This window comes from Mycobacterium sp. NPDC050041 (genome assembly GCF_049541695.1).
Taxonomy (GTDB): domain Bacteria; phylum Actinomycetota; class Actinomycetes; order Mycobacteriales; family Mycobacteriaceae; genus Mycobacterium.
The window spans coordinates 1-55,140 of sequence record NZ_JBMVDG010000008.1; the positions used below are offsets into that span (position 1 = coordinate 1).

A 55,140-nucleotide genomic window follows, 5' to 3' on the forward strand; every position below is an offset into this window, starting at 1 on the left:
CCCCCCCCCCCCCCCCCCCCCCCCCCCCCCCCCCCCCCCCCCCCCCCCCCCCCCCACCCCCCCCCCCCCCGCCCCCCCCCCCCCCCCCCCCCCCCCCCCCCGCCTCTGTCTCGGGGACGTTTTCGCCACCAGACTCTTCGCCGTTAGCACTCGTGTCGTCTTGCGTGCCAGACCGACGCTGGCGCATGCTGAACGGATCGACCCACAGGCGAGTCGGGGTAATGTCCGAACACCGATGTCCCGGAGGCGAGATGGAGACAGGGTCAGGTAGGGCGATCGAGATTGCGCCCTTTCACTCCTCAGGTGTGCTCAAGGGCTTCGTGGTGTCCGGCCGGTGGCCGGATTCGACGAAGGAGTGGGCGCAGCTGTTGATGGTCACCGTGCGCGTCGCATCACTGCCCGGATTGCTCTCCACGACAACAATATTCGGTGTCAGGGAGGAGCTCCCCGACGAGCCCGAACCAGGCACCGTGGGCCTGGTACTGGCCGAGGGCACCGTCGTCGGCGAATCAGCCGTTCCGCCAGGGTTTTTCGCGGACCGCCAGCCGCCGGCACTACTGATGCTGCATCCGCCGTCGGAGACCATGCCGTCGCTGCCGGAGTGCAGCGGCGCGGCGTCCGGATGCGTACTCCTGCCCGGCCTGCCGCATCTGGGTCTCGAGCACCGGGCCGCGTGGGTGGAGGCCGAGTCCGACGGCACCGTCACCTCGATGGTGAGCCGGGTCGGCGTCGACCCGATCAGCCACCCCGATACCGCGATCCTGGCGATGCTGCTTGCCGCATAAGGCTTTTCGAATAGTTCGATCAGTCGATCGAAACGGAAAGTACGGGTTCCCGAAATCGTCTACGGCGGTGGCGTACCCGCCGCGCGCCCGCTAGGGTTTACTCATCAGCGAAGGGGAGTAGCCCCGAATCGTCGTGTCGACATACTGGCGAGAGCCCGGCACGCGAACCGCACGACGCGGTGGGCGAGACCTTCGACCGGAAGCTCGGCGAGCCGTGAGCAAACGGCCCCGCCGGCTGCGTGTCGAAAGGTGCTCACAGTGCTCACCGCCGCCCTCCTCAGCCTCGCGGTCGTGTTCGTCGCAGAACTGGGCGACAAGTCGCAGCTGATCACCATGACCTACGCGCTGCGGCACCGGTGGTGGGTGGTGCTCACCGGCGTCGGCATCGCCGCCTGCCTCGTCCACGGTCTGTCGGTCACCATCGGCCATTTCCTGGGGATGACGCTGCCCGAACGCCCCATCGCCTTCGCCGCGGCGATCGCATTCCTGCTCTTCGCCGTGTGGACCTGGCGAGAAGGCCGCACCGACGACGCCGACGACGACGTGCGGGTGGCCGAGCCGCGGTTCGTGGTGTTCGCGATCGTCTCGTCGTTCCTGCTCGCCGAGCTCGGCGACAAGACGATGCTGGCGACGGTCGCCCTCGCCAGCGACAACGATGCGGTCGGGGTGTGGATCGGCGCGACCATCGGGATGGTGCTCGCCGACGGTGTCGCGATCCTGGTAGGCGCGCTGCTGCACAAGCGGCTGCCCGAGGGCTTCCTGCACGGCGTGGCCAGCCTGCTGTTCCTGCTCTTCGGCCTGTGGATGCTGTTCGACGCCGCGCTGGGCTGGCGGGCGGTGGCGTTCGCGGCCACCGGAGGCGCCGCCGTCACGATCGCGATCGTGGTCGGGATGCGCGCCCTTCGCCGGCGCCGCGGCGGTGCGGACGACGGCGCCGAGCCGTCGGTACCGCTGGAATCGTCGCCCGAATCGGCCTGAACCCGCCCGGCTACCGCGGGGTCGTTTCCACCCTCGTATCAACCCCGAAAAGCGCTCGTGCAGGTCACGGCGGAGGAATCCGGTGGCGCCGCAGCCGAGTGGGCCACGTCACAACAGACACAGCAAACGCCTGGATCCGCCGTCGGCGGCAGATCGCGGGTAGCTTGTCGGGTACCCGGCGTTTCCCGTCGGAGCTGCTGTTTCACGTTCGACTGACCCGAGCCTACGCACCCGTTATTATTTGCTTCCAGGCACCATCTGGACAGGGTGCGGACACAACACAAAGTCGCTGGTAGCTGTATCGGCGGCTCGAGTGGAACTGAAGCCAAGTTAACTTTCCGGCGGTTTGCACTTGGTTGACGGGACAACTGTCGCTACGATGGTCAGCAAATACCGCCGCCTAAACCGCCGCTCGTCACGCATGTGGAGGTCAATTCGATGAGCACGACGTTTGCCGCACGTCTGAACCGGCTGTTCGACACCGTCTATCCGCCGGGACGTGGCCCTCACACGTCGGCCGAAGTGATCGCTGCACTGAAGGCCGAGGGCATCACCATGTCAGCGCCCTACCTGTCCCAGCTCCGTTCGGGCAACCGTACGAACCCGTCGGTGGCCACCATGGCCGCCCTTGCCAACTTCTTCCGGATCAAGCCGGCGTACTTCACCGACGACGAGTACTACGAGAAGCTCGACAAGGAGCTGACGTGGCTCGCGAGCATGCGTGACGAGGGCATCCGCCGTATTGCGGCGCGGACGGTGGGGCTGTCTCCCGAGGCACAGCAGGACATCGCGCAGAAGGTCGACGAACTGCGCCGCCGGGAGAATCTCGACAGTTAGCCCGTCGCCGGGGCCGATCCGACCCGTGGCGAACTAAGCGACTGACCCGTCAGTCTTCGGTGTCTGAGGCGGCACTGTCGAGCGCGCGGTACTCCTGGGCGATGGCCAGGATCCACTCCCGGTCCGAGTAGGACTCGGGCTGCCGCAACCAGCCAAGACCCGGGAAGGACTTCCGGCCTTGGCGGGTGGCACCGGCACGACCCGCGTAGATCCATTCCGCGATGGCGCGGGCCTGCACCCGCGGCGGTACCTGCGGCGCATCCACCCCGGACAGATCCAATTCGTCGATCGTGCTGTCGTCGTCCCGGAGGCTCCCACCGCGGCCCTGTTCGGTGCCGACGGTGTGCCTGGTGTTGGCGGCGACGGTGGCCTCGAGGAACAGCGCATCGGAGATCAGCGACATCCGCTCGGCCACCCGGAAGACCAACGGGCCGCGCGGCCGGACACCGATCCCGACGTCGGGATGGCGACGGCCGAGTTCGGCCAGGATCGGTTGGATCGTCCGCAACTCGCGGCGGGCGCCGAACCAGTCCTCGATGCTCGGCAGCAGCGACCCGGCGGCCACCACCACCATCGCGCAACCCAGCAGCGTCGCGGCGGTGCCCACGCCGATGGACGACTGGCCCGCGGCGCGCACCACGAAGAACCCGCTCGCCAGCATGATCAGCACGATGCCGATGGTGAACACGAACAGCGCCCGGCCCCGTCGGCTGCGGCTGGAGTGCCGGATACCCGCCCAGGACACCAGTGACAGCGCCACCAGGACGTACAGCAGTGGCGGCAGCCACGACGAGCCGAGGTTGTTCTTGAGGTACTCCTCCGGGGCCATCTGGGGCTGCTTGCCCTCGGCGAAGAACATGCCGAGGCTGCCCAGGGCGATGACGGTCGCGATGCCGTACTGCGCCAGGGCGAGCCGCCGGGTGGTCGACGCCTTACGCCCGGACGCGACCGTGGTGATCATCACCGAACTGCCTGCGGCGCAGGCGATCAGCGCCACCTGACTGAATCCCATGGCGATGTTCGGCCAGTGCAGGACGTCGTCGATCAGCAGGGTGAGCGGCTGCCAGTTCAGCGCCGCCACCAGGCCCAGGCTGCCGAGCGCAAGGATCATCGCGGTGCTGACCAACGACTGCTTGTTGACCAGGGCCCATCCGATGCGAAGTCCGGTCGCCAGGCCGAGCAGCCCGGCGATCACCCAGATGATCAACCAAACGCCTCTCCGAGCCGCACCTGCACTATCGAGGAACGGTCCGAGGGCAGGCGTCCGAGCCGGTAGATGAGCAGTGCCGCGAAGTCCTCGGCCTCCTGTTCGGCGTCCTCGCCGCTGGGTCCCATGCACCCGGTGCGCTGATTGAGCATGTAGCCGATCAGTTCGGAGCTGGCGACCTCGGCGGTGGCGCGTGCCGCCTCGGCGACCGGCATCCCCTCGTGGCCCAGGACGAGATGGCCGAGCTCGTGAGCGAGGGTGCGATCCCACGCCGGCAGGCCGTTCTGCAACAGGAAGACGTCGCGGTCGGTGTATTGCCGCCACTGGCCGCACACACCGGGAGGCAGTTCGGCGGTCTTGAGTTCGATGGGACGCCCGCGATCCTCGCTGACCGCCTGGACCAGACGGGTCAACGACACCTCGCCCCGGCGAGGCGCAAGATCGAGCACAGCACTCACTGCACGCGTCACGCGACGGCTTGCAGGCATGGAACCCCCTCTCGACTCAATCCCTATGTGCCCGCCGCCTTGTCTTCGGCGGGCGTCCGTGACTATTCGACGAACCGCGCAGTACCGGCGCTGCGCACCGCCCGGCCGGCCTTCGCCTGCCGGTAACCGACGAGTCCCCCCGCGCCGGTGAGAACCAGGATCCCCGCGACACCAGGCACCGCCACCGCTGCGATCTGAGACATACCCGCAGTTCGCAGGTATTCCACGTATCCGACCCGGAACGTCGTCGCGGGCGGCACCCCGGGGTCACCACCGCGTACCGGCACCTCGGGCTGACGTCCGGTGCGCGGATCGCTGTTCACCTCGCGCGGACCGGAACCCGGGTTCGGACCACGAGGCCCTCCCGGGCCACCGGACCCGCCACCGAAACCCAGTCCCGGCGGTGCGACGAGGGGCGGCAGGGCGACCGGCGGCACCACGATCGGCGGAACGATGATCGGCATGGCGATCGGCGCCATGGGCGCCTGGGCGAGCGCGCCGATGCCGGGCGCCGCGTCGAGCACATGCGGTTCGGGCTCGGGCTCACCGACCGGCGGAGTCTCCTCGTCCGGCGGTTCGGGCTGTCCTGAGCCCTGCGATCCGTCGCCATCGCCACCGCCCGAGCCGTCAGACGTGGGCCGCACGGTGGTCGTCGGCGGGTCGGTGGTCTCGGACGGGTCGGTGGTCTCAGACGGATCCGTAGTTTCGGACGGGTCCGTGGTTTCGGACGGATCGGTGGTCTCAGACGGATCGGTGGTCTCAGACGGATCGGTGGTCTCCGACGGATCGGTCGTATCGGTCGGCTCTGTCGGCTCGGTCGAACCCGAGGGCTCTGTCGGCTCGGTCGAACCCGTCGGCTCGGTGGGCTTCGTCGGTTTGGTCGGCTTCGTCGGACCGTGGCCACCCGGCCAGCCAGGATGTCCCGGATGGCCGTGCCCCCAGTCGCCATCATGCTCCTCGCCGGAACCGGGCCTCGTCGGGCCCGGGTGACCGGGGCGTGGTCCGCCCGACCCGTGGCCGGGTCCGCCCGGGCCGTTCTCACCGCGGCCGGGGCCGCCTGGGCCGTCGTCGCCGCCGCCAGGACCCCCCGGTCCGTCGCCGCGGCCGGGACCCCTCGGTCCGTCGTCGCCGCGGTCGGGCCCTTCACGGCCGGGGCCGTCGCGACCGGGCCGATCGGGGTTGTCGCCGCGGTCATCGCCGCGGGCGTCCTGCGACGGCCGGCCGTCGCCGCCGGGGCCGTGGTCCGAGTCGGCAAACGCGAGTGCTCCGCCCAGACCAGTGAGGAACAGGCCGGAAGCGACCAGGCCGGCCGATGTGGCGACGCGAACGCGCGAGCCCACTGCGCCACCACCCCTCGTCGCCCCGTCCGCCGGCCTCTCTGGCGGTGCACCGATTGTCGCATAGTCCGAGGTGATGGTTTGCTACTGCAAGGAATAGCCCCGGCTCCTCGCAGGGGCGCGGCAGGGCGGCGCTGCGCCCGAACGATACTGTTGTTCCGCGGCGCTGTGGCCGCACGCGCATCAACTGACGAATCAACCGGGAGGCACGCCGGGATGGCCCTGTTCAAGCGACGCAAGAGCCGCGCTACCCGCCGGGCAGAGGCCCGGGCCATCAAGGTGAAGGCCAAGATGGAGGCCAAGCTCGCGGCCAAGAACGAGACCCGACGGATCAAGTCCGCCAACAAGGCCGAGACGCGGGCGCTCAAGGCGCAGCTGCGCGCCCAGCGCGACAGCGACCGGGCGGCCCTGCGCGTTGCTGAGACCCAGCTCAAGGCCGCCAGGGAGGGCAAGTTGTTCTCCGCCACCCGCATTCGCCGGGTGCTGACCGTGGCACGTTTGCTGGCGCCGATCGTCGTCCCGGTGGTGTACCGGGCCTCCATCTCCGCGCGCGGGCTCGTCGACGAGCGCCGCGCCGACCGCCTCGGCGTCCCGCTCAGCCAGCTCGGCCAATTCTCAGGACACGGCGCCGAACTGTCGGCGCGCATCACCGGGGCGGAGCAGTCCCTGCGGCTGGTCGCGCAGAAGAAGCCCAAGGACGCCGAGACCAAACAGTTCGTCGCCGCGATCACCGAGCGGCTCAGCGACCTGTCGGCCGCGGTCACGGCCGCGGAGAACATGCCGACGACGCGTCGGCGGGCCGCACACTCGGCCATCGCCACCCAGCTCGACGGGATCGACGCCGACCTGATGGCGCGCCTGGGCGTCGTCTGACGACGATGCCGCACCCGCCGATGCGCCTGTACGCGCTGACCGCCCTGGTGACCCTCGTGCTCGCGGCGCTGGCGTTCACGGGCGCAGGGCCGGCCGCCGCGCACGCGGCCCGCATCGCCGCCGACCCCACCGAGGACACCGTCCTCACCGCGTCGCCGCAGCGGGTCACCGCGACGTTCAACGAGCCGATGCAGAAGGCGTTCGCCGCGATGACCGTCGTCGGCCCCGACGGGAATCTCTGGTCGACGGGCGAACCCGAGGTCGCCGACGCCGAGGTGAGTGTGGGGGTGCGGCCGTTGGGTCCGGCCGGCACCTACACCGTCAACTACCGGCTGACCTCGGCCGACGGACACGTGGTGAACGGATCATGGTCGTTCGCGCTCGACGTGGCCGGCACCGGCACACCGGGCCCCTCGGCGACCGCCACTCCCGCCGCTCCGCCCGATCGCGGCGTTCCCGTCTGGCCGTTCGTGGTGGGCGGTGCCCTCGTCCTCGGCGCGGGCGTGTGGTGGGCGGTGCGGCGCCGGACGTGACCGCACCCGCGATCGTCGGCGGTCGCGTGGCGGTCACCGGTGCGCTCGTCGTGGTGGCGGCCTCGGTGCTCGCGTGGGCGCTGGGCCAGCCGTCGAACTCGCTGGCCGCGTCGACGGTGCGTGCCGTGGCCGACTCCGCGGCGGTGGTCACTCTCGGCTTGACGGTCGTGCCGATGCTCGACGACGGCAGACACCGCGACGAACTCGTCCGCTCGTCGGCGACCCCACTCGGGGTGACCGCGGCCGTCTGGCTGCTGGCGGAGGTGGTGCGTCTGATCGTGGTGACCGCGCAGGCGGCGGCGCTACCGCTGAACCGGGTCGGCGTGCGTGACTTCGTGCAGTTCTCGCTGCAGACGACCGTCGGGCGGGCAGGCCTGTTCAGCATCGCGGCGGCGCTGGCCGTCGGCCTGATCGCACTGGCCGCACCGCGGACGGCGGCGACCGCTGTCGCGGCGGGTGGGTTGGCGGCCGCCGGACTGACCGCCCGGACACTCGCGGGCCACCTCTCGGAGAGTCCGTGGGGCGGGGTGGCGGTGGCGGTCCACGCGCTGGCCGCCGCGGTGTGGTGCGGTGCCCTCGCCGCACTGGTCCTCACGGTCGGGCACCGCGGGCGGTGGGCCCGGGTGCTGCCGCGGTTCTCCGCGCTGTCGTTGATCTGTGTGGCGGTGCTGCTGGCAGCCGGGACCGCCGGTGCGGTGGCGGCCGTGGATTCGTGGGAGGCGTTCTATTCGACCGGATACGGTCGCGTGCTGTCGGCGAAGATCGTGGTCACCGCCGCGTTGATGGCGCTGGCGTGGCGGAACCGGGCCGGGTGGCTCCCGGCGGCACGAGCGCACCGCGCGACGGCCGGACTGTCCCGGACCCGTTCGCTCATCGAGTTGGCAATCATGGCCGTGGCGCTGGCCCTGGCCGCCGCGCTGGCAGTGACGGGTTGACCGCCGATCCGGCCTGGCATGATGGGCACCACTGCCGGCTTCGACACTCACGCGATCGCGCACGAGGCTAGAGACACCGCAAAGGAGCAGCCGAATGGCAGACCAGCAGGGTCGCCCCGATCAGACCCCGGATGCCGCCGTACCGGCCGCTCCCCCGCCGTTGTCGGGCGCAGCTGATCCCGCTCCGCCGCCGGTGCAGCCCGCCGGGAAGTCTCCGGCGAAGAAGGCCCCCGCCAAGAAGGCCGTGGCCAAGAAGACGCCCGCCAAGAAGGCGCCGGCGAAGAAGGCTCCCGCCAAGGCCGTGAAGAAGGCCCCCGCGAAGAAAGCGCCGCCGGCGAAGGCCGCTGCTCCTGAGGCCGCATCGGCTGCCGCGACCCCGGTGCAACCGGAGCCCGCCCTGCCGACGCCGTCCGCCTCCGACATCGCCGCCGCGGCCAAAGAGGCTGCGGCTCAAGCGAAGTCGACGGTTGCCACGGCCGCCAACCCGGTGTCGGGCGCGGTGCCGATGCCGTTGAGGTCGGCGGAGGTGTCTCGGATGCCGGTCGCCGCGGCCGTCGCCGCCGGCGTCCTGGCGATCCTGCTCGTGCTGATCGCACGCCGGTACGCCGACGACGACTGACGCGGCACGCGACCGGGCTGAGATAATCGGCGGGTGACCATCGCACCGCGCGCCACCGCTGACCTCGTCGACGACATCGGCCCCGACGTCCGCAGCTGCGATCTGCAGCTGCGGCAGTTCGGCGGCCGGGCAGAATTCGCAGGCCCGATCACCACAGTGCGTTGTTTCCAGGACAACGCCCTGCTCAAGTCGGTGCTGTCCGAACCGGGCGACGGCGGCGTCCTGGTGATCGACGGCGACGGGTCGGTGCACACCGCGCTGGTCGGCGACGTCATCGCCGCGCTGGGCCGGGACAACGGCTGGGCCGGGCTGATCATCAACGGCGCGGTGCGCGACGCCGCGGTGCTGCGCACCCTCGACATCGGGATCAAGGCGCTGGGCACCAACCCCCGCAAGAGTTCGAAGACCGGTGCCGGCGAGCGTGATGTGGCCGTGGAGTTCGGCGGTGTGACGTTCGTGCCCGGCGACATCGCCTACAGCGACGACGACGGCGTGGTGGTGGTCGGCCAGTAGCGCGGAAAAGCCCCCGACACAGGTCGGGGGCTTTCCGTGTGCGGGGGTCGTCAGGCCGAGACGGACGCCCGCAGCTTGCTGAATTCCAGTGTGCCGTCGTCGATCTTGCCGTTGCGGATGACCCGCAGGTCGACCAGGTAGTTCTGCTTGAGCCGCCACGGCGTCTCGGAACCCGACTTCGGCAACGTGTCGAGGGCCCGCTTGATGTAACCCGAGCTCAAGTCGACGAACGGCAACCGCTCGATATCGCTGCCGGGTTCGCGCGGTTCCACGGTGACGTAGTCCTTCTCGCCCATGAAGCTGAGCAGACGGCTGACGTACTCCGAGGTCAGGTCGGCCTTGAGCGTCCACGACGCGTTGGTGTAGCCGAAGGTGAACGCCATGTTCGGCACACCGGAGAGCATCATGCCCTTGTAGGCCACGGTGTCCGCGAGATCCAGCGGTGCGCCGTTGCGGGATACCTTCGCGCCGCCGAAGAACTGTACGTTCAATCCGGTTGCGGTGACGATGATGTCGGCCTCGATGCGCTCGCCGGACTTCAGCAGGATGCCGTCGGCGGTGAACGTCTCGATGGCATCGGTGACGACGTCGGCCTTGCCCTTGCGGATGGCCTTGAAGATGTCGCCGTTGGGGGCCAGGCACACGCGCTGATCCCACGGCTTGTAGTCCGGGCTGAAGTGCCTGTCGTAGTCGTAACCCTCCGGCAGGCGCCGTTCGGCCATGGTGCGCAACAACTTCCGGAAGACGTTCGGCAGCGCACGGGCGAGCTGGTACTGCGCCGTGGCCTGCAGGATCGCCTTCCAGCGCACCGCGGTGTAGGCCGGCTTCTCCGGAAGCAGCCGGTAGGCCCGCTTGGCGAACGGATCCTTGTCGGGCAGCGATCCGATGTAGGTGGGTGTGCGCTGCAGCATCGTGACGTGACCGGCGCCGTTGTCGATCAGCGCGGGGATCAGGGTGATGGCGGTGGCGCCGCTGCCGATCACGACGACCTTCTTGCCCTGGTAGTCCAGATCCTCCGGCCAGTGCTGGGGGTGCACGACCGTGCCGCCGAACTCGTCGGCGCCGGGGAACTCCGGGGAGAAGCCCTCGTCGTAGTTGTAGTAGCCGCTGCAGGCCCACAGGAAGCCGGCGTGGAGCTCGATCTGCTCGCCGCCGCGCTCGATGGTGAGCTCCCACCGGCTGTCGTCATCCGACCAGTTGGCGGCGACGACCTTGTGGCCGTACCGCATGTGCTTGTCGATGCCGTTCTCGGTGGCGGCCTCGTTCAGGTAGTTCCAGATCGAGGGGCCGTCGGCGATCATCTGGTCGGTCGCCCACGGCTTGAAGTGGAATCCGAGGGTGTACATGTCGGAGTCCGAACGGATGCCCGGGTACTTGAACAGATCCCAGGTCCCGCCGAGCCTTTCCCGACGCTCGAGGATCGCGTAGCTCTTACCGGGGTTCTGGTTCTGCAGATGCCAGGCCGCGCTGATGCCGGAGATGCCGGCTCCCACGATGACAACGTCGACAAATTCGGTCATGGTGTCAAGGTATCAACACAGTGTTGAGTTGGTCAACAGTGTGTCGAGAATTGTCGACACCGTGTAAAGTCACCGTCGTGACCACTGCCAGCCAGGCCCGCGCGTCGCGTGGCCGCCGCCCCGCTCGCCCCTCGGGTGACGACCGTGAGCAGGCCATCCTGGCGACCGCCGAGCGTCTGCTCGACGAGCGCGGGTTCGCCGGGATCTCGGTCGACGACCTGGCCAGGGGCGCAGGCATCTCCCGACCCACGTTCTACTTCTACTTCCCCTCGAAAGAGGCGGTGCTGCTCACGCTGTGGGAACGGGTGATCCGGGAGGCCGACACCGCACTGGAGGCGTCGGCGGCGCAGGCGCCCGACGGTCGCGACGTCTGGCGGCCCGGCATCAAGGTCTTCTTCGACACCTTCGGCGCGCACCGCGGGGTGACCATTGCGGCGTCCAGCTCTGACAACGCCGAGATCCGCGGCGTGTTCTCGACATTCATGCAGAAGTGGATCGACTTCACCGCGGCCACCATCGAGGCCGAGCGCAACCGCAACGCCGCGCCGAACACCATCCCGGCGCGCGACATCGCCACCGCGCTGAACCTGATGAACGAACGCACCCTGCTGGCGGCGTTCGCCCAGGAGACGCCGGCGATCCCGACCGAGCGGGTGCTCGATTCACTGGTGCACGTCTGGACCTGCGCCGTCTACGGGGAATGCGGCTGACGCGTCGGACCCTCATGCGAACATGTGTTCGTGTCCGGCGGGCAGGAGCGAAGCGGCGCGGCGCGTAGAAGCGGCGCGGCGACCATCATGCACGCCGATCTCGACTCGTTCTACGCATCGGTCGAGCAGCGTGACGACCCCGCGCTACGTGGTCGGCCCGTCCTCGTCGGCGGCGGGGTCGTGCTCGCGGCGAGCTATGAGGCCAAGGCTTACGGGGTGCGCACGGCGATGGGCGGCCACCAGGCCCGCCGACTGTGCCCCCACGCGGTGGTGGTGCCGCCCCGGATGTCGGCGTACTCGCAGGCCAGCGACGACGTGTTCGAGGTGTTCCGGGACACCACCCCGCTAGTCGAGCCGCTCTCGGTCGACGAGGCGTTCCTGGATGTAGGCGGGCTGGGCCGGGTGTCGGGCACGCCGGTGCAGATCGGCGCGCGGCTGCGGGACCGGGTGCGTGACGAGGTCGGGCTGCCGATCACCGTCGGCATCGCGCGCACCAAGTTCCTCGCCAAGGTGGCGAGCCAGGAGGCCAAGCCGGACGGCCTGCTGCTGGTGCCGCCCGACCGGGAGTTGGCGTTCCTGCATCCGCTGCCGGTGCGCCGGCTGTGGGGGGTCGGCGCGAAGACCGCCGAGAAGCTGCACGCGCACGGCATCCAGACGGTGGCCGACGTCGCCGAGCTGAACGAAGCCACCCTCGCGTCGATGGTCGGTGGGGCGATGGGCCGCCAGCTCTACGCGCTGTCGCGCAACATCGACCGGCGCCGGGTGGTGACGGGCGTGCGGCGCCGCTCGGTGGGCGCGCAGCGGGCGCTCGGTCGGGCGGGCAACACCATGTCGGCCGCCGAGGTCGACGCCGTCGTGGTCAATCTCGTCGATCGCATCACCCGCCGGATGCGCAAGGCGGGCCGCACCGGCCGCACGGTGGTGCTGCGGCTGCGGTTCGACGACTTCGGCCGCGCCACCCGCTCGCTGACGATGCCGCGGGCGACGGCGTCCACCGAGGCCGTCCTCGCAGCGGCACGGGAGCTCGTCGCCGCCGCGGCGCCGCTGACCGCCGAACGTGGGCTGACGCTGGTGGGGTTCGCGGTGACGAACATCGACTCCGCCGGTGCGCAGCAGCTGGAGCTGCCGTTCGGTGCGGTCGCCGACCCGATCGCGTTGGACAGTGCGATGGACCAGGTCCGCACCCGGTACGGCAACGCCGCGCTCACCAGGGGTGTGCTCGTCGGGCGCGATCCCGGGCTGGAGGTGCCGCACCTGCCGGACTGAATCAGGAGGTTGACCTCAAGGATCATTGAGGTCCTACCGTCGGCGACATGGATGCACTGGGACCGTACGGCTTCTCCGTCGACGTCGGCCGCGCGAGCGCGCCTGCCGAGATCGAACGGGCGGGGTACCGGACGCTGTGGGTCAACGGCGGTCAACTCGACCGGCTCGACCGCCTCACCGAGGTGATCGCGTCCACCGAGCATGCGGTCGTGGCGCCGACGATCATCCCGCCGGACGTATACGACCCCGACGCCGTGACCACTTTCTTCCGCCGCGCGGAACTCGCCGCGCCGGGGCGGCTGCTCGTCGGACTCGGCTCGCCGCAGCGCTCCCGACCGCTGGCGGCGGTCCATGGGTACGTCGACGCGCTCGACGCCGCCACCGCGCCGGTCCCGCAGCGGCGACGCCTGCTCGCCGCCTTCGGCCCCAAGGCGCTCGACATCGCGCGGGACCGCTTCGCCGGCGCGATCGGTGGCCTCTTCACTGCGGCGTACACCGCCGCGGCGCGGCAACGTCTCGGCGCGGACCGGACCCTCGTGGTGGGGCTCTACGCGGTGCTCGACGACGACCCCGTGGCGGCGCGGGCGGCCGCCCGGGAACCGCTGGGCTTCCTGGCCACGCTGGCGCCCTACATCAATTCGTTTCGGCGCCAGAGCTTCTCCGACGAGGACGTCGCCACGCTGAGCGATGCGCTGATCGACGAGCTCGTCGCATGGGGTGCACCGGAGCGCGTCGCCGCCCACGCCCGCACGCTCCTGGTCGCCGGTGCCGACCACGTCCAGCTGACGGTGCTCGGTGGACCCGGCCGGCCGGTCGGCTCAGAAGCGGCCCGACTCCTCGCGCCCGTACTCAGCTGGTAGTCCACTCCAGCAGGTCGTCGGCCGACCACGTGTTGACGATGCGTTCCGCCGGAACCCCGGCATCGAGCGCGCGCTGCGCGCCGTAGCCGAGGAAGTCGAGCTGGCCGGGAGCGTGGGAGTCGGTGTCGATGGAGAACAGGCAACCGATGTCGAAGGCGAGCTCGAGCAGCCGGGTGGGCGGGTCACGGCGTTCGGGGCGGGAGTTGATCTCGACGGCGGTGCCGTTCTCGAGGCATGCGGTGAACACCTTCTCGGCGTCGAACTTCGACTCGGGGCGCATGCCGCGACCCCCGGTGACCAGCCGGCCGGTGCAGTGCCCGAGGACGTCGGCGTGCGGGTTGGACACCGCCTTGATCATCCGGCGCGTCATCGACGGCGCGTCCATCGCGAGCTTCGAATGCACGCTGGCGACCACCACGTCGAGGCGCTCGAGCAGCTCCGGCTCCTGGTCGAGGGAACCGTCCTCGAGGATGTCGACCTCGATGCCGGTGAGGATCCGAAGCGGCGCAACACGTTCGCGGAGTTCGTCGATGACGTCGAGCTGTTTGCGCAGCCGGTCCGGCGACAGCCCGTTGGCGATGGTCAGCCTCGGCGAGTGATCGGTGAGCGCGCAATATTCGTGGCCGAGGTCGCGGGCGGCCAGCATCATCTCCTCGATCGGCGCTGAACCGTCCGACCAGTTGGAGTGCACGTGCAGGTCACCGCGCAGCGCGGCCCTGATCTCGCCACCCCCGAGATCGGCTGCGTTGTCCCGTAATTCGACCAGGGCGTCGGGTTCGCCGCCCGCCCAGGCCTGGGCGATCACCTTGGCGGTCTTAGGACCGACGCCGGGCAGCGACTGCCAGCTGTTGGCGGTGCCGTGCCGCTCGCGCTCCGCATCGGTCAGCCGCTCGACGATGTCGGCGGCGTTCCGGTAGGCCATCACCCGCCGGGAGTCCTCCCGGGCCCGGTCTTTGTAGTACGCAATCTGGCGCAGGGCGGTCACCGGATCCATGCCTCCAGTGTGCCCGCCGCGCCCGGCGCACGAAACTGCCGCGCAGGGGGCGGCCGGGGCTGCCATACGCTCGATCGGGAGACGAGGGGGTGATGTGGACGGCGAAACCGACGGCCGGCCGCTGCTGTTCACGGCGAGCAATCCGCACGACAGCGTGTCCGCCACCGTCACGTTCGGCGGCCACCTCGTCGGCGTCGCACTGGCGCCGCGCGTCGTCGAGATGACCGAAGCCGAACTGGCCGAGGAGATCGTGGTGATCGCGGCGCTGGCCCGGCAGCAGTCGATGGCCGCGCAGCACGTCGTGATCGCGGGTTACATGGCCGAGCTCGGCCACGACGTCGTCGCCACCCGCAACCTGCTCGAACGCCAGGTCGGCCTGCCGAGTCCGGAGTCGGTGCTGGCGGCGAGGGCCGCGCTGTTCGCCGATCGCTACGCCCTCGCCGACTGACCGGCGGCTCACAGCCGACGCGACTACGCTCGGACAACGTGCGATTCGCCTTCAAGACCTCACCGCAGAACACCACCTGGGCCGAGATGCTGCCGATCTGGCAGGTGGCCGACGGGATCGACGTCTACGAGTCCGGCTGGACGTTCGACCACTTCTATCCGATCTTCTCCGACTCCACCGGGCCGTGCCTCGAAGGCTGGGTCACGCTGACCGCGCTCGCGCAGGCCACCACCCGGCTTCGGGTCGGTGTGCTCGTCACCGGTATCCACTACCGGCATCCCGCCGTGCTCGCCAACATGGCCGCGGCCCTCGACGTCATCTCCAATGGCCGGCTCGAACTGGGCATCGGGGCAGGCTGGAACGAGGAGGAGTCGGGCGCCTACGGCATCGAACTGGGCAGCCTCAAGGAGCGGTTCGACCGCTTCGAGGAGGCCTGTGAGGTGTTGACCAGCCTGCTGTCCAAGGAGACGACGACGTTCGACGGCAAGTACTACCAGCTCAAGGACGCCCGTAACGAGCCGAAGGGCCCGCAGCAGCCCCATCCGCCGATCTGCATCGGTGGCAGCGGCGAGAAGCGCACGCTGCCGATCACCGCGAAGTACGCCGACCACTGGAATTTCGTCGGCGGTACGCCGGCGGAGTTCGCCCAGAAGCGGGACGTGCTGGCCGCCCGGTGCAACGACATCGGCCGCGACCCCAAGGAGATCACCCTCTCGGCGCACGTCCGGCTCGGCGAGGACCGGAACTACCGCGCGCTGATCGAGGACTGCATCGCACTCGGCGCGGAGGGTCTCGATCTCGCCATCATCTATCTACCGCCGCCGTACGACACCGCGGTGCTGGAACCGCTGGCCGAGGCGATCCGGGATTCCGGACTGCTCACCGGCTGACGCGCTCGGTCGGCTCAGCAATAGCGAGGGATCGGCGTCACCGCCGGTTTCTGGGGCCGCAGCAATGACGATCACGAAGCGATAACGATCAAGCAAAACCTGCGTTCGCCGCGCAGACGGCGGGCGTCAGGCTCGAAACAGCGGGTCAGACGCCGAAGCGAAGTAGCTCGTCGGGAGTGATCAGTCGCTCCTGTTTCTCCGGGAACTCACGGCTCTTGACCGGATGACGGAGCAGTGACCAGGCGATTCGACTCACCCGGGATCGCGAAATCGGGTTGATGTGCACGGTGATCACTCCTGCGATGTCGTGATTGCTGACCCGTGGTCGTACTTTACCTCATTACCCACAGACTTTTATTAGAAACACTTCGCCGGCAAATGGTGGGAGGCGCGCCGAATAATCATCTGCTGTTTCTGGTGGGGCTGGCGTGACGGCTGTGACCATTCACAGCCGCCGCGCTCATCCCCTACCGCTGGGGAGCGGCCGTCGGCTCGATCGGTACGGGCAGCGCCGTCTGACCCATCAGGTAACGGTCCACGCCCGCCGCGGCGGCGCGGCCCTCGGCGATCGCCCACACGATCAGCGACTGCCCGCGACCCATGTCACCGGCGACGAACACGCCCGGCACCGACGTCGCGAACTCCTTGTCGCGCGCGACATTGCCCCGGTCGGTGAGCTCCACCTTCAGCTCGGTGAGCAGGCCGTCCTTCTCCGGGCCCACGAAGCCCATCGCCAGCAGCACCAGGTCGGCCTCGAGCTCGAAGTCGGATCCCTCGACCCGCTCGAATTTGCCGTCCTTCATCTCGACCTCGTGCACCTTGAGCGACTTGACCTTGCCGTCCTCACCGCAGAACTCCTCGGTGTTGACGGAGAACACCCGCTCGCCGCCCTCCTCGTGCGCCGACGACACCCGGTACATCAGCGGGTAGGTCGGCCACGGGGTGGTGTCGGCCCTGGTCTCCGGCGGCCGGGGCATGATCTCGAACTGGTACACCGTCTCCGCGCCCTGCCGGTGCGACGTGCCGAGGCAGTCGGCACCGGTGTCGCCGCCGCCGATGATGACCACCTTCTTGCCCTTGGCGGTGATCGGCGGTTCGCCGTCGTCGCCGACCACCGGATCACCCAGTTGCACCCGGTTGGCCCAGGGCAGGAACTCCATGGCCTGGTAGATGCCCTCGAGGTCGCGACCGGGGATCGGCAGGTCGCGCCACGCCGTCGCGCCGCCCGCGAGCACCACCGCGTCGAAGTCCGCCCGCAACTGCTCGACGGTGATGTCGACGCCGACGTTGACACCGGTGCGGAACTGCGTGCCCTCGGCCCGCATCTGCTCCAGCCTGCGGTCGATGTGGCGCTTCTCCATCTTGAACTCGGGGATGCCGTACCGCAGCAGGCCGCCGATCCGGTCGGCGCGCTCCAGCACCGTCACCTCGTGCCCGGCACGGGTCAGCTGCTGCGCGGCGGCCAGGCCGGCCGGCCCGGATCCGACGACGGCCACTTTCTTGCCGGTCAGCCGGTCGGGCGGAAGCGGCACCACCCAGCCGTTCTCGAAGGCGTTGTCGATGATCTCGACCTCGACCTGCTTGATGGTCACCGGATCCTGGTTGATGCCGAGCACGCACGACGCCTCGCACGGCGCCGGGCACAGCCGCCCGGTGAACTCCGGGAAGTTGTTGGTGGCGTGCAGCCGCTCGATGGACTCCCGCCAGCGGTCGCGGAACACCAGGTCGTTCCACTCGGGGATCAGGTTCCCCAGCGGACAGCCGTTGTGACAGAACGGGATACCGCAGTCCATACAGCGCGCGGCCTGTGACTGCAGCGTCTCGTGGGAGAAGTCCTCGTAGACCTCTTTCCAGTCGCGCAGTCGCAAGTCGACGGGCCTGCGCTGCGGGGTCTCGCGATGGGTGTACTTGAGGAAGCCCTTCGGGTCAGCCACTTGCCGCCGCCATGATCGCCTCGTCCACGTCGACACCCTTGCGCTCGGCCTCGGCGATGGCCTCGAGGACCCGCTTGTAGTCCTTCGGCATCACCTTGACGAACTTCTCCAATTCCGTGTTCCAATCCGCCAGGACCCGCTGTCCCACCGCCGAATCGGTGGCGTCGACATGGGCCTGGACCGCACCATGCAGCCATTCGCGGTCCTCGTCGTCGAGGCCGTCGAGTTCCACCATCTCGGCGTTGAGGTTCTCCGGCAGTCTTCCGTGCGGGTCGTGCACGTAGGCGATGCCACCGGACATGCCTGCCGCGAAGTTGCGCCCGGTCGGGCCGAGGATCAGCACCTTGCCGCCCGTCATGTACTCGCAGCCGTGATCGCCGACGCCCTCCACCACGGCCTCCGCGCCGGAGTTGCGCACCGCGAACCGCTCCCCCACCTGACCGCGCAGGAACATCTTGCCGCTGGTGGCACCGAACAGGATCACGTTGCCCGCGATGATGTTGTCCTCGGCGACGTAGTCGGCAGGCGCGTCGTCGGGTGGACGCACCACCACCTGCCCGCCCGACAAACCCTTGCCGACGTAGTCGTTGGCGTCACCGTAGACGCGCAGCGTGATGCCGCGCGGCACGAACGCCCCGAAGCTGTTGCCCGCCGAGCCGTCGAAGGTGATGTCGATCGTGCCGTCGGGAAGCCCCTGCCCGCCATAAGCTTTGGTCAGCTCATGGCCGAGCATCGTGCCCACCGTGCGGTTCACGTTCGCGATGGTGGTGTTGAACCGCACCGGCTTGCCGGAATCGAGTGCCTCCCGGCTCATCACGATGAGCTGCTGGTCGAGCGCCTTGTCCAAGCCGTGGTCCTGACGCGAACTGCAGTACAGGTCCTGGTTCATGAACGCCGACTCGGGCTCGTGCAGCACCGGCGACAGGTCGAGCTTGTAGGCCTTCCAGTGCTCGGCGGCCTGCGTGGTGTCCAGCGCGCCGACCTGTCCGACCATCTCGTTGACGGTGCGGAAGCCCAACTCCGCCATCAGCTCGCGGACCTCTTCGGCGATGAACATGAAGAAGTTCTCCACGAACTCCGGCTTGGCGTTGAACCGCTTGCGCAGCACCGGGTTCTGAGTGGCCACGCCGACGGGGCAGGTGTCGAGGTGGCAGACCCGCATCATGATGCAGCCGGCCACCACCAGGGGTGCGGTCGCGAAGCCGAACTCCTCCGCGCCCAGCAGTGCGGCGACGACGACGTCGCGGCCGGTCTTGAGCTGGCCGTCGACCTGCACCACGATCCGGTCGCGAAGTCCGTTGAGCAGCAACGTCTGCTGCGTCTCGGCCAGTCCGAGCTCCCACGGGGCGCCCGCGTGCTTCTGCGACGTCAACGGGGTCGCACCGGTGCCGCCGTCATGACCCGAGATCAGCACCACGTCGGCGTGCGCCTTGGACACACCCGCCGCCACGGTGCCGACGCCGTTCTCCGAGACCAGCTTCACGTGCACGCGGGCCTGCGGGTTGGCGTTCTTCAGGTCGTGGATCAGCTGTGCCAGATCCTCGATCGAATAGATGTCGTGGTGCGGCGGCGGCGAGATCAGCCCGACGCCCGGCGTCGAATGCCGCACCTCGGCCACCCACGGGTACACCTTGTGGCCCGGAAGCTGTCCGCCCTCACCGGGTTTCGCGCCTTGGGCCATCTTGATCTGGATGTCGGTGCAGTTGGACAGGTAGTGGCTGGTGACGCCGAATCGGCCCGAGGCCACCTGCTTGATGGCGCTGCGCCGCCAGTCGCCGTTCGGGTCGCGGTCGAAACGGCTGACGGCTTCGCCGCCCTCGCCGGAGTTCGACCGGCCGCCGAGCCGGTTCATCGCGATCGCCAGCGTCTCGTGGGCCTCGGCCGAGATCGAGCCGTAGCTCATCGCGCCGGTGGAGAACCGCTTGACGATCTCCGTCGCCGGTTCCACCTCGTCGATCGGCACCGGGGGCCGCAGTCCGCTGCGGAACTTCAGCAGGCCGCGCAGCGACGCCATCCGCTTGCTCTGATCGTCGATCAGGCCGGTGTACTCCTTGAAGATGGAGAACTGGCCGGTGCGGGTGGAGTGCTGCAGCTTGAACACCGTGTCCGGGTTGAACAGGTGGTATTCGCCCTCGCGGCGCCACTGGTACTCGCCGCCCACCTCGAGTTCGCGGTGCGCGCGCTCGTCGGGGCGGTCCAGGTAGGCCAGCGCATGCCGGGCGGCGACGTCGGTGGCGATGTCCTCGAGGTCGATGCCGCCGGTCGGGCAGTTCAGCCCGGTGAAGTACTCGTCGAGCACCTGCTGGGAGATGCCGATGGCCTGGAACAGCTGGGCGCCGGTGTAGGACGCCAGCGTGGAGATGCCCATCTTCGACATCACCTTCAGCACGCCCTTGCCCGCGGCCTTGACGTAGTTGGCCTTGGCCTGGTCGCTGGTGATGCCGGCGATCACGCCGCGGTCGACCATGTCCTCGATCGACTCGAACGCCATGTACGGGTTGATGGCAGCGGCGCCGAACCCGCACAGGGCGGCCATGTGGTGCACCTCGCGGGCGTCGCCCGCCTCGACCACCAGACCGACCTTGGTCCGGGTGCGGTCGCGCACCAGGTGATGGTGCACCGCCGAGACGCTGAGCAGCGACGGGATCGGAGCCAGCTGTTCGTCGGATTCGCGGTCGGAGAGCACGATGATGCGGGCGCCGTCGCGAATCGCCGCGGACACCTTGGCCCGCACGTTGTCCAGCGCCTCCCTGAGCCCCTGGCCGCCGCGGTTCACCGGGTACAGGCAGCGGATCACCGCGGCGCGCATCCCGTGCTTGTTGCCGCGGATCTCGTGGTCGGGGTCGACGCACATCAGCTTGGACAGCTCGGCGTTGCGCAGGATCGGCTGGGGCAGCACGATCTGCCTGCACGACTCGCTGTCCGGGTTGAGCAGGTCACCTTCGGGGCCGACGGTGCCCTGGAGGCTGGTCACCACCTCTTCGCGGATGGCGTCCAGCGGTGGGTTCGTCACCTGGGCGAACAGCTGCTGGAAGTAGTCGTAGAGCATCCGCGACCGCTGCGAGAGCACCGCGATCGGGGTGTCGGTGCCCATCGAGCCGAGCGCCTCGGCGCCGTTGCGCGCCATCGGCGCCACCAGCAGGTTGAGCTCCTCGTAGGTGAAGCCGAAGATCTGCTGGCGCAGCACCACCCGGTGGTGGGGCATCCGGACGTAGTCGCCGGGCGGCAGTTCGTCGAGCCGGAACAGGCCGTTGTCCAGCCATTCCTGGTAGGGATGTTCGGCGGCGAGCTCCGCCTTGATCTCCTCGTCGTCGACGATGCGGCCCTGGGCGGTGTCGACCAGGAACATCCGGCCGGGCTGCAGGCGCATCTTCTTGACCACGGTGGCCGGGTCGAGGTTCAGCACGCCGGCCTCGGACGCCATCACGACCAGGCCGTCCTCGGTGACCCAGATACGCGACGGGCGCAGGCCGTTGCGGTCGAGCACCGCGCCGATCACGGTGCCGTCGGTGAAGCACACCGACGCCGGTCCGTCCCACGGCTCCATCAGCGACGAGTGGTACTCGTAGAACGCCCGCTGGGCGGGGTCCATCGACTCGTGGCGTTCCCACGCCTCGGGGATCATCATCAGCACGGCGTGCGGCAGGCTGCGGCCGCCGAGGTGCAGCAGTTCCAGCACCTCGTCGAAGCGCGCGGTGTCCGACGCGCCGGGCGTGCAGACCGGGGTGATCTTGTCGAGGTCCTGCTCGGATCCGAAGACGTCGGTCTTGATCAGCGCCTCGCGCGCCCGCATCCAGTTCTCGTTGCCGGTGACGGTGTTGATCTCGCCGTTGTGGGCGACCCGGCGGAACGGGTGTGCCAGCGGCCACGACGGGAACGTGTTGGTGGAGAACCGCGAGTGCACGATGCCCAGCGCACTGGTCAGCCGGTCGTCCTGCAGGTCGAGGTAGAACGCCTTGAGCTGCGGGGTGGTCAGCATCCCCTTGTAGACGAAGGTCTGCCCGGAAAGGCTTGGGAAGTAGACGGTTTCGCGTCCCGGGCCGTCCTGGCCGGGGCCCTTGGTGCCGAGTTCGTGCTCGGCGCGCTTGCGCACCACGTATGCGCGGCGCTCGAGGTCCATGCCCTCGGCGCCGGAGATGAACACCTGCCGGAAGGTCGGCATCGCGTCACGGGCCAGCGCGCCCAGCGAGCTGTCGTCGGTCGGCACGTCGCGCCAGCCGATCACCTGCAGGCCCTCGGCCTCGGCGATCTTCTCCACCGCCTCGCATGCCACGGCGGCGTCCTTGGACGACTGCGGCAGGAAGGCGATGCCGGTCGCGTAGCTGCCCGCGGGCGGCAGGTCGAATTCCACCACCGCGCGCAGGAAGTCGTCGGGCACCTGCAGCAGGATGCCCGCGCCGTCACCGGTGTTCGGTTCGGCGCCCTGGGCACCGCGGTGCTCCAGGTTCAGCAGCGCCGTGATGGCGTTGTCGACGATGTCGCGGCTGCGACGGCCGTGGATGTCGGCGACCATCGCCACGCCGCACGAATCGTGCTCGAACGCGGGGTTGTACAGCCCTTGTTTCCTGGGCGCCATTCCCACCTGACCCTTACTCTCACGCCTACACGAAGTGCACCGTTGACGGCCGTCGGAGACGGCCTGGCCGGTTGGCGGAGGAGGTCGTCCGTGCAGCACTGAACAGCGGCCTTTTTCCCCATCGCCTCAATGGGAGAAAACGATAGGACAAACACCGCCTGACATGCCAACTTAGTCTGACCTAACTATACTCGCCGGCCGGGTTGCCGGCCCGCGGAACGCCGCGCCGCCATGCTCACGAATGCCGTTGCCATAAGCCACCTTTGGCCGCACCGGCGCGCCCCACCCGACCGGGCGTCCGGGGCCACCCCGGTTGCTGTCCGGCCGATACAGTTTGCTAGAGGCGTTGACGATAGCCTCTTTGCTGCAGCTTCAGGCAATTCACTCTTTGCGCGAAAGCCTAGTCAGATTCTTAGAGTCGACTCCGTCACGCGGGCCCGGCGGTGACCCTGCACACTTGGTTGCGATGTCACACCCGCTCAACACCCCCATCGGCCGGTTCGGGATCGAGACCCACGAGGGCACCGGCACCCGCGTCGTCGCGACGATCCCGGTCGCGGGCCTGGTCAACCCCCTGACCGGCGCGCCCACCGTGGCGCCGCTGGCGATGCTGCTCGACCACGTCGGCGGACTGGCCAACCACATCCGCAAGGGCGACGACGAATGGACCCTGACCACCGAACTGTCGCTGGAACTCGTCCCCGAAGCGGTCGACATCATCGCCGGCCACGACGACCCGGTGGTGGCCCACGCCCGCCCGTTCGCCCACAAGACCCGCACGGCGCTGGCGCTGGCCGAGTTCACCCACCGCGGCACCGTCATCGGCACCGGCACGGTGCGGTCGTTCTACATCGTCGCGGCCGAGTTCACCGACTTCCCGTCCGACCCCGCCCACCACGAACCCAAGACCGGACTGGCCGACATGATGGCCGTGCGGCCCGGCCCCGGCCCGGCCGAACTGCGCCAGGCCGCCGACCCGGTGCTCAACAACAGCCTCGGCGTGGTGCACGGCGGCGTCGCGGCCACCGGGCTCGAACTCGTGGCCAACGCCGCGGTCAATGCCACGGCCGATTCGCCGCTACGCACCGGATCGCTGCGGGTCAACTATCTGCGGCGGCTGCTCGCCGGTGACCAATCCCGCTACGAGGCAACGGCATTGCGCGTGGGCCGGAGCACCGGCACCGCCTCGGCGCAGGCCGTCGGGGCGGACGGCCGCCAGGCGCTCACCGCCCACTACACCGCCTATCGCTGACGGTGCCGCTCGGCTAGCATCCGCACCATGTCCGATGCCCACGGCACCACCGGCGGGCTCGGCGGTTTCATCCGCAGCTCGGGATACCTGCGCAAGTGGCTGATCCTCGGGATCTCCATCGGCGTCATCGCCGGCCTCGGCGCGGTGGTGTTCTACCTCGCCCTGGACTACGCCGGCCGGTTCCTGCTCGGTGAACTCGGCGGCTACCACATCCCCAGACCCGACGGCGAAGACGGCGGGGACCCGGGATCGACGGGATTCGAGAGGCCCTGGGCGATCCCGCTGATCGTCTGCGGCGGCGCGCTCGTCTCGGCCTGGCTGGTCGCGAAGTTCGCGCCGGAGGCCGAAGGGCACGGCACCGACAGCGCGATCGAGGCGGTGCACACCGACCCGCGCAGCATCCGCACCCGCGCCATCGTGGTGAAGACCATCACCAGCGCACTCACCATCGGCTCGGGTGGCTCCGGTGGCCGCGAGGGCCCGGCCGCGCAGATCTCGGCGGGCTTCGGGTCCATCCTGGCGCGCCGGCTCGACCTGTCCTACGAGGACGGCCGCATCGCGGTGTCGCTGGGCATCGGCGCCGGGATCGGCGCCATCTTCGGCGCGCCGCTGGGCGGGGCGGTGCTCGCCGCGTCGATCGTCTACCGCGAGGACTTCGACTACAAAGCGCTGGTGCCCGGCTTCATCACCTCGGCCACCGCGTACGCCGTGCTGGGATCGATCCTCGGCTTCGAACCGCTGTTCGGTTCCCTGGCAGCCGATTTCCGGTTCGACCAGCCGCTGACCCTGCTGTGGTTCGTACTGCTCGGCCTGGTCGCCGCGGCGGTGGGCCTGCTGTACGCCCGCATCTTCTACGGCACCGTGGCACTGACGGCGAAACTGCCGGGCGGCAAGGTGATCAAGCCGGCGATCGGCGGACTCGCGGTCGGCCTGCTGGCCCTGCTGCTGCCGCAGGTGCTCGCCAGCGGCTACGGCTGGGCGCAGAAGGCCGCCGCCACCGACACGCTGATGGCGATCCCGCTGTGGGTGGTGCTGGTGCTGCCGTTCGCCAAGATCGTCGCCACCTCGCTGTCCATCGGAACGGGCGGCTCCGGCGGAATCTTCGGGCCCGGCATCGTGATCGGCGCGTTCGTGGGCGCGGCGATCTGGCGGCTCGGCGAACTCGCAGGCGCTCCCGGCCTGCCCGACAGCCCCGCGGTGTTCGTGGTGGTCGGCATGATGGCGTGCTTCGGCAGCGTGGCCCACGCGCCGCTGGCGGTGACGATCATGGTGGCCGAGATGACCGACTCGTTCTCGGTGATCCCGTGCGCGATGGTCGCCGTCGGCATCGCCTACCTCGTCGTCACCCGCACGAACGTCTCGATCTACCAGGCTCAGCGGCTGAACCGGGAGACCGCCGAAGCGCAGCGGGCGTCATCGCCGCCGCCGGACTGACGTCTCTATCGGGACACGATCGGGGAACGACGGTGCCGCCGCGGCGGCGCCGCGTGCCACCCTGTGACAGGGGTCACTCCGACGAGGGGGCAGGTCATGCGCGAGCCGACGATGTCGCACCGACTGGCGGCGGAATTCATCGGGACGTTCTGGTTGGTGCTCGGCGGCTGCGGCAGCGCCGTGTTCGCCGCCAAGTTCACCGCCGCCGACGGCTACGTCCTGGGCATCGGATTCCTCGGTGTCGCACTGGCGTTCGGCCTCACCGTGCTCACCGGCGTGTACGCCTTCGGAACGATATCGGGCGGCCACTTCAATCCCGCGGTCACCCTGGGCGCCGCACTGGCCCGGCGCGTGGAATGGCGTGTGCTGCCTGCCTATTGGATCACCCAGGTGGTCGGCGGACTGGTGGCCGGTCTGGTGATCTACGTCGTGGCGCAGGGTCGCGCAGACTGGACGGCGACCGGGAACATGGCGGCCAACGGATTCGGCGACCACTCGCCCGGCGGCTACTCGCTGTGGGCGGTGCTCGTGGCCGAGGTGGTGCTGACGGGCATCTTCCTGCTGGTGATCCTCGGCTCGACCGACGACCGGGCGCCGCACGGTTTCGCCGGGTTGTCGATCGGGCTCACCCTGACCCTGATCCACCTGATCTCGATCCCGATCTCCAACACCTCGGTGAACCCCGCCCGCAGCACCGGCGTCGCCTTCTTCAACGGCGACGGCGCACCGGCGCAGCTGTGGGCGTTCTGGCTGGCGCCGCTGGTGGGCGCGGCGATCGCCGGGCTGGCCTACCCGTACCTGTTCGGCCGCAACGAGGAACTCGCCGACCGGCCCGTCCGCGACGACACCCTCGACGCCGAGACCGACCTCGCCGACCTGGAAGCGGAAGCAGACGAATCAGGCCCGCGCCTGGAGCGCGGGCCCGACCCTCGGTAGCTGCTACTTGGTGCCGTTGGAGCGGGCGCTGCTCGCGGCGCCCTTCTCGGTGGACTCACCCTCGTGGGTCAGCTTGCCGCCCGCGTTCTCCAGGTGCGCCCGGACGAACCACTGGAACTTCTCCAACTCGGCGGAGTGGCCGATCAGCATGTCGTTGGTGATGGGATCGGGTTCCTCGGTCTCCTCGATGCCCTTGCGGGTGTCGGCGATGACGCCGTCGTACACCAGGTCGAGCGCGGCGAGGTGGGCGGCGACGGTGTCGCGCCCGAGGGAGTAGTCGTCCCACGACCGGTCGCTGATGATGGCGCCCGGGGTGCCCTTCGGGGCGGCGCCGAGCGTCGCGATGCGCTCGGCCACCTCGTCGGCATAGCCGCGCACCAGCTCGACCTGCGGGTCGATCATCTCGTGCACGCCGATGAAGTTCGGTCCGACCACGTTCCAGTGAACGTGCTTGAGCGTCAGGTGCAGATCGTTGTAGCGGCTGAGCTGCTTCTGCAGGATCTCGGCGACCTTGGCGCCCTCTTTGCCGGTCATGCCGGGAACAGTGAACTGAGTCATTGATAGCTCCTTTGCGCGTGATCAAGTCGTCGCGTGCTCGCATACCCGTGGGTCGCAGACCGTAATCAGTGCCGTGCCCACGTCACATTTCGGCCAGATTCGGCACCGCCATCCGCGCACCGAACCGCGGATTGCGGGCGAGTCCGCTGACCTCGAGCAGCCGGACGGCGCGGTGCCGGTGCGGCCGCAGCGGCTCGAGCAGCGCGACCATCTCCGGGTCGTCGATCGGATGCCCCAGCAGGCTCCAGCCGACCATCTTGGCCACGTGGTAGTCGCCCACCGAGAGGGCGTCGGCGTCGCCGAAGGCCCGCTGGGCGGTCTCGGCGGCCGTCCACTCACCGACGCCCGGCAACGACATCATCGCCGCCTTGGCCTGCTCGGCGGGCTTGGCCACCAACCGTTCCAGCGCGTCGGCCCGCTGCGCGCACAGCACCACCGTGCGGGCGCGGCGCGGGTCGACGTTGGCCCGGTGGAACACCCACGACGGGATCAGCCGCCACACCTCGGCAGGCGGCGGCACCCGCATCCGCTCGGGCGCGGGCCCCGGCGCGGCCGAGCCGTAGCGGGTCACCAACTGCCGCCAGGCGCGGAACGCGTCGATGCCCTGCACCCGCTGCTCGAGCACGGCGGGGATCAGCGCCTCGAGCACCCGCCCGGTGCGAGCCAGCCGCAGGTGCGGCACGCGGCGGTGCGCAGCGGCGATGGTCGGTTCCTCCGGTGCGAAGTCGGAGCAGTCGTCCTCGGCGCCCAGCAGCGCGGGCAGCCCCTCGAGGAACTCCGCCGCACCGGCGCCCCACGCCTCGCAGTCGACGGCGTCGGGCGCCGCGCGGGCGATGCGCGCCGTCACCGGTCCGGACGGCATCAGGCTGGTCCGCCAGATGGCGCCGTCGGCGGCGTTGAGGAAACACGGGTCGTACCGGCCGCGGCGCAGCGACGTCAGCGTCAGCGCGGGACTGGCGGGACCGTCGAAGGACACGCTGCGGCGCACCGATCGGTGTGTGTCCACGCGGCCGCTCCGTCCCGGTTTCCGCAGGGATTCCAGTGTGACGTGTTGATGACATCCGGCCCGGATTGGGCCGCTGGGGTGGGGGGTATGACCAGTCCACCCTAGTTTGAAGTGGGTATCGGTTCGCGTGTCGAAAGGGTCGGGGTGAGTGGTGTCGGCGATCGCACGTTGGCGTCCGCCGTGCAGACCATCGCGGTAGCGCCGCCCAACGGGAATTCCGGCGCATCGTTCGAGGTCTGGCGCAGCGACGTGCGCGCAGCGGTGCTCAGGGCGGTCACCGGGTTCGTCGCCGACCGGTGCACCGCCGACCTGCGGGCCACCGGAGTCGACATCGCTCCCGCCGTACTCGCCGACTTCGTCAGCGACGGCAAGTGCCTGCGCTCCACGTTCATGTACCTGGGCTGGCTGAGCGGCGCCGCGCCCGACGACGCCGCCCTGCGCGCGGCCGCCAGCTTCGAGCTGCTGCACACCTTCGCCCTGCTGCAGGACGATGTGATGGACGATTCGCCGATGCGGCGCGGGCTGCCGTCGGCACACGTGCGGTTCGCCGACTGGCACCGCGAGCGCGGCCTGGCCGGGTCGGCCGACCGGTTCGGCGCCTCGGCGGCGGTGCTGCTCGGCGACCTGTGCCTGGTGTGGGCGGCGCAGATGATGCGCGAGAGCGGGCTGAGCGCGACGGCCCTGGCCCGGGCCTGGCCGCGGTACGACGCGATGCGCACCGAACTCGCGGTCGGGCAGTTTGCGGATCTGGTCAACGACGCCGGTGGACGGCCGACACTGGAGGCCGTGTTGGATGTCGCGCGGCGCAAGTCCGGTAACTACACGGTGCGCCGCCCGCTCGAGATCGGCGGCGCACTCGCCGGCTGCCCGGAGGAGACGGTGTCACTGCTCGGCCGCTACGGCGCGGCCGTCGGCGAGGCGTTCCAGTTGCGCGACGATCTGCTGGGCATCTTCGGCGCACCCTCGGTGACCGGGAAACCGGCCGGCGGCGACCTGTCCGAGCACAAGGCCACCAGCGTGGTGATGGCCGCCCACCACCTGGCCGACGCGGGTGCGCGGCGCCAGCTCGACGAGCTGATGGCCGAGCGCGAGCTGAGCGACGCCGACATCATGCGGTGGCGGGCGCTCATCGCGGCCACCGGCGCCGTGCAGTGGATCGAGCAGCTGATCGACCGCAAACTCACCCACGCGCTCGAGCGCGTACACGCCAGCCGGCTCGACGCCACCGTGCGCGCCGCGCTGGTCGAGATGGCCGCGGTCTGCACGCGGCGGGCGGCATGACGGACACTCAGGCAGGAGCTGGTTGATGCGCACAGTCGAGGGCAACACCGACCGCGTTGTGGTGGTCGGCGCAGGCCTGTCGGGGCTGTCGGCCGCCCTGCAGCTCGCCGGCCGGGGCCGCTCGGTCACCGTGCTCGAACGCGAGACCTTCCCCGGCGGCCGGATGGGCCGCCTGGACATCGACGGCTACGCCATCGACACCGGCCCCACGGTGCTGACGATGCCCGACATCCTGGACGAGGCGTTCGCCGCGGTCGGCGAGTCGCTGGCCGACCGCGTCGAGCTGCTGCCGGTGGACCCGGCCTATCACGCCTCGTTCGCCGACGGCACCGGGCTGGACGTGCACACCGACCCGGCGGCGATGACCGCCGAGATCGAACGTTTCGCCGGCGGCGAGGCCGCCCGCGGCTACACCGAGCTCCGCGAGTGGCTGACGCGGCTGTACCGGGTGGAGTTCGACGGCTTCATCGGGTCGAACTTCGACTCGCCGCTGTCGCTGCTGACGCCGCAGCTGGCCCGGCTGGCGGCGATCGGCGGCTTCCGCCGGTGGGACAAGGTGATCCGCCGCTTCATCGCCGACGAGCGGCTGCGCCGGATCTTCACCTTCCAGGCGCTCTACGCCGGGGTGCCGCCGGACCGCGCGCTGGCGGCCTACGCCGTCATCGCCTACATGGACACCGTCGCCGGGGTCTACTTCCCGCGCGGCGGCATGCGGGCCGTGCCGTCGGCGATGGCAGCAGCGGCCGCCGACGCGGGTGTCGAATTCCACTACGGCGCAACGGTGTCGGAGCTGGAGCAGCGCGGCGGCCGGGTGATCGCGGTGCACACCGACAACGGACAGCGATTCGCGGCCGACGCGGTGGTGCTGACCACCGAGCTGCCCGCCACCTACCGAATGCTGGGCCGCACCCCGCGCCGCCTGCTGCCGATCCGGCCCGCCCCGTCTGCCGTGGTCGCGCACGTCGGCTGCAGCACCGTCGACGAGAGCGTAGGCCACCACAACATCCTGTTCGGCGGCGCCTGGGAGCAGACGTTCCGCGACATCATCGACGACGGCCGCGTGATGGGTGACCCGTCGCTGCTGGTCACCCGGCCCAGCGCAGGCGACGCCAGCCTCGCGCCCGCCGGGCGCGACCTGCTCTACGTGCTGGCCCCCGCGCCCAACACCGCTGTCGGCACGGTGGACTGGGCGCGCACCGGCGCCGCCTACACCGAGCAGATGCTGGCCACGGTGCAGGCGAGGCTGCCCGGCGTCGGCACCGACCTGCAACTGCTGCACGTGGTGAACCCCGACGACTGGGCGCGCGACGGCATGGTGGCGGGCACGCCGTTCTCGCTGGCGCACACCTTCGCCCAGACCGGCCCGTTCCGACCGGCCAACACCGTGCGCGGAATCGACAACGTGGTGCTCGCCGGGTCATCGACGGTGCCCGGCGTCGGCATCCCCACCGCTGTGCTGTCCGGCCGGCTGGCCGCCGACCGGGTCACCGGGGCCGTCACCCGTCCGGCGCCGACGAGAACGAGGAGCGGGCTGCCATGATCGGTTCGGAACTCGACGCCGCCGGCGTCCACGACCCTGCGCTGCGCGACGCCTACCGTCGCTGCCGGTTGATCAACGCCCGGCACGGTCGGACGTTCTTCCTGGCCACCCGGTTGCTGGCGCCCGAGCAGCGGCCTGCCGTGCACGCGCTGTACGGCTTCGCCCGTCAGGCCGACGACATCCTCGACGACTTCGACCCCGTGATCCCGATCAGCGAGCGTGCCGACAACCTGCAGCGGCTGGCCACCCGGCTGTTCAACCGGATGACCAAGGGCACCGCCGGATCCGCCGAATCGAACGGGCACGGGCCGGCCGATCCGGACGACAAGGCGCTCGACGCCGTGGTGCACACCGCCCGTCGCTACGGCATCGCGTGGGAGTTGTTCGACGACTTCCTGGCGTCGATGCGGATGGACCTGACCGTCACCGACTACCCGGACCGCGCGGCGCTGGACCGCTACATGTACGGCTCCGCGGAGGTGATCGGCCTGCAGATGGTGCCGATCCTCGGCACGGTCGGCCCCCGTGAGGACGCCGCGCCCTACGCCGCCGCGCTCGGCAAGGCCTTCCAGCTGACCAACTTCCTGCGCGACGTCAACGAGGACCTCGAACGCGGCAGGGTGTACCTGCCCGCCGACGAACTCGCCGCGCACGGGGTGGACCGCGACCTGCTGCAGTGGTGCCGGGCCAACGGGCGCACCGACGCCCGGGTGCGCAGCGCGCTGGCCGAACAGCACGCGGCGGCCCGCCGGATCTACGACTACGCCGAGGGCGGGATCGCTCTGCTGGCGCCGCGTTCGCGGTCCTGCGTCAGCGCCGCCCAGGTGCTGTACTCGGAGATCCTGGACCGCATCGAGGAGATCGACTTCGAGATCTTCGCCCAGCGCGCGACGGTCGGCACCGGCAGGCGGCTGCAGGTGGCCGGCGCCGGGTTGGTGCGGGCATGGCGCGCGCGGATGGCCAACCCTGTAAAGGTGTAGCCATGGATCACTGGCAATACCTGATGGTGCTGGGCGCCTGCCTGGCAATCACATTGCCGCTGGAGTTCTTCGGTTCCGGGGTGTACCGCCAGATCGGTCGCACCGCATCGGCGCTGCTGCCCGTCGCGGCGGTGTTCGTCACCTGGGACGTGCTGGCCATCAGCGGGCAGGTCTGGACCTACAACCCCGACTACGTCACCGGGATCCGCATCGGCAGCCTCCCGCTGGAGGAACTGCTGTTCTTCCTGGTGATCCCGCTGTGCGGACTGCTCACCTACAACGCCGTCACCTCCTGCCTCGGACTGTTTCGGCGGCTGCGCGACCGGTCCTCGGAGTCCGCGTGATCGGCATCGGCTACACCCTGCCCGCGGTCGTGTCGGTGCTCCTGGTGATCGCCTGGGAGCTGCTCTTCCTGCGCACCGGGCTGTTCCGGCGACCCGCCTATTGGATGTCGATGGCGATCGTGCTCGGCTTCCAGATCCCCGTCGACGGCTGGCTGACCAAGCTGTCGGCGCCGATCGTCGTCTACCACGACGACCACTTCAGCGGCATCCGGTTCCCGTGGGACATCCCGGTGGAGGACTTCCTCTTCGGGTTCTCGATGGTGACCGCGGTGCTGCTGCTGTGGGAACGTCAGCGTCTGCGCCGTGAGACGGCGGAAAGTGAGGCCATGTGACCGGACTGAGTCGCGACCACGTCCCCGATGCCTTCGACACCGGGGCTGCCGCATACGACCGCCTGGTCGGCGCGAACCCCGGCTACGAGGACCACCTGCGGATCTCCGCGCAGCGAATGCGGTTGCCCCGCAACGGTGCAGGGCTGCGCCTGCTCGATGCCGGCTGCGGCACCGGACTGTCGACGGCGGCGCTGCTGTCGGTGGCGCCGGAGGCGGAGATCGTCGCGGTGGACGGATCGGCGGGCATGCTCGCCGAGGCCACCGCCAAGACGTGGCCCGCATCGGTGCGCTTCGTGCACAGCCGCATCGAGGACCTCGCCGCGGCCGGGGTGGACGGCCCGTTCGACGGGATCTTCGCCGCGTACCTGATCCGTAACCTGCCCGACCCCGACGCGCAGCTGCAGACGTTCCGCACCCTGCTGCGTCCGGGCGCGCCGCTGGCGGTGCACGACTACTCGGTTCGTGACTCCCGGGTGGCCACCATCGTGTGGAACGCGGTGTGCTGGACGGTGATCATCCCCGCGGGCCGGCTGCGCACCGGCGACGCCTCGCTCTACCGCTACCTGCGGCGCAGCGTGATGGAGTTCGACGGCGCCGCGGCGTTCCGGGACAGGCTGCGCCGCAACGGCTTCGGTGCCGTCGACAGCGACACCATGCCCGGCTGGCAGCGCGACATCGTGCACACCTTCACCGCGGTGGCACCGTGACCGATCCCCGCCGCGTGCTGCACCCGGCCCCGCCGGGGGCCCGCAACGCCGACGGCCTGGCGCGGCGCCCGCGCGCCGTGGTGGTCGGCGCGGGCATCGCGGGCCTCGCCGCCGCCACCGGCCTGGCCGAACGCGGCATCGAGGTGGAGGTCGTCGAGCGCGAGTCCTACCTCGGCGGCCGGGTCGGCGGGTGGGAGGACGACCTGCCCGACGGCACCCCGGTGACGATGAACCGCGGCTTCCACGCCTTCTTCCGCCAGTACTACAACCTTCGACACCTGTTGAGCCGCATCGATCCCGGGCTGCGGATGCTGGTGCCGGTCGAGGACTATCCGCTGATCGACGCCAAGGGCCGGGTGGACACGTTCCGCGGGCTGCCGCAGAGTCCGCCGTGGAACGCACTGGTGTTCGCGCTGCGCAGCCCGACGTTCCGGCTGCGCGACCTGGTCCGCGTCGACGGCCGGGCGGCGGGCCCGCTGGCGACCGTGTCGGTACCCGACATCTACGACCGCCTGGACCACGTCGACGCCGACAAGTTCCTGCGCGACATCAACTTCCCGGAGGCCGCCCGGCATCTGGCGTTCGAGGTGTTCTCCCGCAGTTTCTTCGCGCTGCCCGAGGAGTTGTCGGCGGCCGAGCTGGCCACGATGTTCCACATCTACTTCCTGGGCTCCAGCGAGGGCCTGGTGTTCGACGTGGCGAACGCGAACTTCGACGAGGCGCTGTGGCAGCCGATGCGCGCGCGGCTCGAAGGGCTCGGCGTGCGTTTCCACACCGGCGTCGCGGTGACCGAGGTAGCGAAAACCACTGAGGCACAGGCGTTCCGGGTGCGCTGCGATTCGGGCACGACGCTGGACGCGGACGGCGTGGTGCTGGCCACCGACGTGACGGGGCTGCGCCGCATCGTGGAACGTTCTCCCGCGCTCGGCGACGCCGACTGGCGGGCCCGGGTGGACGCGCTGGGCACCGCACCGCCGTTCGTGGTGCAGCGGCTGTGGCTCGACCGGCCGGTGCATCCCGACCGGCCGGCTTTTCTCGGCACGGGCGGCCGCCCGCCGTTGGACAATGTCAGTGTGCTGGAACGCTATGAACGCCAGGCCGCCGAATGGGCGGGGCGCACCGGTGGTTCGGTGGTCGAACTGCACTCCTACGCCGCCGTCGGACCCGCTGGGGCGAGCGAAGCGACGGGGAGTGTCACCGACGAGCTGCCCGGCCGGTTGCTGGCCCGGCTGCACGAGCTGTATCCGGAGACCCGGGACGCCCGCATCGTCGGCGAACTGGTGCTGCGCAGGCAGGACTGCCCGCGGTTCGCGCCGGGCGACTTCGACCGCAGGCCCGGTGTGGCGACCCCGACCGACGGACTGGCGCTGGCCGGTGACGGCATCCGGATCGACCTGCCCGTCGCACTGATGGAGCGGGCAGCCACCACCGGCTGGGCCGCGGCCAATCAACTACTGCAGGGCTTCGGCATCGCCGGGCATGCCCTGGTGACGGTGCCGACCGAAGGCCGGTCCCCCACGTTGAGCCGGCTGGTGGCCCGGGCGGAGCAGGCCGCGTCATGAGCCGGCTCACCGACCTGAAAGCCAAGTGGGACAAGGTTGTTCCGTTCGAGGTGCTGCCGAAGATCCCGTGGGCCCGACAGGAGCCCACCTACCGTGACGCGCAGTCGGCCGTCATCGACCGCGCCCTGGTCCGGGCGCAGACCAGGCCCACCGGCAACTGGTTCGCGTTCGCCGCCAGTGACGACATCGGCGGCAGGCCGCTGGGCACCTCGGTCGGTGGCGTGGAGATCGTGGCGTGGCGCGGTGCCGCCGGCGAGCTGCGCGTGGGTCCGGGCAGCTGTCCGCACCTGGGTGCCGAGCTCGCCACCGGCACCGTGGACTGCGGTGCGCTGGTGTGCCCCTGGCACGGCCTGCGGCTGGGCGGTGACCGCCGCGAATTCGGTTGGAAGCCCTACCCCGCTCACGACGACGGGGTGCTGGCCTGGGTCCGGCTGGACGCCGTCGGCGGTGAACAGCCCACCGATGCGCCGTTGATCCCGGCGCGGCCACCCGCGCCCTACCTGCACGCTGTCACCCGGCTCGAGGGGGTGTGCGAGCCGGCCGACATCATCGCCAACCGGCTCGACCCCTGGCACGGCGCGTGGTTCCACCCGTACTCGTTCACCCGGCTCGACGTGCTCAGCGCGCCGCCCGCCGAGGGTGAGGTCACCGAGCAGGCAGACCGCTTCCTGGTGGCGGTCACGTTCCGGATCGGCCGCCTCGGCGTCCCGGTGATCGCCGAGTTCACCGCGCCGGGCCCGCGCACCATCGTGATGCGCATCGTCGACGGCGAGGGCGCAGGCAGCGTCGTCGAAACCCACGCCACGCCGGTGGGTCCAGGGCCCGACGGCAGGCCACGCACCGCGGTGATCGAGGCCGTGGTCGCCCACTCCGACCGGCCCAATTTCGGCTACGGCGTGTACGCGGCTCCCCTGATCGCGCCGGTGATGCGGTACGCCGCGACCCGGCTCTGGCGCGACGACCTGGCCTACGCCGAGCGGCGCTACCTGGTGCGCAGCCGCTAGCCGACGGTGATCTCGGCCTTGTCCGGGTAGAACGCCACCCGGCCTGCGATCGCGGCCACTGCGGGGTAGGGATTCGGGTAGGTCCAGATCGCGTCTTCGACCACATCGTCGCCCGCGGCCACGGAGTAGTAGGCGGCCTCACCCTTGTACGGGCAGTACGTGCCGGTGTTGCTGTGCTGCAGTCGCTCGGCGACCACGTCGGACAGCGGGATGTACTGCACCGCGGGATAGGTCGACTCCTGCAGGGTCACCGCGTCGGTGGTGTCTGCGACCAGTTCGCCGTTGACCCGCACGGTCACCCGCGCTCCGGTCGGCGTGACGGTGATCGGATGCTCTGCGGTGGGGTGCAGGACGGGACGTTCGGTCATCGGAGTTCTCCTCACGCGTACGTTGTCCACTCTTCTCCTGCCAACCGCGCACCGCCACCGATTCTTCCGCAGCGGTCCGCCGAGTTCGGTCCGGCGGTTACCATCGCCCGATGACCGACTTGGGAGCGGCCTCCGCCGAGGCAACCGTGGACATCGCCGCCGATCCCGCGACCGTGTACCGGCTGATCACCGACCTGCCGACGCTCGCGGACCTGGCCGAGGAGACCACGGCGATGCAGTGGCAGAAGGGCGACGGGGCCCAGCCCGGAGCGGTGTTCAAAGGGCGCAACGAGAACGGCTCGAAGCGGTGGAGCACCACGTGCACGGTGACCGATGCCGACGCCGGCCGGGTGTTCGCCTTCGACGTCCGCAGCGCGATCCTCCCGGTGGCGCACTGGCGCTACGACATCGAGGCCGCGGGCACCGGATGCCGGGTGACGGAGCGGACGTGGGACCGCCGCGCGGGCTGGTTCAAGAAGGTGGCGGTGCTCGCGACCGGCGTCAGTGATCGCGACACGGCGAACTCCGAGCACATCAAGGTCACCCTGCAGCGGCTCAAGGCCAAGGCCGAAGCGGGCGCCCAGTAGTCGCAGCCTTCTCGGGCACGGGGCTATGCCGGTTCGGCGTCGTCGTCTCGGTGGGTGAGGTGGCGGCGGGGGTGGTGGTAGTGGTTGGTGCGGTATTGGCCGGTGTCGAGTGGTGGTGGGGGGATCCATTCGGTGCGGCCGTTTCTGCGGCGGGTGCTCCATTGGGTTTGTTCGATGAGGTTGTTGTCGGGTTGGCAGGCCAGGGCGAGTTCGTCGATGTCGGTATGTCCGCCGTCGGCCCAGTCGCGTGCGGCGTGGTGGGCCTGCGTCTGGTAGGCGGGGGCGGTGCAGCCGGGGCGGGTGCAACCCCGGTCGCGGGCGAACAACGCCAACCGTTGGGCGGTGGTGGCGCAGCGCCGGGCGCGGCCGAGGTAGAGGATTTCTTCGGTGTGGTCGTCGAACACCGCCAGGTAGTGCCGGGATCGGCCGGCCAGCCGAATCAGATCGCGCACGGGCAGTTTGGTACCACCCGCGGTGTGGGCGTACCCGGCACCGGATTCGAGGTCGCCGACGGTGGTGGTGGCCACGATGGTCGCCGGGAGCCCGTTGATTTGACCCAGCGCCCCGGATCCGACGACATCGCGTAGCGCGGTCTTCACTGCATCGTGCTGGCGCTGGTCGCGGGTGCGGGGGTCGCCGCCGAATGCTTCGGCGCTGTTCGCCTCGCCGGCACCGGGATCGGCGGGCAGGTTGGTGCCGGGGGCCGCCAGCTTGGCGAATACGACCTCGAACAGGGCGCGGGCTTCCGGATCGAGGTGCCCACTGATGGGGGTCATCCCGTCACGGCGCTGGCGACCCATCTTCAGACTGCGATTAGCTTGCTGGGTGTCGTGATCGGGTTCGGCACCGTCGGGATCGATCACCTCGACTAGGTAGTCGGCGGCGGCGCGGAGGTCTTCGGGGCACATTCCCGTCGCGAGGGCAGCGAGGTCGCGCTCGACATGATCGCGGGTGGCGGTGTCGATCCAGCCGGGCAGCTTCTTCAGGCAGCGCTGCACTTCTCGCACATGCTCGGTCCCAATGCGGCTCTCGGCCAGTGCAGCGGCAGTGTGCGCCAACTCCGCACCGAGGCGTTCGCCGTGCAGCGACCAACGTGGCCCGAGCTGGTCGGCATCGCCCAGTCGGGTGGCGATGTCGGCGGTATCGAGGTGCAACCGCTGGGCCAACACATCTTTGAGGCCGGTGCCGCCGAAATCCGCGGCGGTGAAGCGTTCAGCGAGGGTGGCCAGCACGGTGTGATCGAGCGCGGCTTCCTGGCGCAGTCCGAGCTGGCGGCGCTCATAGACCGCCACCAGCTCCGCGCCGGTCAACGTGTCCAGAGGCAGGGCGGCCAACCCGGCGCGGGCGTCGTCCCACGCCTGCAGCGCCGCGACCACGTCCGCCCTGTCCATACCTCGAACACTAGTTCGGCCCACCGACAGATACGCCGACTTTGTGACAGCCGAAACAGATGTGACACAGGGGATTTGATCGTCCGCGAGCGTGCGCAAAGTGCCGCCGAATGCGGCGTGTCGACGTGCAGACACGCACGCTCGCCGAAGGGACCGCTAGTGGGGGCGGCCGGCGATCCGGTCGGCGAGCGCCGCGATCGGTGAGGTGGTGGCCCGGCCGCGCGCCTCGTGGCGGTCGGCGAGCTGATAGGCGGTGTAGAGACCCCGCACGCCGAGCCAACGCAACGGTTCGGGCTCCCAGTCGCGCGCACGGTGCCCCACCCAGGGCAGCGCGGTGCGGTCGGTGTCGTGGCGGAGCACCAGATCGGCGAGCGTCCGCCCGGCGAGATTGGCGGCGGTGACCCCGTGCCCGACGTACCCGCCGGCCCAGCCCAGTCCGGTCGACCGGTCCAGGCCCACACCCGCCGACCAGTCCCGCGGCACCGCGAGCACCCCGCACCAGCCGTGCGCGATCGGCACGTCGCGAACCTGGGGCAGGATCGCGTGCAGCACCTCGGTCAGCCGGCCGATGGTGCGCGCCGGCACCCGGCCGTCGACGTCGGTGCGCGAGGCGTAGCGGTAGGGCACGCTGCGCCCGCCGATGGCGATCCGGTCGTCGACCGTGCGCTGGGCGTAGAAGAAGCCGTGCGCGGTGTCCCCCGCCGTCTCGCGGCCCTCCCAGCCGATCGCGTCCCAGATCCGCTCGGGAATCGGCTCGGTGGCGATCATCGAACTGTTCATCGGAAGCCACCGCCGCCGCAGCGTCGGCATCCTCGCGGTGAACCCCTCGGTGGCGCGCAGCACGGTGCCGGCCCGGACCGTGCCGTGCGCCGTGTCGGCCCGTCCCGCCGCCATGCCGGTGACCGTCGTCTGCTCGTAGATGTCGACGCCGAGGCGTTCGACGACGTCGGCCAGTCTGCGGGCGAGGCGCGCCGGCTGGATCCGTGCGCAGTGCGGTGTGTGGTAGGCCGAGATCATGTCGGCGAACCGGATCCGTTGCGCCGCTTCGTCTCCGGTCAGCAGCGCCACGTCGTCGTTGCCCCAGCGCAGCTCCTCGTCGAACGCCGCCGCGAGCCGTGCGGCCTGCGCCGGGTTGCGGGCGATCTCCAGGGTGCCGCCCTTGACGACGCCGGCGTCGATGCCCTCCCGGGCGGTGACGCCGATGACCTCGTCGACGGCGTCGTTGAGCGCCCGCTGCCAGGCCACCACGCGTTGCCTGCCGTACTGCTGGGCGAGCCTGGCGCGGTCACCGGGCACCAGGCCGGACAACCAGCCGCCGTTGCGGCCGGATGCGCCGAACCCGGCGAAGCGGGCCTCGAGCAGCGCGATGCGCAGCGACGGATCGGCGCGCTTGAGGTAGTAGGCGGTCCACAGCCCGGTGTATCCCGCGCCGACGATGCAGACGTCGGCGTCGCGGTCGCCGGACAGCCGCGGGCGGGGTGCGGGGAGTTCGGCGAACCAGTGCGACACCTCGCCGTTGCGCACCTGTCCGCGATCCGTCGCCACCGCCCGATCCTGTCAGACCCCGGGTGCACGCTGAGGGCAGGTACCACTGACGAAAGGACGCCGCCGATGTGCTGGCAGTGCGATCACCCCGAGGCCTCGCTCGCCGACTACCTCGACGTGCTGTACGACAAGGTCGTCGAGCACGGTTGGGCGGTTCAGTTCGTCGAGAGCGAACGTAATCCGTTCTCCTACACCGTGGGTCTGCACGAGTGCGGGCTCCCGGAACTGCTCGTCACCGGTGTGGACCCGCCCCGGGCACTGCAGGTGCTCAACACCGTCGCCGACTACTGCGTGTGTGAGGAACCCCCGGCCCCGGGCGACGAGATCGAACTGCCCGACGGGGTCCTGCTCGAGGTGGTCGAAGTGGCGCAGCCCGACGCCCACCTCGGCATGGCGATCAACCTCTACGGCGCTGATGTGCGGGCGCTTCAGCTGGTGTGGTCGGACCGGCGGGGGCGCTGGCCGTGGTCGGCCGACTTCAACCCCGGCGGCCGCAGGCAACCGGTACTGGGACCGCGCACTCAGAACGCGTAGCGGTGGAACTGCGCCATTGTGCGGAGCCCGGGCACCCGGTTCATCACCGTCGCCATCACCCGGTAGCCGGCACTCAGTGGCGAGAACGCGTCGGATTCGAACACCGGCACCCACGCCAGCAGCCGGGTTCCGGGCACGGCGTCGAGGATGTCGGCGGGCCTGTCGATCGCCCAGTGCAGTGTCGACCCCGAGCGACGCACCACGGTGTTGGTCCACTGCGACCGGATCCCCAGCCGGTTGAACGCGTCGAACTGCAGTTCACCCGAGGGGAAGTGGGCCACCAGCCGGCGCAGCAGCGCCACCCCGTCCGCCTCGGTCAGGTACATGGTCAGCCCCTCGCCCAGGATCAGGGTCGGCCGGTCCGCCGTGATCGAGGCGAGCCACGCCGGATCGGTGACCGACGCCGCGACCAGGTGGTAGTGCTCGGGCTGCGGATAGAACCGCTCGCGCAGCGCGATCACGTCGGGATAGTCGACGTCGTACCACTCGACGCCCGGCCCGGGCGCCAGCCGGAAGAAGCGGCTGTCCAGCCCGCAGCCGAGGTGCACCACCACCGAGTCGGGATGTACCGCGAGGAACTGCCCCGCCCAGGTGTCGAAGTGCTTGGAGCGCAACGCGACACTGGGCGCATTGCCCGGCGTCATCCCGGTCTTCGCCCAGTCGTAGTCGATCTGCGCGACGATGTCCGCGGCGAGGTGGTCGTGCAGGGCGGAGTCGGCGGCCCCGGCGTCGAGCGCCTTGGCGTACAGCGTCGCCAGCATGGTCTCCGGCGCACCGGTCAGGTCGACCCTCGTCTTGTCGGTCATGACGTCGACGGTAGCCCACCCGCGGGCGCGTCGTTCAGCCCGCGGATCCGGCTTTGCGCTTGGCTTTTCGCAGCTCCACCCAGAACCGCGCGGCCTCCCGGATCGACTCCTCGACCGGCCGGGGCTGCCAGCCGAGCTCGCGCACCGTCTTGCTGTGGTCGACGTCGGCCTCGGCCCGCATGAGCCGCAGCGAGCCCATGGACAGCCGCTCGTCGGTGCCGCGCAACCGGGCCTTCGCGCTGCCCATGGCGGCCATCGCGTAGGACAGCGCCAGTGGCACGGACTTCGTCGGCGGCGGGGTACCTGCCGCCTCGGCGGCGATGCGCACCACCTCGGCGTTGCTGATCATCTTCTCGGAGATCAGGTACCGCTCGCCCGGACGGCCCTTCTCCGCGGCCAGGATCATCGCGCGGGCGGCGTCGTCGACCCCGACCGCCTCCAGTTCGATACCGCCCATCACGAACGGCAGCTTCCCGAACGCGGCGCCCGCGATGATCGCACCGTGTGGGGTGCGGCCCCAGTCGCCCGCGCCGTAGGTCGTCGACACGCACATCGCCACGGCGGGCAGGCCCCGGCGGCGCGCGTAGTCCAGCACGAGCTCCTCGGCCTGCAGGCGGGACCGGACATAGGGCGTCAGGCGCTTGCGCTGTGCCTCGCCGATGACGTCGTCCTCGGTGGCGACGCGGCCCCGCTTCCTGCCCACGGTGACGTAGCTGCTGGTGAAGACGAAGCGCCGCAGCGGATGGGCGTCGTGCACCTGCGCGGCGACCTCGAGCACGTTGCGGGTGCCCTCGACGTTGGTGCGGAACAGCGGCGCCGGATCGCGCAGCCAGCCCCGGGTGTCGACCACGCAGTAGTAGACGTCCTGGCAACCCGTCATCGCCTCGCGCAGGACGTCGTCGCTCCAGATGTCGCCGACGAACCGCTCGACCTGCAGGTCGTCGATGCCGATGGTCTTGGCGCCGTCGCGCACCATCACGCGGACGTCCTGGCCCGCCGCGACCAGCCGGCGCGTCACGTGCGAGCCGAGGTAGCCGTTCGCGCCGATGACCAGCGCGCGGGTCACCGGGCGCCGCCGAACGTCGTCAGCCATGCGGCCGCCTCGTCGGGCAGGGTGCCCAGTTGCTGAGCCTTCCTGCACCATTTGGTGGCCGCCGACACGAACCGCAGCGGGTTGTAGATGTCCTCCTGGCGGCGCCACTTGCCGTCGCCGGCGTAGGTGACGATCGAGATGTTGGTGGCGCTGATGACGCTGCCGTCGCCGGGGTCGCGCATGGGGTTGTCGAGCTCGCAGATCACCCGGGCGGTCGACTCGTCGTAGACCGTCCACAGCGACGGGAACGACGTCATGTAGCTGCCGGGGAAGGCTTCCATCGTCTTCCATATCCAGTCGCGGACCTGCTCGCGGCCGCGCATGGTGCCGGCGGCGTGTTCGACGTAGACGATGTCCTCGCTGTACTGGTCGACCCACGGATCCCAGTTGCGGGTCTGCGCGGCGGCGTCGACGGTCTTCTCGAAGTCGGCGAAGGCGGCGACGAGTTCGTCGCGGCTGAAGGTGCTGCCCGTCACCACCAAACTAGAACACGTTCTACCCGGGTTGTCGAGGTCCGCCGCGGTCCGGGCCGCGCCGGGACTATCCGAACCATTCCCGAGGTTGTAGCTCGTGCCCCGAAGAGTAGAAAGGGACAGATGAGCAGGACTTATCACAAGAACCCGGCGGCGGTCGACGCATTGTCGCCGGAGCAGTACCAGGTGACGCAGCGCAACGGCACGGAGCGGCCGTTCACCGGTGAGTACTGGGACAACCACGAACCGGGTATCTACGTGGACGTGGTGTCCGGTGAGCCGTTGTTCGCCTCGACGGACAAGTTCGAGAGTGGCAGCGGGTGGCCGAGCTTCACCAAACCGCTGAGGAGCGAGAACGGCGCGTCGAATGTCCAAGAGAAGCGGGACTTCAGCCACCTGATGATCCGCACCGAGGTCCGGTCCGCGCACGGCGACAGCCACCTCGGGCACGTGTTCAACGACGGGCCGCGCGAGGCAGGCGGGTTGCGCTACTGCATCAACTCGGCTTCGCTGAGATTCGTCCATCTCGACGACCTCGAGGCCGAGGGATACGGCGAGTACCGGCAGCTCTTCACACAGGAGGCACAGGCATGAGCACCACCGAGAAGGCGATCCTGGCCGGCGGCTGTTTCTGGGGCATGCAGGATCTGATCCGCAAGCAGCCCGGGGTGGTCTCGACCCGCGTCGGCTACACCGGCGGGCAGAACGCCAACGCGACCTACCGCAACCATCCCGGCCACGCCGAGGCGATCGAGATCGTCTACGACCCGGCGAAGACCGACTACCGGGCAGTGCTGGAGTACTTCTTCCAGATCCACGACCCCACCACGAAGAACCGGCAGGGCAACGACGTCGGCACCAGCTACCGGTCGGCGATCTTCTACGTCGACGACGAGCAGAAGCGCGTCGCACTCGACACGATCGCCGACGTCGACGCCTCAGGGCTGTGGCCCGGCAAGGTGGTCACCGAGGTGACGCCCGCCAGTGATTTCTGGGAGGCCGAGCCCGAGCACCAGGACTACCTGGAGCGGCTGCCGTGGGGCTACACGTGCCACTTCCCGCGGCCGGACTGGAAGCTGCCCAAGCGGGCCGACGCGACGACGTAGTCAGGACCCCAGGGGTGTCGGCCGGTGGCGCATGACCACCCGGCCGCCATCCTTCGGGGTGAACGCCACCCCGCGGGAGTGCACCTTCTCGTCGCGCGCAGCCGTGGTGTCGACGACGAAGTGCCGCAACACCGTTCGTAGGACGACGTCCATCTCCATGTTGGCGAAGGCGGCGCCCACGCATCGGCGGGTGCCGCCGCCGAACGGCGCCCAGGCGAACATGTTGGGCCGCTTGCCGACGAACCGCGTGGGGTCGAACCGCTGCGGGTCCGGGAACTCCTCGGTGTTGGCGTGCAACTGGTTGATGCTCACCAGCACCGAGTAGCCGCGCGGGATCCGCCACTGGCCGATCTGCACCATCGGCGCCCAGACATGCCGTCCGCAGAAGTCGATCACGGTGCGCGACCGCTGCACCTCGAGGATGGTGGCCTGGCGGTACTCGTTGCCGTCGGTCTGCGCCTCGGCCTCCAGTTCGGCGAGCACCGCGGGATGACGGCTGATCCGCTCGAACGCCCACGCCAGGGTCGACGCGGTGGTCTCGTGCCCGGCGGCGAGCAGGGTGAGCAGCTCGTCGCCGATCTCACTCGGCGTCATCGTCGAACCGTCTTCATACGCGCTGCGCAGGAACAGCGACAGCACGTCGGTGCGCTCGTCGAAGTGCTCGTCGGCCCTGGCCTGTGCGATCAGGGTGTCGATCACCGACTCGTAGGTTCGCCGGTAGTCGTGCAGGCGTCGCCACGGGCTCAGCGGCCCGAGGTCGCGGGCCGGCTCGGGGAAGACGACGAGGCGCGAGCCCAGCGTCACCCACGGCGGGATCACCTCGCGGAGCCGGTCGAGTTCGGCGCCGTCGGCCCCGAAGATGGCGCGCAGGATGATGTTGAGCGTGATCCGCATCATCGGTTCCAGCGTCTCGAACGGCCGGCCGTCGGGCCACGACGCCATCTCGCGGCGCGTCTCCTCCTCGACGATCGCCTCGTAGTTCTTCATCGCCTTGCCGTGGAACGGCGGGGTGAGCAGCTTGCGTCGCGTGCGGTGGTCGTCGCCGTCGAGTGCGAACACCGATCCGGGGCCGAAGATCCGACTGAGGTTCGGCTGGACGTTGCCGAGTTCGTCGGGACTGGTGGTGAAGACCTGCTTGGCCAGCGCCGGATCGGTGAGGATCACCGTCTTGCCGAACATCGGGATGTTGGTGACGTACGCGGCTCCGTGCCGTCGTGTCAGGCGGTCGATCAGCTGACGCCGGGCGAGCACGTACACCACGCCCTGGAGCAGCTTGGGAACACGCACCGTGGGCGGCAGATTCGCACCCTGAGACGCCGAGACGGGGTGTTCGGTGGTGGTCGCTTCGCTCATTCAGGACTCCAGACCCCGGTTGGTACTGCGATGTACCGTGGATGTGTGGAGTACGGTACCGGTTGGTACCAGCACGCGCAAGAGCAGCGGGAGGGACATGACGACCTCAGTCGACGACGAGGCCCGCGCCGGGGCCACCGACTCCTTCCGCGGCCGGTTGCTCGACGGGCTGGCCGCCTCGGTCGCCGAACGCGGCTACCGCGACACCACGGTGTCGGACATCGTGCGGCACGCGCGCACGTCCAAGCGGACGTTCTACGGCCTGTTCGGCACCAAAGAGGACTGCTTCATCGAACTCCTGCGCGCCAACAACGAGGCGCTGGTCAACCGGATCCGGGCCGCTGTCGACCCCGAGGCGGCCTGGCAGGAGCAGATCCGGCAGGCCGTGGACGCCTACGTCGCCCACATCGAGTCGCGGCCGGCGGTCACACTGAGCTGGATCCGCGAACTGCCCGGGCTCGGGGTGGTCGCCGCGCCGCTGCACCGGCTGGCCATGGAGCACCTGACCGACATGCTCGTCGACCTGAGCAGCAGCCCCGGGTTCCAGCGCGCGGGCCTTCCCGTGGTGCCGAGGCCGCTGGCGGTCATCCTGCTCGGCGGCCTGCGTGAGCTGACGGCCGTGCTGGTGGAAGACGGCGGTGACGTCCGGGCGATCGTCGATCCGGCGGTCGCGGCCTCGACGGCGATCCTCGGCCCGCAGGCGCCTTAACCCAGGATGAGCCGTGCCGACTTGGTGAGCCGTTCGGTCATGTCGGCGTAGGACGAATACCCCATCCCGGCCCACACCAGTGCGCCGACGTAGAGCAACTCGAGAGACTCGATGACGTCGTAGTCGGTGTCCGGCCCGAGCGCGGTGACGAGCCGGTCGCGGACGTCGCGCCCGATGCGCTGACGCAGCACCTCGACGTCGGGGTCGCGGCCGAGCAGCGCATTGGTGACCGCCCCGGCGAATTCGGGTTCGTCGGCCACCAGCAGCGCGATGTGCTGCAGCACCTCGATCACCCGTGCGGCGGGTTCCGGCGAACCGTGATCAGCGGCCGGAGACGCGGCGAGGCGGCGCCAGAACACCTCGGCGACAAGGTGTTCCTTGGATGAGAAGTAGGTGTAGGCGGTGGCCGCGCCGACCCCGGCCTCGGCGGCCACTCGGCGTACGGTCAGGCCCGCGAATCCGTCCCTGCCGAGGATGTCCACCGCCGCGCGGCCGAGCCGGTCGACGGTGTCGGCCTGTTTGGCGGTCAATCGGCGCCGAGTCGACTCCAAAGCCGGATCGGACACATGTCCGGACGCTACTACAACCCCGGAGGGCCAGCAACGGCCGAGCCGCCCACTCCGCGTGGGCCGCGCCTGGCCGACGGCTAAGTTGAGACCATGAGGACCACCGAATCCGTCACCGGGACCGCCCTGCCGCCGCGGGCCGCGCAGCTTTTCGCCCTCGCCGAGAACGTCACCGGCTTCATGCCTGCCGACGAGGGCCGGGCGCTCTACGACGCGGCGGTGCGGTACCTGCCCGGCGGCGTCGGCGTCGAGATCGGCACGTACTGCGGCAAGTCGACGGTGATGCTCGGCGCCGCAGCGCAGGAAGCCGGCGCCGTCGTCTACACCATCGATCACCACCACGGCTCCGAGGAGCACCAGGCGGGCTGGGAGTACCACGACAGCGGCATGGTCGACCCGGTCACCGGACTGTTCGACACGCTGCCCACGCTGCGCCACACACTGGACGCGGCCGGGCTGGACGAGCACGTGGTCGCGATCGTCGGCAAGTCCACCGTGGTGGCCACCGGCTGGCGAACACCGTTGCGGCTGTTGTTCATCGACGGCGGCCACACCGAGGAGGCCGCGCAGCGCGACTTCGACGGCTGGGCCCGCTGGGTCGACGTCGGCGGCGGGTTGATCATCCACGACGTGTTCCCCGATCCCCGCGACGGCGGCCAGGCGCCGTTCCACATCTACCGCCGCGCCCTCGACACCGGCGACTTCACCGAAGTGTCGGCGATGGGATCCATGCGGGTGCTGGAAAGGACCGGCGGGCAGCCGGGTTCGCTCTGACCGAGGCGCCGTCAGCGCCGGGTGTCGGCGCAGGCGCAGTCGAATTCGTCCTCGAGGCCACGCGGCAGATCGGCGGCCCGGAAGATGCCTGAGCCGGGTGTGGTGCGCGACAACGCATCCGCGGCCAGGATCACCGCGCCACCGGTCCACGTGGTGCGCTCCTCCGGCCAGCGCTTGCCGTCGGCGAACACCAGTCCGGTCCAGTACGAGCCGTCGCGTTCCCGCAGATGATGCATGGCCGCGAACTGCTCGTGCGCGCGTCGCGCATCCCCGATGGCGTCCAGTGCCATCACCAGTTCGCAGGTCTCGGCACCGGTGACCCACGGCCGGTCGTCGACGCAGCGGATGCCCAGGCCGGGCACCACGAAGTCGTCCCAGCGGTCGTCGATGCGTTCCAGGGCCGCGGGCCCGCGCAGCGAGCCGCACATCACCGGGTAGTACCACTCCATCGAGTGGCGGTCCTTGGGGACGAATGATCCCGGGTGCGCGACGATCGCGTGGCCGAGCCGGCCCACCGCGACCTCCCACTCCGGTTGCGGGTCGTCGAAGTAGTCGGCCAGCGCCAGCGCGCACCGAAGACTGTGGTGGATGCTGGCGCATCCGGTCAGCAGCGCCTCATCGACGGGTCCGGCTTTGCTTCGCGCCCAGGCGATCTCGCCGTTGGGCCGCTGCAGGTCGAGCACGAAGTCGACGGCCTTGGAGACCACCGGCCACATCCGCTCGGCGAACCGCCGGTCACGGGTGATCAGCAGGTGGTGCCACACCCCGGTGGCGACATACGCGCAGAAGTTGCTGTCGCTGTTGAAATCCTCGACCACGCCGTTGCGGAACTGGATCGGCCACGATCCGTCGGGACGCTGCTTGTCGCGGCACCACTCGAACGCGGCACGGGCGGGTTCGATCAACCCCGCGGCGGTCAGCGCCATCGCCGACTCGACGTGGTCCCACGGGTCGGTGTGACCGCCGTCGAACCACGGGATGGCGCCGGAACTCTCCTGCGTCGCCGCGATCGACTGTGCGGTCTGCAGACACTGCTGCGGGGTGAAGACACCGGGCACACCGGGGATCTCAGGCCGACGCAACATGCACCGGCTTCTCAAAGTAGAGAGCGACGCTCTTGCCGACCAGCGGGTTGAGCACTTCCTCGGCGCGCCGGGTGATCCACGGCTGGTCGACCATGTCCCACACCAGTAGCTTGTGGTAGGCCGCCACCGCGGGATGGTCGTTCTTCGACGTTCCCACAGCGCATTTCAGCCACCAGAACGGCGAGTGCAGCGCATGGGCGTGATGGTGGAAGGTGAACCGCAGGCCGTGCGACAGCACCTTGTTGCGCAACGCGTCGGCGCGGTAGATCCGGACGTGGCCGCCCTCATTCGCGTGGTACTCGTCCGACAGCAGCCAGCAGATCCGCTCCGGCAGCCACCGCGGCACCGTGATCGCCAGTGAGCCACCGGGTTTGAGCACCCGCACCAGTTCGGCGATTGCCCGGTCGTCGGCGGGCACGTGCTCGAGGATCTCCGAGGCGATGACGACGTCGAACGTGCCGTCGGCGTAGGGCAGGTCCAGCGCGTCACCCTTGACCGCCTCGGCGCGGGCACCCTCGGGAACCTCGCCCTGCTCCTTCATCGCCTGCATGATCTCGTCGACGGCGTTGAGGTCCTCGGTGTTCTGGTCGAACGCGATGACATCGGCGCCGCGCCGGTAGGCCTCGAACGAATGCCTGCCCGCACCGCAGCCCACGTCGATCACCGACGTGCCGGGGCCGACACCGAGCCTGCCGAAGTCGACGGTCAGCATATCGCCCGCTTGTACACCGAGACAGTCTGCGCGGCAACGGATTCCCAGCTGAACACCTCGAGGGCCCGGCGCCTGCCTGCCGCGCCGAGGCGGTGCCGCTCCAGTGGGGAGTCGAGCAGCTGACCCAGCACCGCGGTCAACTCGTCGACGTCTGCCGGCCGCACCAGGCGGGCGCACTCACCGTCGGGTCCGACCACCTCGGGCAGCGCGCCCGCCCGGCTGGCCACGATCGGGGTCCCGCTGGCCATCGCCTCGACGGCGGGCAGCGAGAAGCCCTCGTAGAGCGACGGGATGCAGGCCACCTCCGCCGAGGCCAGCAGCTCGGCCAGCTCGGAGTCGGACAGCCCGCTCGAGGTGTTGACGATGTCACTGATGCCCAGCTCGGCGATCAGCTTCTCGGTGGGCCCGTTGGGCTCGAGCTTGCTCACCAGCTGCACGTCGAGATTGCGCTCGACCCGCAGCCGCGCCACCGCGTGCAGCAGGTGGCTGATGCCCTTGAGCGGCACATCGGCACTGGCGATCGCGATGATCCGACCGCTCACCCGGTTGGCGGCGGGGGTGAAGAGTTCGGTGTCCACGCCCAGCGGCACCACGTGCAGCTGGCCGGGCGCCACGCCGAAGTCGTCGGCGATGTCGGTGGCCGACGACGACGACACCGTGAGCAGTTCGGGGATCTGGCGGGCCACCTGCTTCTGCATCTCGGCGAAGCCGTACCAGCGGCGCACCAGCGGCTTGCGCCACCAGCGCGCGGCGGCGACGTCGAGCACCTTGTCGCGGGTGATCGGGTGATGCACGGTGGCGACCACCGGCAGGCCCGACGCAGCGATGTCGAGCAGGCCGGTGCCGAGGCTCTGGTTGTCGTGCACGACGTCGAACTCGTCGCGCCTGCCGGCCAGCAGCCGGGCCACCCGCATCGTGAAGGTGCGCGGCTCCGGGAAGCCCGCGGTCCAGGTCGCCAGCAGCTCGTGCAGGTCGATGCGGTCGCGGATCTCGCTGGGACGCGGCACCCGGAACGGGTCGGGCTCGCGGTAGAGGTCGAGGCTGGGCACCTTCGTCAGGCGCACCCGCGGGTCGAGCCCCTCGGGGTACGGCTGGCCGGAGAACACCTCGACGTCGTGGCCGAGTTCGACCAGGCCACGGCTGAGGTGGCGGACGTAGACTCCCTGCCCGCCGCAGTGGGTCTTGCTGCGGTAGGACAGCAACGCGATCCGCATACCTAGATGATTCCGAAGACGACGGGCGACGTCGCGATGAGCTCGTCGAATCGTGTCACGCGATGACTCCGCACCCTCTGGACATGTGTCCAGACTATAGTTTGACGTGCTAGTCGACGCAACGCGGCGGCTCACCGCCTGACTATCACGGTGCCGCGGCCGATGTCCGGACCAGCCGATCTACCAGCCGGCGAGCGGGCCCCCGCGGATGATGCGGGCCAGCTCCTCGCGTGAGCTGGCGCCGACCCGCTGACAGGCCCGGTAGATGTGGCCCTCGACGCTGCGGACCGACATCACCAGCCGTTCGGCGATCTCCCGGTTGGACAGCTCGGCACACACCAGTTCGACGATCTCGCGCTGCCGCTGTGTCAGCGGTTGGCCTGCGGGATTGCGCAGCGCCGGGGTGCACAGGCCGCCGCAGTCGTCGGCGATCTGCTGCGCCAGCGTCGCGGCGTACTTGCCGCGCCTGCTCTGCCCACTGCGGGTGTACGCGACCGCCGCCTGGGCCGCCGTGTCGGCGGCGGCAGCCCGGTCGCCACTGGCCTGGTAATCCATCGACGCGTCGAGCAGGCCGGGTCCGTCGTCGGCCTCGAGCGCCTGCGCGTGCCGGGCCACCGCATCGGCCAGCGGCAGCCGCAGCGAGTCGGCGAGCTCGCGGGCCCGCGCCGTCATCGACGTGTCTCCCCACAGCACGATCGCCTGCACGCAGGCCAGCTCATGGGTGGGCTGGCCGCGGTCACGGGCGTCCCCCGCGGCGGCGCGGGCCACCTTGACGGCCTCGGTGAGTTCACCGCCTGCGGCCAGGGTCCATCCGGTGGCCAGCGAGAGGTTGGTCTGCATGTACACGTAGTCGTCGGGCACGCACCGGCGCGCCTCCTCGAGCGCATGCCGCGCGGCGTCGGCCTCGCCGAGTTTGGCGTGCGCCTCGGCGAGCCCGAAGCAGCTGGCCGCCCGCAGCCCACTGGTGACGCCGTGCTGCTCGGCCCCGGCGAGCGCCTCGTGCAGCAGCTTGGCGGCGTCGCGGATGGCGCCGCGCGCCAGCATCGCGTGCGCCCGCAGCGAGGCCAGGTTGGCATGCGCCAGGCCCGGGACATCCCGGGCGGACTCGGTGAGTTCGTCGGCCCACCGCACACATTCGTCGATGCGGCCGTTGAGACGGCAGGCCCGGCCGTGCACCCCGCCGAACCAGAACCGCATCTGCGACGACTCGAACGACGTGACCGCCCGCTCGATGGCGCGCCCGGCGAGCTCCTCGATCTGATCGGCCCGGCCCAGCGCGCCGAGCGCCATCATCAGCGCGATGGACGCCAGCATCGCGTGCAGATCGGTCAGCGAGCCGGATTCCAGTGCCGCGTTCGCCTTCTCCTCGGCGGCGACGCACCGGCCGAGCACCGCGTCGACCCCCGCCTCGATGGCCAGCCGGGCCGCCAGTTCGGCATCGGTCTCCGGCCCCGTGGCCAGCGCCTCGAGGATCGCCACCGCGTCGCGCGGCCGGCCGAGCAGCCAGGTCAGGTTCGCGGCCCGCAGCGTCGCCCAGTGGTGACTGTCGGCGCGGTCGCCGGTGCCGATGTCCGACAGCACCTCCTCGGCTCGGTCGCCGCAGCCGAGCAGGATCATCGTCATCGCCCGCAGCGGGGCGGCCTCGGGCGCACCGGCTTCGGCTGCGGCGGTGGCGAACCGGTCGGCCGCGTCCGGGTCGAGCAGCGCCAGCTCGTGGCGGGCGGCCTGCAGGTAGAGCTGCGGGTCGGGCGGCAGGTCGGACTCCAGGGTGAGCAGCGCGCGCCGGACCGTCGCCTGCATGTCACCGTCGGGCTGTTCGCCCAACTTGCGGGCCAGCTTCCCGCGCAGGCTGGACAGGTACATCTCGCCGGCGGCCGCCCGGCGCAGTTCGCCGTAGAGCGGGTGCGCCAGCCGGGCGGTCAGCCCCGCCGGGGTCCGCTCGACGTTGACCAGCCGCATCTGCTCGGCCGTCTCCAGGTCGGCGCGCTGCGCCAGCTCGCACAGCACGTCGACGCGCAGCGGCTCACACTGCGAGAGCAGGTCGACGACGAGTGCCGGCCCCGGAGTGAGCCTGCCGAGCTGGCGGCCGACCATGTCGGTGATGCCCTGGGAGACGGCGACGTCGCCGTCCCACATCCACACCCCGGCCACCTGGCGGATGCGGCCCGCCGCCACCTGATCCTTGAGCAGCTGCAGCAGGTACAGCGCGTTCCCGCCGGTGAGCTTCCAGAACCGCCGCGCAGTGCGGCTGTCGACCGGCCCCTCCAGGGTCTTCTCGATGAGCGTGCTGGTCGCCTCGGCCGACAGCGGCTCGAGGTCGAGCCGCGCCAGCAGCCCGTCCTTCCACAGTGCGGTCACCGCGTCCGGCTCGTCGGCTCCGGCGCGCACCGTCACCACCAACCGCACGCCGGCCGACTGCGCGAGCTGGTGCACGACATGGGCGGACAGCCCGTCGAGCAGGTGGGCATCGTCGACGCCGACGAGCACCCGGCCGTGGCGATGTTGTGGCACAAACGAATTGATGAGGCGGCGCACACTGGTCAGGGCCTCCGACATGGCCGGGCTGATCGTCGCGCTGAACGCGCCGAGCGGCAGCGGCCGCGCCGACTCGGTGCCGACCACCCAGGTCACCCGGTCGTTCGCAGTTGCGCTGCGCGTCAACACTTCCCGCGCCAGCCTGGTCTTCCCCACGCCGGCGGCGCCGACGATCACCACGCCGGCGTAGCCGCCTCCCCCGCCCAGGGCACGGCGAATGAGCGCCAGCTCATTCTCCCGCCCCATCAGCGAATTCCCGCTGATCACAGGCTGAATATAGCCCTCGTCAATATCGGTGGGCGGGGATTCGGCAGGTTGAACAGTGATGCGGCGCACACCGCCGCACGACCGCCGCGGGACGCCTGGCGCCGGTCTACGCCGGCGGGAAGCCGCCCGTGGCAACGGGTCCCCACCGCACCGGCGTGACCCTGATCAGGCACTTGCCCTGCGCGACCATCGCCTGGCGATACTCCGCCCAGTCGGAATGCTCGCCGGCGACGGCCCGGAAGTACTCCACCAGCGGCTCGACCGCGTCGGGCAGCAGGATCACCTCGGCATCGCCGTCGACCTGGACATAGGGGCCGTTGAAGTCGTCCGACAGCACGGTGACGCTGGCGCGCGGGGTGCGTCCGATGTTGCGCGACTTCGCCCGCTGCGGGTAGCTGGCGATCACCAGGCGGCCGTCGTCGTCGACACCGCCGGTGACCGGCGAGCTCTGCAGCCCGCCGTCGGCACGGAACGTGGTGAGCACCATGCGGTGCCGCGGCCGGACGAAGTCGAGCAGGCCGGGCAGGTCGACGGTGTCGGCGGTGGCGATCTTCGGAGCCATGTGACCGACATTAGCGACGGCATGTCGGTGGCGGCGGCTAGCGTATCGAACATGAGTTCGAATGATGCGTTGACCACGCTCTGGGACAGGCTCGATGCCGCTGACCGGTCGCTGGCGGCGCTGCCTCTGTCGGAGATGACCCCGCGAGAATTGGAGGAGGTGTTACGCAGGCTCGACCGGTCGATCGCCCTGGCCGACGAGCTGCAGCAGCGGCTGCTCGGCCGGTTGATCGCCACCGGCAATCCGGTCCGGATGGGCGGCGCCACCTGGGCGGAGGTGCTGGCGCGACGGCTGCGGATCTCGCCCAGCGAGGCGCAGCGCCGCGTCGCCAGGGCCGTGCACGCGGCATGACTCAGCGCGCGTCGGGCTTGCGCTTGAGGGTCCAGGCCGGGACCCAGTGGGTGACGGGCCTTCGCCGCGGTCCATAGGCGACGTCGTAGGTGACCAGGCCCCACCAGTAGCCCTGCTCGCACATGCCCCAGCACGTCAGCCGGCCTTCGACGACCGAGTGCATCTGCAGGCCCGCGGGCTGGTACCCGCCGATGCGGTGCGGCTCGCGCGGGAACACCGCCGCCAGGTCGACCAGGACCGTGACCGGCGGTTCGACCGCCCGGAAGGCGTGTTGGGTCGGCTGCCCGTTGTAGCCGATCGACTTCAGCTCGCCCACCGTTCGATCATACGTTCGAACGATCGACGAAGTCACTGACGGGATGGAACCACCACGGCGTACGGCCGCGGGAAGCCGAGGCCCGTCAGGCGTGCGCCGCGGATCGCCGACATCGGCACCGGTACGACGGCGCCCGAAGACGGTTCGTAGCACCGCAGCACGTCGTCACCGTCATGGTCACCATCACGCGCGAGGGCGTCGGGGCCGCGGTCGACGAGCAGCACCCAGTGCCGGGGCAACCAATTGCCGATCAGCATCGCCACCGGATATGTCCGGTCGAGGGCGGCCACCACGTCGGCGAGGCGGTCGCGCCTGCCGTGGCACAGCCGCCAGCGGTACCGGACACCGAGGGCCGCGGCCTGTGTGGTGAGCGCGCGGGCCATCCCGGCGGGAGTGGTTCCGAGCCGGCGCGGCCAGATGCGGTTCACCTCGGCGTGGATGCGGCCCTGCTCACCGGCGAACCACGCTCGGCCGGGCGCGGTGACGGCATGTGCGGAGGGATCGAGCAGGGCTGCGCGGTAGGCCGGATTCATCAGGGCGCCCGCGACGACGGCGACGGCCGGACCGCATGTCAGGCCGTCGCGCTGACGAAGACCCAGCGCCGGCAGTTCCATCGCGCCTCCAGTGTGCGGCGTCACCGGTGCGTCGGCCATCGAGCGATCACTTCCTGCCACCGGTCAACCAATTACTGCCAGTGGAATTAAACCCCTGACCTGCGAGTTTAAGCAGTCAGAACACAACGAGAAGCACCCAAGAAAGAAGCAAGACCATGAACAAGTTCGGATTCGCCACCCTCGCCGCCAGCGCCTTCGCCGCCGCCTTCGTCGGCCTCGCCGGCCCCGCCGCCGCCGCACCCACCGGCCCCGGCAACGCCGAACAAGCCATCGAAGAACTGCGCTCGCAGGGCTACCGCGTTCAGGTCAACCGCCTCAACGACGTACCACTGGACCAGGCCCGCGTCGTGTCGGTCAGCCCCAACGCCAGCATCCGCCCCGACGCCATCCGCTCCAACGACAAGGACAACTCCACCTTCAGCCCGACCGTCACCATCAGCGTCAAGTAACACCCGACCCCACACGACGACGGCCCGCGGAAAACCCGGGGGCCGTCGTCGTTGCGGGTCGCGCTAGGGCACGAGGGCGACGACGCGAGAGGTCTCGCACTGCGCGACGACGGCGCCGGCGACGACCTGCAGGTCGCGCATGGTCTCATCGCGCGGGCACGGCGACGGGGTGCGCAGCGGCTGCTCACCTGGACGGGCCGGGTCGATGAGGAACAGCGGCGCATCGCGCTTCTGCGCCGCGATCAGAAGTCTGTCGCCGAGCCAGGCCGTGTTCGGCCTCATGTAGTTGTCCGGGACGGGAATCGCATCGAGTGGCACCGGTGCCGACTGGTGACTGCGGTAATCGCGCATCATCCAGGCGCCGCCACTGTGGACGAGCAGAAAGCCATCGTGGGCTTCGGAAACTACTTCGGCACCTGACATCTCGTCGACGACCTTCCCGCTCGGGTCGATCACGATGGTCTTCTCCGTCGACGACCCGCGATCGTCCC

The 55,140-nt window shown here is 70.1% G+C and carries 57 protein-coding genes (1 of these 57 only partly in view); 32 read left to right on the forward strand and 25 right to left on the reverse strand.

The window, feature by feature from the left end; genetic code table 11:
- Window positions 1-251: 251 nt before the first annotated feature.
- From ACPCHZ_RS22005 to ACPCHZ_RS22015, 3 genes are all read left to right on the forward strand, one after another.
- Window positions 252-785 (forward strand): peptidase, encoded by a 534-nt coding sequence (locus tag ACPCHZ_RS22005; protein WP_264014275.1) that lies wholly within the window; start codon window positions 252-254, stop codon window positions 783-785.
- A 258-nt stretch (window positions 786-1,043) separates the two neighbouring features.
- Window positions 1,044-1,763 (forward strand): TMEM165/GDT1 family protein, encoded by a 720-nt coding sequence (locus ACPCHZ_RS22010; protein WP_423486693.1) that lies wholly within the window; start codon window positions 1,044-1,046, stop codon window positions 1,761-1,763.
- Between the two features lie 438 nt (window positions 1,764-2,201).
- Window positions 2,202-2,600 carry a helix-turn-helix transcriptional regulator gene (locus ACPCHZ_RS22015; protein WP_364982613.1) on the forward strand — a complete coding sequence of 133 codons (399 nt, stop codon included), beginning with the start codon at window positions 2,202-2,204 and terminating at the stop codon, window positions 2,598-2,600.
- 49 nt (window positions 2,601-2,649) lie between these two features.
- On the opposite strand, the gene ACPCHZ_RS22020 is transcribed toward ACPCHZ_RS22015, so the two are convergent.
- The 3 genes from ACPCHZ_RS22020 to ACPCHZ_RS22030 all read right to left on the reverse strand — a co-directional run bounded on the left by ACPCHZ_RS22020 (window position 2,650) and on the right by ACPCHZ_RS22030 (window position 5,635).
- Window positions 2,650-3,807 (reverse strand): hypothetical protein, encoded by a 1,158-nt coding sequence (locus ACPCHZ_RS22020; RefSeq protein ID WP_423486694.1) that lies wholly within the window; start codon window positions 3,805-3,807, stop codon window positions 2,650-2,652.
- Complete coding sequence (locus tag ACPCHZ_RS22025) at window positions 3,804-4,295, reverse strand: ImmA/IrrE family metallo-endopeptidase (RefSeq protein WP_364982607.1); 492 nt, start codon at window positions 4,293-4,295, stop codon at window positions 3,804-3,806. The genes ACPCHZ_RS22020 and ACPCHZ_RS22025 overlap by 4 nt, the downstream gene beginning before the upstream one ends.
- Window positions 4,296-4,357: 62 nt before the next feature.
- Window positions 4,358-5,635 carry a hypothetical protein gene (locus ACPCHZ_RS22030; RefSeq protein ID WP_423486695.1) on the reverse strand — a complete coding sequence of 426 codons (1,278 nt, stop codon included), beginning with the start codon at window positions 5,633-5,635 and terminating at the stop codon, window positions 4,358-4,360.
- 213 nt (window positions 5,636-5,848) lie between these two features.
- On the opposite strand from ACPCHZ_RS22030, the gene ACPCHZ_RS22035 reads away from it, so the two are divergent.
- The 5 genes from ACPCHZ_RS22035 to rraA all read left to right on the forward strand — a co-directional run bounded on the left by ACPCHZ_RS22035 (window position 5,849) and on the right by rraA (window position 9,105).
- Window positions 5,849-6,505, forward strand: coding sequence for a DUF6474 family protein (locus tag ACPCHZ_RS22035; RefSeq protein WP_423486696.1), 657 nt, complete (start codon window positions 5,849-5,851; stop codon window positions 6,503-6,505).
- Between the two features lie 5 nt (window positions 6,506-6,510).
- Window positions 6,511-7,038 (forward strand): copper resistance CopC family protein, encoded by a 528-nt coding sequence (locus ACPCHZ_RS22040; protein ID WP_423486697.1) that lies wholly within the window; start codon window positions 6,511-6,513, stop codon window positions 7,036-7,038.
- Entirely contained in the window at window positions 7,035-7,973 is a 939-nt protein-coding gene (locus tag ACPCHZ_RS22045) for a CopD family protein (protein WP_423486698.1), read from the forward strand. Before ACPCHZ_RS22040 ends, ACPCHZ_RS22045 begins: the two co-directional genes overlap by 4 nt.
- 94 nt (window positions 7,974-8,067) lie before the next feature.
- Window positions 8,068-8,592 (forward strand): hypothetical protein, encoded by a 525-nt coding sequence (locus ACPCHZ_RS22050; protein ID WP_423486699.1) that lies wholly within the window; start codon window positions 8,068-8,070, stop codon window positions 8,590-8,592.
- Window positions 8,593-8,625: 33 nt separating this feature from the next.
- Window positions 8,626-9,105: a ribonuclease E activity regulator RraA gene (gene rraA / locus ACPCHZ_RS22055; protein WP_423486700.1), complete on the forward strand. Its 480-nt coding sequence runs from the start codon at window positions 8,626-8,628 to the stop codon at window positions 9,103-9,105.
- A 50-nt stretch (window positions 9,106-9,155) separates the two neighbouring features.
- Here the strand turns inward: rraA and ACPCHZ_RS22060 are convergent, their stop codons facing one another.
- Window positions 9,156-10,625, reverse strand: a complete 1,470-nt coding sequence (locus ACPCHZ_RS22060) for a flavin-containing monooxygenase (RefSeq protein WP_423486701.1) — start codon at window positions 10,623-10,625, stop codon at window positions 9,156-9,158.
- Window positions 10,626-10,702: 77 nt separating this feature from the next.
- Between ACPCHZ_RS22060 and ACPCHZ_RS22065 the strand changes: the two genes are divergently transcribed.
- From ACPCHZ_RS22065 to ACPCHZ_RS22075, 3 genes are all read left to right on the forward strand, one after another.
- Entirely contained in the window at window positions 10,703-11,335 is a 633-nt protein-coding gene (locus tag ACPCHZ_RS22065) for a TetR/AcrR family transcriptional regulator (protein WP_423486702.1), read from the forward strand.
- Window positions 11,336-11,422: 87 nt separating this feature from the next.
- Window positions 11,423-12,601 (forward strand): DNA polymerase IV, encoded by a 1,179-nt coding sequence (gene dinB, locus ACPCHZ_RS22070; RefSeq protein ID WP_423486901.1) that lies wholly within the window; start codon window positions 11,423-11,425, stop codon window positions 12,599-12,601.
- Between the two features lie 47 nt (window positions 12,602-12,648).
- Entirely contained in the window at window positions 12,649-13,461 is an 813-nt protein-coding gene (locus ACPCHZ_RS22075) for a TIGR03620 family F420-dependent LLM class oxidoreductase (protein WP_423486703.1), read from the forward strand.
- Here the strand turns inward: ACPCHZ_RS22075 and ACPCHZ_RS22080 are convergent.
- Window positions 13,451-14,455 (reverse strand): PHP domain-containing protein, encoded by a 1,005-nt coding sequence (locus ACPCHZ_RS22080; RefSeq protein ID WP_423486704.1) that lies wholly within the window; start codon window positions 14,453-14,455, stop codon window positions 13,451-13,453. The genes ACPCHZ_RS22075 and ACPCHZ_RS22080 overlap by 11 nt on opposite strands.
- A 94-nt stretch (window positions 14,456-14,549) precedes the next feature.
- Between ACPCHZ_RS22080 and ACPCHZ_RS22085 the strand changes: the two genes are divergently transcribed.
- The gene (locus ACPCHZ_RS22085) at window positions 14,550-14,903 is read left to right on the forward strand and encodes a hypothetical protein (protein ID WP_423486705.1); all 354 of its coding nucleotides are present in this window, start codon (window positions 14,550-14,552) and stop codon (window positions 14,901-14,903) included.
- Between the two features lie 38 nt (window positions 14,904-14,941).
- Window positions 14,942-15,793, forward strand: a complete 852-nt coding sequence (locus ACPCHZ_RS22090; protein WP_423486706.1) for an LLM class F420-dependent oxidoreductase — start codon at window positions 14,942-14,944, stop codon at window positions 15,791-15,793.
- A 467-nt stretch (window positions 15,794-16,260) separates the two neighbouring features.
- Here the strand turns inward: ACPCHZ_RS22090 and ACPCHZ_RS22095 are convergent, their stop codons facing one another.
- Together ACPCHZ_RS22095 and gltB are read right to left on the reverse strand one after the other, a co-directional pair.
- On the reverse strand, window positions 16,261-17,727 hold the full coding sequence (locus ACPCHZ_RS22095) for a glutamate synthase subunit beta (protein WP_423486707.1): 1,467 nt from the start codon (window positions 17,725-17,727) through the stop codon (window positions 16,261-16,263).
- The gene (gene gltB / locus ACPCHZ_RS22100; RefSeq protein ID WP_423486708.1) at window positions 17,720-22,303 is read right to left on the reverse strand and encodes a glutamate synthase large subunit; all 4,584 of its coding nucleotides are present in this window, start codon (window positions 22,301-22,303) and stop codon (window positions 17,720-17,722) included. Before gltB ends, ACPCHZ_RS22095 begins: the two co-directional genes overlap by 8 nt.
- Window positions 22,304-22,769: 466 nt before the next feature.
- On the opposite strand from gltB, the gene ACPCHZ_RS22105 reads away from it, so the two are divergent.
- From ACPCHZ_RS22105 to aqpZ, 3 genes are all read left to right on the forward strand, one after another.
- Window positions 22,770-23,555, forward strand: coding sequence for a hotdog domain-containing protein (locus ACPCHZ_RS22105; protein ID WP_423486709.1), 786 nt, complete (start codon window positions 22,770-22,772; stop codon window positions 23,553-23,555).
- Window positions 23,556-23,582: 27 nt separating this feature from the next.
- Window positions 23,583-24,989 carry a chloride channel protein gene (locus tag ACPCHZ_RS22110; RefSeq protein WP_423486710.1) on the forward strand — a complete coding sequence of 469 codons (1,407 nt, stop codon included), beginning with the start codon at window positions 23,583-23,585 and terminating at the stop codon, window positions 24,987-24,989.
- A 96-nt stretch (window positions 24,990-25,085) separates the two neighbouring features.
- The gene (gene aqpZ, locus ACPCHZ_RS22115) at window positions 25,086-25,925 is read left to right on the forward strand and encodes an aquaporin Z (protein WP_364982561.1); all 840 of its coding nucleotides are present in this window, start codon (window positions 25,086-25,088) and stop codon (window positions 25,923-25,925) included.
- A gap of 3 nt (window positions 25,926-25,928) precedes the next feature.
- On the opposite strand, the gene ACPCHZ_RS22120 is transcribed toward aqpZ, so the two are convergent.
- Both ACPCHZ_RS22120 and ACPCHZ_RS22125 read right to left on the reverse strand, forming a co-directional pair.
- Window positions 25,929-26,483 carry a Dps family protein gene (locus tag ACPCHZ_RS22120; protein ID WP_423486711.1) on the reverse strand — a complete coding sequence of 185 codons (555 nt, stop codon included), beginning with the start codon at window positions 26,481-26,483 and terminating at the stop codon, window positions 25,929-25,931.
- Window positions 26,484-26,565: 82 nt separating this feature from the next.
- On the reverse strand, window positions 26,566-27,489 hold the full coding sequence (locus ACPCHZ_RS22125; RefSeq protein ID WP_423486712.1) for a DNA-3-methyladenine glycosylase family protein: 924 nt from the start codon (window positions 27,487-27,489) through the stop codon (window positions 26,566-26,568).
- 144 nt (window positions 27,490-27,633) lie between these two features.
- Here ACPCHZ_RS22125 and ACPCHZ_RS22130 point away from each other — a divergent pair, with 144 nt between their 5' ends.
- From ACPCHZ_RS22130 to ACPCHZ_RS22165, 8 genes are read left to right on the forward strand one after another with little or no spacing between them, the layout of a single operon-like run.
- Window positions 27,634-28,770, forward strand: coding sequence for a polyprenyl synthetase family protein (locus ACPCHZ_RS22130; protein WP_423486713.1), 1,137 nt, complete (start codon window positions 27,634-27,636; stop codon window positions 28,768-28,770).
- A gap of 25 nt (window positions 28,771-28,795) precedes the next feature.
- On the forward strand, window positions 28,796-30,310 hold the full coding sequence (crtI, locus tag ACPCHZ_RS22135; RefSeq protein ID WP_423486714.1) for a phytoene desaturase family protein: 1,515 nt from the start codon (window positions 28,796-28,798) through the stop codon (window positions 30,308-30,310).
- Complete coding sequence (locus ACPCHZ_RS22140) at window positions 30,307-31,290, forward strand: phytoene/squalene synthase family protein (protein WP_423486715.1); 984 nt, start codon at window positions 30,307-30,309, stop codon at window positions 31,288-31,290. Before crtI ends, ACPCHZ_RS22140 begins: the two co-directional genes overlap by 4 nt.
- A gap of 2 nt (window positions 31,291-31,292) precedes the next feature.
- Window positions 31,293-31,634 carry a lycopene cyclase domain-containing protein gene (locus ACPCHZ_RS22145; protein WP_364982544.1) on the forward strand — a complete coding sequence of 114 codons (342 nt, stop codon included), beginning with the start codon at window positions 31,293-31,295 and terminating at the stop codon, window positions 31,632-31,634.
- Complete coding sequence (locus ACPCHZ_RS22150; RefSeq protein ID WP_264014331.1) at window positions 31,631-31,966, forward strand: lycopene cyclase domain-containing protein; 336 nt, start codon at window positions 31,631-31,633, stop codon at window positions 31,964-31,966. Before ACPCHZ_RS22145 ends, ACPCHZ_RS22150 begins: the two co-directional genes overlap by 4 nt.
- Window positions 31,963-32,673, forward strand: coding sequence for a class I SAM-dependent methyltransferase (locus ACPCHZ_RS22155; protein ID WP_423486716.1), 711 nt, complete (start codon window positions 31,963-31,965; stop codon window positions 32,671-32,673). The genes ACPCHZ_RS22150 and ACPCHZ_RS22155 overlap by 4 nt, the downstream gene beginning before the upstream one ends.
- Entirely contained in the window at window positions 32,670-34,235 is a 1,566-nt protein-coding gene (locus ACPCHZ_RS22160) for an FAD-dependent oxidoreductase (protein WP_423486717.1), read from the forward strand. The genes ACPCHZ_RS22155 and ACPCHZ_RS22160 overlap by 4 nt, the downstream gene beginning before the upstream one ends.
- Window positions 34,232-35,239 (forward strand): DUF5914 domain-containing protein, encoded by a 1,008-nt coding sequence (locus ACPCHZ_RS22165; protein ID WP_423486718.1) that lies wholly within the window; start codon window positions 34,232-34,234, stop codon window positions 35,237-35,239. The genes ACPCHZ_RS22160 and ACPCHZ_RS22165 overlap by 4 nt, the downstream gene beginning before the upstream one ends.
- On the opposite strand, the gene ACPCHZ_RS22170 is transcribed toward ACPCHZ_RS22165, so the two are convergent.
- Window positions 35,236-35,607 (reverse strand): DUF427 domain-containing protein, encoded by a 372-nt coding sequence (locus ACPCHZ_RS22170; RefSeq protein WP_423486719.1) that lies wholly within the window; start codon window positions 35,605-35,607, stop codon window positions 35,236-35,238. The genes ACPCHZ_RS22165 and ACPCHZ_RS22170 overlap by 4 nt on opposite strands.
- Before the next feature lie 110 nt (window positions 35,608-35,717).
- Between ACPCHZ_RS22170 and ACPCHZ_RS22175 the strand changes: the two genes are divergently transcribed.
- Complete coding sequence (locus ACPCHZ_RS22175; RefSeq protein ID WP_423486720.1) at window positions 35,718-36,194, forward strand: SRPBCC family protein; 477 nt, start codon at window positions 35,718-35,720, stop codon at window positions 36,192-36,194.
- A gap of 23 nt (window positions 36,195-36,217) precedes the next feature.
- On the opposite strand, the gene ACPCHZ_RS22180 is transcribed toward ACPCHZ_RS22175, so the two are convergent.
- Both ACPCHZ_RS22180 and ACPCHZ_RS22185 read right to left on the reverse strand, forming a co-directional pair.
- The gene (locus ACPCHZ_RS22180) at window positions 36,218-37,585 is read right to left on the reverse strand and encodes a DUF222 domain-containing protein (RefSeq protein ID WP_423486721.1); all 1,368 of its coding nucleotides are present in this window, start codon (window positions 37,583-37,585) and stop codon (window positions 36,218-36,220) included.
- 156 nt (window positions 37,586-37,741) lie between these two features.
- A complete protein-coding gene (locus tag ACPCHZ_RS22185; RefSeq protein ID WP_423486722.1) occupies window positions 37,742-39,130 on the reverse strand; it encodes an NAD(P)/FAD-dependent oxidoreductase in 1,389 nt (462 codons plus the stop codon).
- 66 nt (window positions 39,131-39,196) lie between these two features.
- Between ACPCHZ_RS22185 and ACPCHZ_RS22190 the strand changes: the two genes are divergently transcribed.
- Window positions 39,197-39,664: a DUF4262 domain-containing protein gene (locus ACPCHZ_RS22190; protein WP_364982517.1), complete on the forward strand. Its 468-nt coding sequence runs from the start codon at window positions 39,197-39,199 to the stop codon at window positions 39,662-39,664.
- On the opposite strand, the gene ACPCHZ_RS22195 is transcribed toward ACPCHZ_RS22190, so the two are convergent.
- The 3 genes from ACPCHZ_RS22195 to ACPCHZ_RS22205 are packed head-to-tail and all read right to left on the reverse strand — an operon-like array spanning window position 39,652 to window position 42,039.
- Window positions 39,652-40,470, reverse strand: coding sequence for a class I SAM-dependent methyltransferase (locus tag ACPCHZ_RS22195; RefSeq protein WP_423486723.1), 819 nt, complete (start codon window positions 40,468-40,470; stop codon window positions 39,652-39,654). The two genes, ACPCHZ_RS22190 and ACPCHZ_RS22195, sit on opposite strands and share 13 nt — an antisense overlap.
- A gap of 34 nt (window positions 40,471-40,504) precedes the next feature.
- Entirely contained in the window at window positions 40,505-41,563 is a 1,059-nt protein-coding gene (locus tag ACPCHZ_RS22200) for an NAD-dependent epimerase/dehydratase family protein (protein WP_423486724.1), read from the reverse strand.
- Window positions 41,533-42,039, reverse strand: coding sequence for a nuclear transport factor 2 family protein (locus ACPCHZ_RS22205; RefSeq protein ID WP_423486725.1), 507 nt, complete (start codon window positions 42,037-42,039; stop codon window positions 41,533-41,535). Before ACPCHZ_RS22205 ends, ACPCHZ_RS22200 begins: the two co-directional genes overlap by 31 nt.
- Before the next feature lie 120 nt (window positions 42,040-42,159).
- Here ACPCHZ_RS22205 and msrB point away from each other — a divergent pair, with 120 nt between their 5' ends.
- Window positions 42,160-42,630 carry a peptide-methionine (R)-S-oxide reductase MsrB gene (gene msrB, locus ACPCHZ_RS22210; RefSeq protein WP_423486726.1) on the forward strand — a complete coding sequence of 157 codons (471 nt, stop codon included), beginning with the start codon at window positions 42,160-42,162 and terminating at the stop codon, window positions 42,628-42,630.
- Window positions 42,627-43,142 (forward strand): peptide-methionine (S)-S-oxide reductase MsrA, encoded by a 516-nt coding sequence (gene msrA / locus ACPCHZ_RS22215; RefSeq protein WP_364982502.1) that lies wholly within the window; start codon window positions 42,627-42,629, stop codon window positions 43,140-43,142. Before msrB ends, msrA begins: the two co-directional genes overlap by 4 nt.
- Here msrA and ACPCHZ_RS22220 read toward each other — a convergent pair whose 3' ends face one another.
- Window positions 43,143-44,495, reverse strand: a complete 1,353-nt coding sequence (locus ACPCHZ_RS22220) for a cytochrome P450 (RefSeq protein ID WP_423486727.1) — start codon at window positions 44,493-44,495, stop codon at window positions 43,143-43,145.
- A gap of 97 nt (window positions 44,496-44,592) precedes the next feature.
- Between ACPCHZ_RS22220 and ACPCHZ_RS22225 the strand changes: the two genes are divergently transcribed.
- A complete protein-coding gene (locus ACPCHZ_RS22225) occupies window positions 44,593-45,204 on the forward strand; it encodes a TetR/AcrR family transcriptional regulator (protein ID WP_423486728.1) in 612 nt (203 codons plus the stop codon).
- On the opposite strand, the gene ACPCHZ_RS22230 is transcribed toward ACPCHZ_RS22225, so the two are convergent.
- On the reverse strand, window positions 45,201-45,770 hold the full coding sequence (locus tag ACPCHZ_RS22230) for a TetR/AcrR family transcriptional regulator (RefSeq protein WP_364982494.1): 570 nt from the start codon (window positions 45,768-45,770) through the stop codon (window positions 45,201-45,203). The two genes, ACPCHZ_RS22225 and ACPCHZ_RS22230, sit on opposite strands and share 4 nt — an antisense overlap.
- Window positions 45,771-45,863: 93 nt before the next feature.
- On the opposite strand from ACPCHZ_RS22230, the gene ACPCHZ_RS22235 reads away from it, so the two are divergent.
- Window positions 45,864-46,544: a class I SAM-dependent methyltransferase gene (locus ACPCHZ_RS22235; RefSeq protein ID WP_423486729.1), complete on the forward strand. Its 681-nt coding sequence runs from the start codon at window positions 45,864-45,866 to the stop codon at window positions 46,542-46,544.
- An 11-nt stretch (window positions 46,545-46,555) separates the two neighbouring features.
- On the opposite strand, the gene ACPCHZ_RS22240 is transcribed toward ACPCHZ_RS22235, so the two are convergent.
- The 5 genes from ACPCHZ_RS22240 to ACPCHZ_RS22260 all read right to left on the reverse strand — a co-directional run bounded on the left by ACPCHZ_RS22240 (window position 46,556) and on the right by ACPCHZ_RS22260 (window position 52,919).
- Window positions 46,556-47,629, reverse strand: coding sequence for a prenyltransferase (locus ACPCHZ_RS22240; RefSeq protein ID WP_423486730.1), 1,074 nt, complete (start codon window positions 47,627-47,629; stop codon window positions 46,556-46,558).
- Entirely contained in the window at window positions 47,613-48,341 is a 729-nt protein-coding gene (locus ACPCHZ_RS22245) for a class I SAM-dependent methyltransferase (protein WP_364982485.1), read from the reverse strand. The genes ACPCHZ_RS22240 and ACPCHZ_RS22245 overlap by 17 nt, the downstream gene beginning before the upstream one ends.
- Window positions 48,335-49,555, reverse strand: coding sequence for a glycosyltransferase family 4 protein (locus tag ACPCHZ_RS22250; protein WP_423486731.1), 1,221 nt, complete (start codon window positions 49,553-49,555; stop codon window positions 48,335-48,337). Before ACPCHZ_RS22250 ends, ACPCHZ_RS22245 begins: the two co-directional genes overlap by 7 nt.
- 180 nt (window positions 49,556-49,735) lie before the next feature.
- Window positions 49,736-52,357: a LuxR C-terminal-related transcriptional regulator gene (locus ACPCHZ_RS22255; protein ID WP_423486732.1), complete on the reverse strand. Its 2,622-nt coding sequence runs from the start codon at window positions 52,355-52,357 to the stop codon at window positions 49,736-49,738.
- Window positions 52,358-52,463: 106 nt separating this feature from the next.
- Window positions 52,464-52,919, reverse strand: a complete 456-nt coding sequence (locus ACPCHZ_RS22260) for a PPOX class F420-dependent oxidoreductase (RefSeq protein ID WP_423486733.1) — start codon at window positions 52,917-52,919, stop codon at window positions 52,464-52,466.
- 51 nt (window positions 52,920-52,970) lie between these two features.
- Here ACPCHZ_RS22260 and ACPCHZ_RS22265 point away from each other — a divergent pair, with 51 nt between their 5' ends.
- Window positions 52,971-53,270 (forward strand): hypothetical protein, encoded by a 300-nt coding sequence (locus ACPCHZ_RS22265; protein ID WP_423486734.1) that lies wholly within the window; start codon window positions 52,971-52,973, stop codon window positions 53,268-53,270.
- A 1-nt stretch (window position 53,271) separates the two neighbouring features.
- Here the strand turns inward: ACPCHZ_RS22265 and ACPCHZ_RS22270 are convergent, their stop codons facing one another.
- Both ACPCHZ_RS22270 and ACPCHZ_RS22275 read right to left on the reverse strand, forming a co-directional pair.
- The gene (locus ACPCHZ_RS22270) at window positions 53,272-53,586 is read right to left on the reverse strand and encodes a hypothetical protein (protein WP_423486735.1); all 315 of its coding nucleotides are present in this window, start codon (window positions 53,584-53,586) and stop codon (window positions 53,272-53,274) included.
- A gap of 32 nt (window positions 53,587-53,618) precedes the next feature.
- Window positions 53,619-54,239, reverse strand: coding sequence for a hypothetical protein (locus ACPCHZ_RS22275; RefSeq protein ID WP_423486736.1), 621 nt, complete (start codon window positions 54,237-54,239; stop codon window positions 53,619-53,621).
- 116 nt (window positions 54,240-54,355) lie between these two features.
- Between ACPCHZ_RS22275 and ACPCHZ_RS22280 the strand changes: the two genes are divergently transcribed.
- Window positions 54,356-54,649 (forward strand): hypothetical protein, encoded by a 294-nt coding sequence (locus tag ACPCHZ_RS22280; RefSeq protein ID WP_423486737.1) that lies wholly within the window; start codon window positions 54,356-54,358, stop codon window positions 54,647-54,649.
- A 63-nt stretch (window positions 54,650-54,712) separates the two neighbouring features.
- Here the strand turns inward: ACPCHZ_RS22280 and ACPCHZ_RS22285 are convergent, their stop codons facing one another.
- On the reverse strand, window positions 54,713-55,140 hold the 3' portion of the coding sequence (locus tag ACPCHZ_RS22285; protein ID WP_423486738.1) for a PQQ-binding-like beta-propeller repeat protein. The gene runs 1,195 nt beyond the window's last position; 428 of the gene's 1,623 nt are visible here — the last part of the coding sequence; its start codon lies off the right edge, out of view; its stop codon occupies window positions 54,713-54,715.

Bases quoted from the DNA above. Each gene is read 5' to 3' on its own strand.
- gltB (WP_423486708.1), bottom strand. From the start codon at position 22,303: ATGGCGCCCAGGAAACAAGGGCTGTACAACCCCGCGTTCGAGCACGAT.
- ACPCHZ_RS22060 (WP_423486701.1), bottom strand. From the start codon at position 10,625: ATGACCGAATTTGTCGACGTTGTCATCGTGGGAGCCGGCATCTCCGGC.
- ACPCHZ_RS22235 (WP_423486729.1), top strand. From the start codon at position 45,864: ATGAGGACCACCGAATCCGTCACCGGGACCGCCCTGCCGCCGCGGGCC.
- ACPCHZ_RS22275 (WP_423486736.1), bottom strand. From the start codon at position 54,239: ATGGCCGACGCACCGGTGACGCCGCACACTGGAGGCGCGATGGAACTG.
- ACPCHZ_RS22080 (WP_423486704.1), bottom strand. From the start codon at position 14,455: ATGGATCCGGTGACCGCCCTGCGCCAGATTGCGTACTACAAAGACCGG.
- ACPCHZ_RS22075 (WP_423486703.1), top strand. From the start codon at position 12,649: ATGGATGCACTGGGACCGTACGGCTTCTCCGTCGACGTCGGCCGCGCG.
- ACPCHZ_RS22110 (WP_423486710.1), top strand. From the start codon at position 23,583: ATGTCCGATGCCCACGGCACCACCGGCGGGCTCGGCGGTTTCATCCGC.
- ACPCHZ_RS22005 (WP_264014275.1), top strand. From the start codon at position 252: ATGGAGACAGGGTCAGGTAGGGCGATCGAGATTGCGCCCTTTCACTCC.
- ACPCHZ_RS22040 (WP_423486697.1), top strand. From the start codon at position 6,511: ATGCCGCACCCGCCGATGCGCCTGTACGCGCTGACCGCCCTGGTGACC.
- ACPCHZ_RS22120 (WP_423486711.1), bottom strand. From the start codon at position 26,483: ATGACTCAGTTCACTGTTCCCGGCATGACCGGCAAAGAGGGCGCCAAG.
- ACPCHZ_RS22015 (WP_364982613.1), top strand. From the start codon at position 2,202: ATGAGCACGACGTTTGCCGCACGTCTGAACCGGCTGTTCGACACCGTC.
- crtI (WP_423486714.1), top strand. From the start codon at position 28,796: ATGCGCACAGTCGAGGGCAACACCGACCGCGTTGTGGTGGTCGGCGCA.
- ACPCHZ_RS22240 (WP_423486730.1), bottom strand. From the start codon at position 47,629: ATGTTGCGTCGGCCTGAGATCCCCGGTGTGCCCGGTGTCTTCACCCCG.
- ACPCHZ_RS22260 (WP_423486733.1), bottom strand. From the start codon at position 52,919: ATGGCTCCGAAGATCGCCACCGCCGACACCGTCGACCTGCCCGGCCTG.
- aqpZ (WP_364982561.1), top strand. From the start codon at position 25,086: ATGCGCGAGCCGACGATGTCGCACCGACTGGCGGCGGAATTCATCGGG.
- ACPCHZ_RS22225 (WP_423486728.1), top strand. From the start codon at position 44,593: ATGACGACCTCAGTCGACGACGAGGCCCGCGCCGGGGCCACCGACTCC.
- msrA (WP_364982502.1), top strand. From the start codon at position 42,627: ATGAGCACCACCGAGAAGGCGATCCTGGCCGGCGGCTGTTTCTGGGGC.
- ACPCHZ_RS22170 (WP_423486719.1), bottom strand. From the start codon at position 35,607: ATGACCGAACGTCCCGTCCTGCACCCCACCGCAGAGCATCCGATCACC.
- msrB (WP_423486726.1), top strand. From the start codon at position 42,160: ATGAGCAGGACTTATCACAAGAACCCGGCGGCGGTCGACGCATTGTCG.
- ACPCHZ_RS22250 (WP_423486731.1), bottom strand. From the start codon at position 49,555: ATGCGGATCGCGTTGCTGTCCTACCGCAGCAAGACCCACTGCGGCGGG.
- ACPCHZ_RS22280 (WP_423486737.1), top strand. From the start codon at position 54,356: ATGAACAAGTTCGGATTCGCCACCCTCGCCGCCAGCGCCTTCGCCGCC.
- ACPCHZ_RS22175 (WP_423486720.1), top strand. From the start codon at position 35,718: ATGACCGACTTGGGAGCGGCCTCCGCCGAGGCAACCGTGGACATCGCC.
- ACPCHZ_RS22220 (WP_423486727.1), bottom strand. From the start codon at position 44,495: ATGAGCGAAGCGACCACCACCGAACACCCCGTCTCGGCGTCTCAGGGT.
- ACPCHZ_RS22140 (WP_423486715.1), top strand. From the start codon at position 30,307: ATGATCGGTTCGGAACTCGACGCCGCCGGCGTCCACGACCCTGCGCTG.
- ACPCHZ_RS22265 (WP_423486734.1), top strand. From the start codon at position 52,971: ATGAGTTCGAATGATGCGTTGACCACGCTCTGGGACAGGCTCGATGCC.
- ACPCHZ_RS22245 (WP_364982485.1), bottom strand. From the start codon at position 48,341: ATGCTGACCGTCGACTTCGGCAGGCTCGGTGTCGGCCCCGGCACGTCG.
- ACPCHZ_RS22200 (WP_423486724.1), bottom strand. From the start codon at position 41,563: ATGGCTGACGACGTTCGGCGGCGCCCGGTGACCCGCGCGCTGGTCATC.
- ACPCHZ_RS22195 (WP_423486723.1), bottom strand. From the start codon at position 40,470: ATGACCGACAAGACGAGGGTCGACCTGACCGGTGCGCCGGAGACCATG.
- dinB (WP_423486901.1), top strand. From the start codon at position 11,423: ATGCACGCCGATCTCGACTCGTTCTACGCATCGGTCGAGCAGCGTGAC.
- ACPCHZ_RS22050 (WP_423486699.1), top strand. From the start codon at position 8,068: ATGGCAGACCAGCAGGGTCGCCCCGATCAGACCCCGGATGCCGCCGTA.
- ACPCHZ_RS22035 (WP_423486696.1), top strand. From the start codon at position 5,849: ATGGCCCTGTTCAAGCGACGCAAGAGCCGCGCTACCCGCCGGGCAGAG.
- ACPCHZ_RS22145 (WP_364982544.1), top strand. From the start codon at position 31,293: ATGGATCACTGGCAATACCTGATGGTGCTGGGCGCCTGCCTGGCAATC.
- ACPCHZ_RS22190 (WP_364982517.1), top strand. From the start codon at position 39,197: ATGTGCTGGCAGTGCGATCACCCCGAGGCCTCGCTCGCCGACTACCTC.
- ACPCHZ_RS22025 (WP_364982607.1), bottom strand. From the start codon at position 4,295: ATGCCTGCAAGCCGTCGCGTGACGCGTGCAGTGAGTGCTGTGCTCGAT.
- ACPCHZ_RS22165 (WP_423486718.1), top strand. From the start codon at position 34,232: ATGAGCCGGCTCACCGACCTGAAAGCCAAGTGGGACAAGGTTGTTCCG.
- ACPCHZ_RS22105 (WP_423486709.1), top strand. From the start codon at position 22,770: ATGTCACACCCGCTCAACACCCCCATCGGCCGGTTCGGGATCGAGACC.
- ACPCHZ_RS22180 (WP_423486721.1), bottom strand. From the start codon at position 37,585: ATGGACAGGGCGGACGTGGTCGCGGCGCTGCAGGCGTGGGACGACGCC.